This is a genomic window from Priestia sp. LL-8 (assembly GCF_036227845.1).
GTDB classification, from domain to species: Bacteria; Bacillota; Bacilli; order Bacillales; family Bacillaceae_H; genus Priestia; species Priestia zanthoxyli.
In genome coordinates, this window is the sequence record NZ_JAZAQH010000002.1 from 1 (window position 1) to 57,671 (window position 57,671).

Sequence of the window (57,671 nt, forward strand, 5' to 3'; positions counted from 1 at the left end):
AAATAGTGTTGGATTTCACTATAAGGCCCTTGCGATGCAAGCTCAATTGATCTCTTGAAATCAGTAAGAAATGGAACATCTATAAGTGCCAACATTATATCTTTATGTAATGCAGCTGACGCGAGAGCAAGAGCCCCTCCTTGACTACTTCCTCCTAATAATATAGCCTTTGTGTTTGATAATTCTCGAGCTACTTCAATACTTCGATAGCAATCCATGTATACATAACTATAATAGTAGGTATCTGGGTTTTTAATTCCAAGTGTAGTCCATCCTGAAGGCCCTCCGTTTTGATATACATTATGATCTGGGGATTTCGTAGTTTGTCCACGTGTTTCTACTAACAAAACAGGAATTCCCTGAATGGTATAATGAAACGCATGATGTGGCTGAAGCATTCCCCAATTATATCCCTCAAAAATGACTGCTGTCGGCGCATTAGAATTTGTCTCAGTAGGCTTTATATACGTACTATGAATACGAGAATTACGAAATCCTTCAAAATAAACATCGTAAACTTCTACTCCAGGCAAGCAATATGAACGAGATTCGTGAGAAATATGTAAAGACTGTCCCTTACTTTCTTCAATGCGTTGTTCCCAGAACTCATTAAAGTCTTTCTTTTTCGTTTGTTTAGGTTGATAACTTTGCAATTCCTCAAGAGATAAACCAAATACATTCATTATAGAGCCTCCATTATGTTGTTTCTGACAATATTAATTTCTTTAAGAAACATCAGCTGTGGCACATACTTTGCTAGAGCTATATCTTCTTTTATCCCTATCGGAGTCCATCCAATAGGGACAAAATATCTTAAATTACTTACTATCCGTCATATAAGTGAAACTATCCAAAGCTTTGACTTTTCTTAGTCGGCTGCATCTCTATGAGTATTAATTGTAAGCTGAACTTTTGACTTTTTTATAAGTCTATCCAGGAAAGGTAGCTTATCTTACTCCAAGGTTATTGCTTATTGTATTTTACGCTTAACTTGATTTATCGACGTAAATTGGAACGAATAAACTGACAACAAAAGCACTAATTTTATATAAAAAAATTTGAAATAGGCATACGTCTTAAAATGTATTTTTCGGTTCCAGTTTCGCAAATAAATTTGTTCCGTTCTGTTTTCGCAGATAAGATAAACATAGCAATTAGTCCTTACATAATATTTTTTTCACTAACTTCTTTATCCTCATTGTTCATTTCTTCCAAGAAAACGTCTAGTAAATAGAGCGCTGAAACTTCATTTATAGAGCTACTATATCCCTCTATGTCATCTACTGTAGGTATGAGTAATTTTATATCCGATACATGAGATAGTGGTGAATCCGATTCACTTGTAATACTTATTGTCGTAGCTCCATTTCCTTTAGCTTTTTTCATTACATCTAAAACCTCAGTTGCATAACCTGATGTACTTATACAAATAACGACTGTATTAGAACCTATTAATGGAATTGAAGCTTCTATTTCGTAGGCATTAGAAAAAGAGTCAGCTTCTATGCCAGACTTCATTAGCTTATACTTTAATTGCTTTGCTACAAGTGACATTTCGCCTGTACCATAAAGATATACTTTTTTAGCAACTGAGAGCTTATGCTTTGATTTTTGAATGTCTTTTAATTGATATAAGGTATCAAATTTCTTGAACAAGCTTGTATAACTCTGTTTTACTTTAGTTAAACTAGTTACATCTCCCTGGTCATATAACCGATTACTAACACTTGCTTCCTGTGCCATTAAGCGTAATTTATTATAAGATCCAAATTCGAGTTTTTGACAAAAACGTGTGATAGTTGCTTCTGATACATCAATTTGACGTGACATTTCGGAGATTGTCTTATTAGGTACACTCTCCAAATTCGAAATTATATATTTAGCAACCATTTGCTCCCTTTTGGTTAGTTTATGAGTATTGGAACCAATAATTGTTACGATACTTTTTAACGGTTGTAGAGTTTCTTGCAGTAAAAAGTGACGAAGTGCTCCAATCATTCCGGCGTTATTGAGATTTTGTGCAATTTCAATTTTCACTTTATTAAGTACTGTAGGCATTACATCTTCTTTCAACTGTTCTAAAATCAGAGGGTATAAATAGTCTTTCTGTGCTGTAATTCCCCCTCCAATAATTATCATCTCTGGATTCATCATATAGGCAATTGTGGCAATACCTTTAGATAAGTAATAGACAAGACGTTTGATTTCTTCTATGCACACTTCATCTTTTTGGCGGGCCATATCAAAAATTAGCTTCCCGTTTAACTCATCTGCAGAAATTCCCTTAAGCTTGGCAACATTTTCAACTAGTATTCTCGTGGATGCTAATTCCTGAAATTGACTTCCTTCAATAGGGATATAGCCAATTTCTCCCCCACTGAAACTGTGGCCTGTATGTAACTTATTGTCTAAAATATAACTGCCCCCTATGCCAGTACCAATAGTTAAACAAAATAAACTTTTAGCATCTCTCCCTGTGCCAATCCATGACTCAGCCAGTCCTGCACAGTTCACATCATTTTCTACTTCCACAGGTAATTTAAAATGAGTTTCCAATTCTTTTTTTAATGGTGTACCTGTATACTGAGGGATAAGAGGGGAAGCATATAAAATTTCTCCTTTATTCGAATCCACTTGCCCTGCTGTACTAATACAAATACCACTGACTTTATGTTTAATACATAACTCTCTTCCAAAAACCTTAATTTTATCAATTATTGCTGCGCCACCTAAATGAGCTTCAGTGGGACATTCATATTTTTCAATAAACGTTCCTTCTTCGGTTAATATGCCGTATTTAAGTAAAGTACCTCCGATATCAAACGCTAAAAATTTTCTCATTGGTTAACATCACCTTCATTTCTTAGGTATGAACATTTGTTGGTCGTTTGGCCATTTTCTTCTTACTCGAAGGGTCTTAATTTGTTTAGGCTTAAAAGAAATTGTTACTTGCGTAGAAGGACTATATTTAGCTTTTATAGATCTTCTAAAATCAATTTCCTCTAAGCCTGCAATTTCAAATCCAAAATTCAGGACAGTACTTTGTTCCTCGAGTGTTGGGTTAAACATACGAATATCAAATGAATCCTCTTCTTTTTGAATAAAGGAGGAAAATGCAATAACTTCTGAAGTTTGATAAAACAAACTCTTCTCATCTTTCAATAAATAAGACTGTTGTGTTAAGATACGCTGACGCATTGCCTTTGCATTATTTAATGAATGATGATCTTTTCCTAATACCAATCCGTATTCAAATTCGTACGTTCCTAAACATTGTGCCTCTGGGGTTGCAAGACCAGGGCCTGCTCCATTTCCACGGGTACGTAGATCTCTTCTTGAGAGCCAACCAACGCTCCGAATCATGGTTAAATAAATATAATCTCTCCCTTTATAGGAGTCGACTTCGTATTCTTGCAGTCCTCGATGTACAATTTGATGCTCATTAACCATTACACTAGAATAAGTAGGGTATTGATTCATTACTGCCTCTTGATTTTTTAAAACATCTAATTTTTTTTCACGAAGAGTTGAACGTTTTACTAAATCAAAAGCTGTATCGCCATAACTTTCCTCTGCCCGGTTTGTAGCAAATCCTATCCTTAGCTTCTGATCTTTTGAATGATTCTCAACTGTTGTTTTAAATGAAATTAACCTCTTACCTCTATGAAGCGTAATAACTACAACAATTTTATTAACTACATAATTAGAGCTTGCGCCATTACGAGATTTATTTAAGGAAGCAGGGAGTTTCATTTTATATATGAGCTTCATAGATTCAAAAGTTTTAGCTCTAACCACATCACATACATCTATTAACACAGCTTCACTAATTTGATCGTACAAAGGAGGAGAATAGTTATAAGTATCTCCTGCATCCAAAGAGGAAATGATTTGATGTTGATGTTTATGTAGAATGTTATTTTGGATATCTCTAATAGTGAGGCCTTCCTCTTTACATTCTACTTCATAAAATTCATTTTTAATTTTTTTCTCATCTTCTTTTTGAATCAAGATAGGTTCCTCTTTTACTCGTTCAATACGGATTCGCTTTGTTTCGACTCCTCCAAAATTAATATTAAAAGACACATCGTACACAACGTATTCTCCATAATGAGGTTCCTTTAGAATATGACGTAAAAATTCTTCTCTCTTTTGACGATTTATACAATCAAAGACTATCTCTTTATCTTCATGGAAAAGCTTAATGCTTCCTAGATCTAGCGAAGCTGGAACAAAAATTTGTGTTGTGACCGGATATATATCTGCAATAGGAGTATTATTGACAATATAAAGATAGGCATTATCTTCATGATTATTTAAGTATTCGAATGGATACTCATCATTTAATGTATCGGTTGCAAATTGCTTAATGGCACTCAGTACTTTTTGTGTTCTGGTTTCCATTTCTTGGTGAACTTCATCTATACTGCATCCACAAATACTATCATGAGGTTGGTTTTGTAAAATAAGTTTCCAAACATACTCAATAAATTGTTCTGAGTTTGTCTTTCCGTTGGTCCAAGCGTTTAATGCTTCCATTGTACCTATTGCTTCATCTTCACACTGTTGATTTTGTCTTTTTAAATAAGTACGGGTTGAATAAACACCAGGTAAAATAAAGATTTTAGAAGGATCTCTCTGTTCCCCTATAATTGTTTCTGTTGCTTCTAACCCTTGGAATGCACGAACATAGTCAGATAGTAGAGATTGTTTAAACTTTATAGAAGGGAATGTATAATTAAGCTGTTTAATTCTTTCCTTTATATCGTCACACGTATAGGTATGATCAGCACCGTTCATCAGTAATGCCTTCCCATGTACTAAATAAGGCGCATTCCCCTGTAAATAAGATTTGGTTTTGTCTTTATAGTCACTATGTTTTAAAAATGTTTGGTAATATCCTTCAAAAAGGGGGAGAACAAATGTAAACACCCGGCTGCCATCTGCTCCTTGCCAAGTATTTTCAAAAGTCTTAGAAACAGCTCCCCTCCATACGATAGCAGAGTCAATATGATAACCTTGAAAGATTTGAGGCATTTGGCTATTATGCCCAAATGTGTCTGGTAAGTAGCCAATATGGTTATTAGAATAATAAGACTCTGCCTTACCAATGCCTAATTCTAGATTCTTTAAAATAGATTCCCCTGAGACAAGAAATTCATCAGCTAATAGATACCAAGGACCAACCTGAATCTTGCCTTCTTTAATAAACGAAACAAGATGATTATATTCTTCTTTACTAACAACTTCACGATAATCATCTAATACAATTGTTTGTCCATCTAAAAAGAAGTTTTCAATTCTTCCAGTCTCAAGTAAATCTTGAATGTAACGTAGCCCGTTACGCAATTTGTAGCGAAATTCTTCAAATGTTTCATACCACTCTCGATCCCAATGAGTATGATTTAGAATGTGAACTTCTTTTATGTTGTCCATTTAATTACCCTCCACGAGAGAAAGTTCTTCCTTTAATCGGCTACCGTCGATTTGATTGAGTGCGATACGATGTTGTACAGAATAAGCACATGCGATTCCGGCTGCATACCCCATATCTCTAACAGTAGGCTGAATTCTAAGTGATGCTTGCATTAAAAAAGTGCTTGAAATATGACGCCCTACCGCAATTAAATTACTTATTTCGTTCGTAATTAATGATCTATACGGTATTTCATAGTATTCGCCGCGCGAAAATCGTACATTTTGTTCATCTTGGTTGTTAACACTATGAACATCAATATACCAATCCCCTCTTGCAATTCCATCATAAAACCGAGATCGATTAAGATAGTCATGTTCGGTAAGTACGTACTTCCCTAAAATGCGGTACGATTCACGAATACCCAACTGTGAAGCTTCTTTTAACAAGTAAGCATTTTGAAACCCTGGAATATATTTTGGTAGGAAAGCAGAAAGCCTACGAATCATTTTTCGCCCTTCTGTAACTGCCTTAGAACGAAGAATAGGATCAGTCGTTTTTTCTATATATGGAATATGAGGACAGTTAAACGACATTACTCCTGGCTTTCCTGGCTGAGTAAATGCCTGAAAATAGCGCAAGTCTTCTTTTTTTAAATCTCCGTTTTCTAATCCTTTTTGAAAAAAAGTCTCGAGGATATGTCCTTTTCCTGGAACCATAACAATTTCAAAAAAATTAGGGTTTTTGATTTTACAAAATGTTTCACTTTGGGAGAGAATAAATTCTCTTAAGCCTAAAATATCAATGCCACCCATTTCGAAGCGAAAGGATATTTGCTGATTTTGCCCAAAATAATTTCCTGATTCTACTTGTACACCTGCTGTTCTTGATAGCAATGCATCTCCAGTTGCATCTACAAACGTTTTGCCTCGTACAGCAGATAATCCGTTACAAGTATTAACGATGATATATGTAATAGAATCTTCTTGCTTTATGCAATCTATATAATTAGCATCGTATAAAATATGTCCTCCACGTTCTACAACTAATTTTTCTAAAACGTAGCTTAAGGTCTCTGTATTAAACCAACTACACGCTGTAGTTCCATCATTTGTTTCTACTTGTTCCCTATTTAATTGTTCAACAATTAATTGATTTATGTCAGATCCTTGAATATGAGTAGGCATCATTGGAGAAACAAGGGCATTTGTTTGGGTTCCTCCTAGAGAAATGCTCTTCTCAACTATGAGCGTTTTAATCCCTTTTTTTAAAGCAGCGATTGCAGTTACTGCACCACCCGTCCCTCCTCCCACTATTACACAATCAACCTCGTGAATGATTGGAATACTCCGACCAAAAAAAGAAATACTATTCAATCTGTATTCACCTCTTTAATGTTTAATTATTTAGAAAAACATAAAGACTATTTTCTTCTATTATCCTTTAACTGCTCCATCAGTTGCTCCAGAAATAAAATACTTTTGCAACCAAATGAAAATCAATAGAGTTGGAATAGTTGTTAGTATAGATGCTGCGCTAATTAATTTTAGATTTGAACCATCAAAGTTCTGAGATAGTTGAGCTAATCCAATTGATAGTGTATACATATTGCTTTCGGTTGTGTTTAATAGAGGCCATAAATAATCGCCCCATGTGCCCATGAAAGTAAAGATAGCAAGCGTAACAAGAGTAGGTTTTACAAGTGGCAAGGCTACCATATACCAGACCTTAAATTTATTAGCCCCATCGAGATATGCTGATTCTTCGAGCTCTTTGGGAATACGTAGGTAGGCTTGACGCATTAGAAAAATACCGAATGCTGTGGATACTTGCATAATAATTAATCCAATATGAGTATTTTGCAGCCCTAGCTGACCTGATAGCTGGAATAATGGAGCCATATACAATTGAAAAGGCACCATCATAGTTGAAATAATAAGTGCCAACACTACACTTCTCCCTTTAAAATCCATACGAGCAAGAGGATAAGCAGCTAAACTGCAAAATAAAAGATTTATTGGGATTGCAATAGCTGTCACAATAATGGTATTAAGGAAATAAGTACCTAAGTTAGCTTTCTTAAAAGCTGTGAAGAAATTAGCTAAAGTTGGATCCGTCGGGAGTAGGCCATCGTAGATACCTTGGCCAGATGATTTTAGTGACATAAACAAAGTAATTAGGAACGGACCCAGGGTCAGTACAGTAATAAGAAACATAAGAGCGTAATTCCATATGTTTTTACTGTTTTTTTTCATTATGTAATCCTCCTATCTATTAAGCTCTTAGATCATCTTCATTCTTGCTTGTCATTTTCATTTGAAGTAAGGATGCTCCTATCGAAAGAATAAGCAAAATTAAACCTGCCGCCGAAGCAATACTTACATCTAAGTCCATAAATTTATTATAAATGTACATGACGAGTGTTGTTGTAGCGCCTGACGGACCTCCTCCTGTAGTTAATGCAATCTCTTCAAAAACTTTCATACCTGCAATAATAGTCATTACAGAAACGAGGGTTACAGAAGGCGCCAACATCGGAAAAGTAATACTTTTAAATTTTTGAAAAGTCGAAGCTCCATCAATACTGGCAGACTCATAAACATCTTTAGGAATAGATTGAAGTCCTGCCAAATAAATAATCATGTAATATCCCAAACCTTTCCATACTGTGATCATCGCTACCCCTATTAAAGCTGTGGATGATTGGACAAGTAAGTTGGTTGGAGAATCAAATAGACCTATTTTGACTAAAAGAGCTGAAATTATCCCATTTTGTGAGTAGAGCATTTTCCAGATTAATGCTGCAACAACCATAGGAGTAATTACAGGTAAATAATAAAGAATTCGGAAGGTAGCTACACCCTTAATCTTTTGATTTACTAATACAGCTAAAATCATTGGTAAAAACACATTTAATGGCAAAACAATCAATAAGAAGAGAATAGTATTAAGCAAAGATATCCAGAAATCTTTGTCTTTAAAAATTTCTTTGAAATTTTCTATTCCTACGAATTCACCACTGTCTGCTATAATTTTATAGTCAAGGAAACTCCACTTAAATGCCTCTAAAATAGGGATAATGAGAAATACACCTAGAATAACAATAGATGGCAATAAAAATAACCATGGAGTAAAATATTTTGCATTTAATCTACGTTTTTCTTTTTGAATAGTTTTTGCTTTCACTTGGGCTAGCGCAACCGGTTCTTTATTCAAACTAGTCACTCCTTTCAAAAAAATGAAAGAATAGCCTTTTAAAAAGCTACTCTTCCTTATTATTAGAACGTTACTTTTTCACCGGACTTATTGAATGCTTTATTCCATTCTAAAGCTAATTGTTTTAAAGCTTGCTCTGGTGTTAGTTTTCCCTGTAAGTTTTTCACAAAAATATTTTTAGTGGATTCACGTAGCTCCGCGCTATTTTCAGTCGGAGGAATTAAAACTTGAGCACGTTCTAAGGAATTTGATGCTTGCAGCATTCCTAGGGACTTTGGTGAATCTCCCGGGTTTTTAAAGTAATCATCTCTCAGTGATTCTTTTGTAGCCGGCAATACTGTACCCGCAGTTTTAGAAAATTCTAATTGATTTTCAGCATTTGTCACAAATTCAGCAAGTGCCACGGCTGCTTCTTTATTTTTGGTTTTAGCTGGGACAGCAAAATTCATTACAGCAACGTTGACAGGTGCATTTTTTTCTTCTAATGGCTGAGCTGCCTTAGAGACTTTGTATATATCGGGAGCACCCGATTCTATTGGTCCTAAGAATGTTACCCCACCTTCTAAAAATGCTGTATTTCCTGTCATATATAACTCTTGACCAGTCTTTAGTGATCCTTCCGCAGTCTCCTGAGGAATCATACCTTCTTTATACATTTTTTGATTAAGCTTAAAATAATTTAGAATATCTTTGTTCTTTGCAAACACTGCCTTGCCTTCTTTTACAATAGGCTTTCCATTTGATAAAGAAACCATTTTTTCCATAATAGTATTTCCATCATTAATTACTGGATAATAAGAGGGTTTGCCTGTTGCCTTAGTGATAGCTTTGGCCGTATTATAAATTTCTTGAGGACTTGTAGGTATTTTTTCAATGTTAGCTTCTTGGAATTTCTTACTGTTATACCAAGAAATAGTTGTGGTTAAATACCAAGGCAGTGCATATAACTTATCCTCATACACACCAGATTCATAAGGACCTTTTAAAAATGATTTCTTCGTTTTGTCACTAACCATATCCGTTAAGTCCAATAACCCTCCTTGTGCAGCTATATTAGACATGTAATGTGGATTTAAATTGACTACATCTGGTACGTTACTTCCCGTTAGGGAAGTTAGAACTTTTTGTTCCATTTCATTTTGGGGGATATCTTCAATAACTACATCTACATCTGGATGAAGCTTTTCAAACCTCTTCTCTAGCTTATTAAAATATGTATCAAAAGGTTCTCCTGATAAAGATGCTGTCCAAAGTGTTACTTTTCCTGAGATATCAGCTGATCCCGAGGTTTTTGAACTACTTTCTTTTCCGTTTCCACACGCCATAAGACTTACTGAAAGAACAGCTGCTAGTGTACCCACCACTAGCTTTTTTTTATTTTTTTTCACCAACAATTCCCCCTATAAAATATTTTAGAAAGCGTTTTCTTGTTTTTATATTACAAGCACTTTTCATTAAATTCAACAAATTTTTAAAATAATTTTTATATTTTATTATTTTTTGAAAATTAATTTCTTTTTTAGATATAAAACATATGGTACAGGTTTCTATCTTTCTAAAAAAAGAAAACAGGTCTTTACTTAGACCTGTTTTCAATCGATTATTTTTGTTTAGTTAAGGCGTAGTTCACCCAGTCATTTGCTTCTTGTAGATGTTCTTTCATTCTGTTAGCTACGTCATTATTTAACTTATTCTGTTTAGCACTTATATCAATTTGTTCAAGTAATAACTCAAAGTCCTTGTTACTTTCACTTGGTTTTTTCTGAATAGTTCTTCTCAACTTCTTCACAATCTTTTGTAGTTCTTTTCCTTTTTTCTTTTCAACAGCACCTTGTCTTATATAATCAGGAATTAGTTTATTCTCCATTTCTTTTAGTACATTTTCCGTTGCTAGAAGAGGTTCTTCTCCAGGGTTCACGGCTCTATTCCGCCACGGCCCTTTTCCAAGAGCATCCACTGCAGGGGCACTTGCTTGGCCAAATGCAAACATATTAACACCAGACGTTCCATGTTTTGCAGATGCTACATCATTTACGTTTGCCATTTCATCTAAGTGATGGTAGAAAGAATAAATGCCTGTATAATACATGCTTCCCTTTGGCATTAATTTTTTACTATCTTGAACTGTCTTTTGAATACTATTAAAATCATGCCCGTATGCCTGTGGAATAACACCATCAATATCTTCTTTCCAATCACTAATTAGACCTGCTTCCGGCCCAGGCTCAGGTGTTGCTGTCATCATAAATTTTGGGTTCAATTCTTTAGATTGAGCGTGAAGTTGATCTACAAAATCATTTTCCCTTTTACGAAGCCAAACTTCCCACCTTTCCCATTCTTGTGGATCATCTGCAGGTTTAATATCGTACGGATCAATCTTAAATTGTTTTTTGTAAGCCGATCGGATGTTTTCGCTAAATCCATAGCTTTCTTCAAACTTATGGTGTGGATAACGCATGTAATCAATATTTAATCCTTTTATATTATAGTTAGCCTGCATCTCTTTATAGATAGCTAATAAAAAAGTTTGAACATCTGGCTGTGCAATATCCATCCAATAATATTTGCTTAATGAATCAGGCATTACTTTGTTTGATGAATTTTGACGCTGTACAGCTGCCCATTCTGGATATTTTTTAAATTGTGAAGGCATTCCTAAACTACTTTCACCAACCATAAATCCATCTGTCCAAGCTTGAATACTAAGTCCTCTTTTTTTACCTTCTTGTACATAGGCTTGTAACAAATCTTTTCCGTATTTTTCATAGTTAGCATTTTTGAAATTTGGATGTTGTTCAGGTAACCCATATTTTTTCATTATTTTGCTTGGATAAATAGTATATCCATGAAAAGTTGTTTCAAGATAAACCGAATTAAAGCCTGCTTTTTGCATTCGATCTAATACCTGTCTAACACCTGCAAGTGTTGTCTCCTCAGGTCGATACCATATAGCACGCTGTTCAGCTAGGTTTGAAGGTATTGAATAATAATAAGCATCGTATGCTGCTTGAGTTGCCTGACGGGTCACATCAAGAGCTTTTACAGGATCACTTTCTTTTAAGACTTTTACTTGTTCTAATAAATTTTCAGCTTTCAAAAGAAAATCTTGTGCTTTACTCATCTCAACATCTAAATATTCTTTTTGTGCTTTCTCTATCGATTCTTTTGCTTGGTTAATAGCTTGTTTACTTTGAAAGGCAAAACTTTCAACATCTTGAGTAATTTTCACCACACCACTACTCCCAACAGTAACCTTGGCTCCGATAATAGAGTTAGATGAAAGCCATGAAGCAGCTACACCATGCCCACTTACAACAAATCCATTTTTGGGAATTTTAGATCCTCCTCCTCCCACTTTTGTAACGAATCCATCCTCTACTGTAATTTCATATCCATAGGAATTAGTTTTGGTGGTGTCTCCAAAAGTTGGAGTATATACAATTAATTGATCAGGACCGCGAAATCCATCAAAAGGAGCTCCATCTGGATTAGATTCTTTCGTAGGGTTAATAGCTTGAGCTACCATTTCTTCTCTAATCTCAACAGGTTCCATTAATTTTACAGTTTCGTCTTTCTCTAACTGTGACAAGAATCCTTGGATAGTATCAGTACTCTGACTGCCTGTGGAAAGCACAAGACCTTCTTCAGGAATAGGACTATCTCCATCTGCTTTTTCTAGCACCTTATATGTATTAAGTCCTATCTTTTCTAAGATGACCTCTTTGCTTCCTTTTTTTGTTTCGGTATAATAACTGAATTTATCATTGAATAGAACTAGTTTATTGTTATTGTCCTGTTGGTTTACAGCGTTAACAGCAAGCTTTTCTCCAGATTCGTCTTCAATAGTTAATGCTTTAACAATTTCGTTACTACTTTCTGCCTTTGCACTGTCAGCTATTGTTATAGATGAGATTATCAATGTAGATGCTAAGATAGATCCTCCAATTTTTTTATACATAGCTTCTGCTCCCTTTTTATTATTTAGCGCCCTTTTAATCTAATCTTGTATAAAGAATCCCAACATAAAGAATGCGCTTTCAAAAAATACTATAAACGTATCCGGAGTTTTTAACAACTTATTTTGAAAATAATTTTAAAAATTAAAACTATTATGAAATTATTTTTAAAAAATAATAATACAGTCAATTTAGATGATTTCTTCTCCTCTTTTTAGGATTTCTGTTCGTTTATTAAGTTGCTTTCTCAACCTTTATTGCGCATAAATTGGTTACATAACCTAAAAAAAGATAACCTCACGTCATCAGTGATACTATTATCAAATAAACATTTTCTGATTAACTGTATATTGGGTGATAAAAACCGATACTTTTTGCTAACATACTCTATGGAAAGGTTGATTTTAAGCACAGCGAAGAAAAGAATACAAAAAAGCACTTTCTGTACACCTTTTTTAATTTAAAAATAAGTTCAACTAGGTGAAATTAATTGTTGATATATGTAAGTTTTTGCTGATAAATAAGTTCAACTTAAAGATTGAACATTTCCCCTTTTTCATGTATAATGAGTTCAACAGAAGTTCAACTTAAAAATGAGGTGTATAGAGATGAAAATTTCACGTTTTAATAAGGACTGTGGGAACTCAGTCGATATGAATATTATTGATGGATACCTATTTGACTTTCCAACTAACGTAGTAGAACTCCAAAAAGAAGCTGCTGATTCATTCTTTACTGATGCCGTAACAGCACCAGAAGAATTTAAGAAGCGTATCTTACTATCTACGAAAATCGGTGACGAAGAAAAAGAACGTTATTTCTTAGTGGGTGACATTGCAGCAAGCCAACAACTTGCAAACAATCACATTAATCGTTTACATAACAAAATTACAAGCCATATTCCTTATGTGACATTTTTGGCTGCCATTGCATACTACCATGCGTTGCATGCAAAAGATCAGAAAGATAATAACATTGAAATTGACTATTTTTCTACGATGTTACCAATTTGGTTACTGAAAAAAGAAAATACGTTTGGCGAAGCGCAAAAAGCCATGGCTACTCGCTTCCTAGGTGACCATACGTTCCGTATTCATACTCCAGGGTTTGAAAAAGAATTAAAAGTAGCTGTGGACGAAAGTGCTTGCCTGAAAGAAGGAGAAATCGCGCGCTTTGCGTTGAAGAAGGACCTAACACTTCAAGACCGTGAAGATGCCAATGAATATGTGGAATGTGAAACCGTGATGGTTGATATCGGTGGTGGCTCGATTGATGTAGTCATTTTACCGGAAGGATTAAAGGCTGCGAATAGCCGTGAATCATTCCAAAGTATCGAGGGTATTCCCTATTTAGCTCATATTGATAAGTTACGTAAAGAGAAGTTCCCAGAGTTGTTTACCGATTTACGTGCTTTTGACCAATTTATTTTAGATAACTATGGTAAACAAAAATTCGAGTTAAAAAATGAAAACACAGGTACAGCTATTGATTTAACAGCTCAAATTAAATCTTCTTTAAAAGAGTACGTGGAAATTTTACTAGCGAAGTTAAATGATGTAGCCCCACCACCGGCAAATAAAATCCGTAAATACGTATATAGTGGTGGTGTCGCTCCAACACTAGAAGTAGCAATTATGACAAGCATGAGTGAAAAGATTGGCGAAGAACGTACAGAGAAATATCATAAAGTACCAGAAGATAGCCGTCACTTAAACTTATTTGGCCTAGAAATCCGAAGCATCGGTTACCTTCAAAAGAAACAAGCTGAGAAGAAAGCCGTTAAATCCTAACAGCGTAGGTGATAACCATGTCAGAGCGTCAAAACGCCTTTACGATTAAGACCAACCAATTGAGTGATGAAGTCTATGACGTACTTGCAAAATATGCGAAGTCTCGAAAATTAGGGGACTATATTTCATCTTTAATTGTTCGTGACCTTCATCCTGCATCTACCAACCAAGTAGAATCAGCACATAGAACAGAAGAGCTTCTCGAACATATCAATTCAGAACTACAGGAATTAAAGCAATTAGCTAAAGCTAATGGTTTTGTAGTCAAGCAAGACCAGTTAGAAGACAAGCCTTCAGAAAGTCAAACCTTAAAAGAAGGTAAGATTGCAGATTTAGAGCAGGTATCTGGTTCTTTAGACGACGATGATTTGGAAGAGTATAGCGATTTTTAAAATACTGAGCCACTAGGTATCCTAGTGGCTTTTTTGCTTTACATGGTTTATTGATTTTTAATGTATTTCTATATGGATAAAGAACCTGATCGGACTAAAAGAATAATGGTAAAGAGGATTTTATTTATGAGCAATAGCAATCAGCACGAGTACTTCTATTTATTCTAAATCCCCTTCTTACTTCTTTGTCTGAAGAACATTAATAATTAGGTGTGACAGATACTGTATTGATGATAAAATTACTCTTAAAGTGTTAGATAGAAGGAATCGATACAGTCATGGTATACTAATAACAAACATGGAAATGATGGAGGGTATTATGACAAAACGTTTAGATTTGCGTGTCGACTTTGCATTTAAATCACTATTTGGCACACATGGAAATGAATCTATTTTAGCTGCTTTTTTGAACGCAGCACTCCGTTTTCCAGATGATAAAAAAATTCAGACGGTGCAGTTATTAGATCCGCATTTTAATAAAGAAAACCAAGAAGATAAACGCTCTATTTTAGATGTGCACGCACAGTTAGAGGATGGAAGCCGAGTTAATATTGAAATTCAGCTTAATAACAAACATGACATGGAAAAACGAACACTCTATTACTGGTCTAAAATGTACAGTAGTCAAATGAAAGAAGGAATGGACTACGGAGAGCTTTGTAAAACGATTACCATTAACATTGTGAACTTCCGTTATTTATCTCATATTCATGATTATCACTCCACTTTTCAGTTATATGAGCGAGAGCAGAAATTACTCTTGACGGATATGCTGGAAATTCATTTTATGGAGCTACCTAAGTTATTAATAAAATGGCGTAACAGAGAGGTAGATCCACGGGAAGATCAACTTGTGAGATGGTTATTATTACTTGAAGCATCCGAAGATGAAGAAATCACTCAGGTATTGGAGGAGATTGCGATGCAAGAAGATCAAGTATTAAAGAAAGCGATGGATGAGTGGGAACGTGTTAGCCAAGATCCGGAAGTGCTATTAGCATATGAAGCACGAAGAAAAGCACTACTAGATGAAAAATCAGCGTTAAAACGAGCTGAGAAACTTGGGGAAGAAAAAGGAAAACAAATAGGTGAAGAAATAGGCGAAAAGAAAGGTATCATAAAGGTGGCCTTAAGTATGATTCAAAAGGGTTTAGATACCCAAACAATCGCTGAATTTACAAACCTTACACCAGAAGAAATTGATAAATTACGTCACCAATAATCATAATTAAAAAAGGGACTGCCTAACAAATTAATTTGTTAGGCAGTCCCTTTTTTAATTTCCTCATTATCAGCACATCTAATTTGAAGTTTATTGTAATTGAGTTAGCTTATATTTATTTTATCTTTATTATGCAGCGTACTATAGTAGGAAAATATAAGTGTTCTATTTTTTATTAAACTGAAGACCTTTTCTTATATATCCCCTTTTAAGTTGCACTAGCATTTTTCTTTTTTTTCACAGGTAATCCGTACTTATTAGAGTTTTCTTTTATTTTTTTTGCGATTTCTTGTGCTTCTTCTTTCGTCATTTTCATACAAAAGACTCCTCTCATGTTCTACTATTATAAGTTTTTTCCACTATCTCAAAAAAATATACATGCTCCTCCCTCCCCTGCCATATACATGTTTTAGGTATGTACAAAAAGTCATTGTCCTAGAGATAATTTTAGATTTTAGGAGTGATTATGTGAGAATAGAAGAGAAGAAAAGAAAAATTCGAAGTGACAAAAAACGGGATGTAAAACCATCTCTTCCAATTGATCTTAAAGAATGTGTTTATCGATTGTCTTACATTACAAATACACCGGTAAAAAATGTAGTTGAATCAATTTGTATATCAGGGCTTGCTTCTTCAAAGGTAATGGATTACCTATCAAATTATTTTAGAAGAGGATTTAGCTTTGGTAGCACTGTGTATATGGGGGATATGTCCAAAGAGCCAATTAGACACCTATACAAAAATATTGAGAAAGAGCGTGTCTCTACGCGTTTAAAAGATGGACATGGAGAAACATATGATATTTTGAAACGCTTAGCTTATGCTTTAGATTGCTCTCCTGCATTAGCAGCATCTTTTTTAATTGAAGCGAGCATAAGGAATTCTGATTTTGTTGATGACTACATGACTCGGCATTTAGAAGACGAATTGGATCAGGGAAGAATAAAAGAGTTAAAAGAGGTGTTAAAATTTATTAATAAAAATAACCCTTATAAGGAAGAGTACAGTTTACACAATTTAATTTCTTATATTATGGATGAATTAAAGGTAGGAGCAACTAGCTTAGGGTCTTCTGTCCAAAACTGGTTAGAAAGTATCCAGCATAAAAAATAGCTCGACCTAACAAACCTTTGAATTTACGATTCAAAGGTTTGTTGCTTATCTTTTATTTCGTTAAATAAAATTTTTGCGCCTAACAGACTTAAAACCATGTTATTTGCATATCTGCGGTTTTGAGGCGTTATCTCGCCTGTAATCACACATTTGTTATATTCTTCGTATTTTTTTATTTCTATATGATCATCTTCCAATAAGATTTCTACTGAATCGCCTTTAGCTATATTCATTCCTTTTCTTAGTTCAATGGGAAGCACTATACGTCCCAAGGCATCTATCTTTCTTAATGTACTTAGTCCCTTCATCCTAACTCTCCTTTTATATGTTCATAAGTGTAACTTCGATATTATACTATAAATGTATAAATTAACCAATGCAATTCTTATAAACTAAGCTTTTGGAGACAAGGATTAGAACTTTTTCTTAGATTGCTCTTGTACGTAAGTACACGTACGCGCATGTTCACGTGAAAAGAAATGATCTTGTTTATGATAAACTTTCACTCCACAAGAGGGGCAAGCAAAGAAACCCACTTTAGGACCTTGAGTCACTTCGTGTGCATAAAACTCACCAGCTGTTTCAAACATCACTACATGGTTCGCTTTCTCAACCTTAGCTCTCATACAAGCATCTCCCACCTTATTTTGAGTTTAATTCCATAATAAGGGTTAATAGTGTAAATTGTAAAAGAAAATGTATAGATAGATACCTATTACGGAAAAAAACAGCATTTTTATGCCAATTATCCATAGACATACAGATCTAGTTACACATGCGTTATATCTGACGTATAGCTTTTATACATAAGCTGATAAGAAGACGAATTACCATTTTTAAACTATAATAGTAATAGGTTTTTATTACTACGAATATGTAAAATTTACATGATATATACCATAGCTTTATTTAGCTGACAGCTTAAGTAGATAATGAACAACTAATGGTTACTTTAATAAGGTTGGATGATTGACAATGAAAGATTTTGAACATAAAGAATTACTGAATAATGTAATACTAAAATATAAGGGGCAACTTATTAAAATTGCCTTATCCTATGTAAAAGATATTTACGCAGCAGAAGATATCGTTCAGAAAGTATGGATAAAGTATTACGTTCGATTAATGGAAAGAGGAGCAAACAGTGAACAGTCTACCTATGCTTGGTTATATCGTGTGACTGTTAATCAAAGTCTTGATTTTCTCAGAAGATACTACAATCGAAATGTAATGTGTATGGATAAGATAGAGATACTGGCACACGTACAACTAGACTCTCTGCGCTACTATGAAGAAGGTGAGCTAGGTGTATGGGATAAAGAAGAGATATATCAATGGGTACACTCTTTACCTCTTAAATATAGTAAAGTAATTATGTATTTTTATTTTGATGATTTATCCTACAATGAAATAGCAACTCGATTACATATTCCTCTATCGACAGTTAAATCTAGAATATATCAAGCGAAAATATTAATGAGAAAAATCCATAAATAAAGAATGTATACGAATTTGTGAGACAGTTAAATATCCTCCTTTTTTACTCTTTGTTTAACTACATATAATCCTCTTGTTTAAAAGATACGGTTACCCCTTGTTATGCGTGAAAAAGGGTCACCATCTGCGCCTAAAGGATTAAAGAAGAGTACCTTTATTTCGTATACGGTGTTTGTTGCGAAGAAAGCCTTTAATAAAACAGGCCTCGTGAAGAAAAGCATCATGCATGAAAAGATTTTAATTCAAGAGGAACCAACGTTAGACATTTCCATTGATGAATGCCCTGGTCAAGTAGGGGTAATTTGTTTTCAGATTACCGTTCTCCCGAAAAAAAATGATAAAGAGAATAATCAGTCCCAAGAGAAAAAAGAACCTAAACAAGAGGCATCTTCGTCTCCTGAGTCAACGAAGAAGATGCAATCTAAAAAACAGGAAGAAGTGCAAGCACCTGTTTCTCAACCTGTAGCAACCGAACAGAAGAAAGAATCAGAGATAGTACAGCCGGAAATGAAAGAAAAGCCTGTTCAAGAGGAAAAGGCTACGCCTCAAAAGAAATCAATGCCAAATCAGCCAAAAGGGACACAGGATCTTTTGAACTTTGAAGACATCATTGTACCTGAAGAGTTCTTAAAGACACGCCCAAACCCAGAAAAGACACAAAAGGTCATTGATTTCGTGAAACGTACAGGGCGCTTAGATGAGACTTTAACCATTGAGAAAGATTCGAAGGTCTTAAAAGATGGCTATCGCCGTTATATTGTAGCCAAAATGGTGAAAATGGATAAAGTTCCTGTTGTCTATGAATATCAAAAATAAAGAAAGTTGGAGCTATATATATGGAAATATTAATGAAGCATGAGATTATCACCGATGCTCCTTATAAAGATGATAGTGACATTTTTGCTTTTGAGGATGAAGATTTAATATACCAAATAAAACAGGAAATTCTTCATGGCACTCCAACTTGTTACTTAATCACTGGATATCGTGGAGTGGGAAAAACATCGTTCATTAGTAAAGTGGGACAGGAGGTAAAAAAAGAAAATTCACCTCGATGCACCTTTATCAGGATTAACTTGCCTAAATATGAAAGTTATTCATTTCTACTGCGCAAAATTATACGTGGGGTATATATGTCACTCTCTGATACTTACGATATTGGTGAACTTAAAAAACAAGATAAAGAAATCGTAACATCCATAGAGCTTTTGTTTGAAAGAACCTTTTACGATGTTGAATATCTCAAAAAAAATAGTATACAACATGAGAAAATGAGTTCTTTAAATACACGAATAAATTTAAAAAGATTAACAATAGCATTAGGATCTCTTCTCATTGCTGGAGTGAATATTAAATATAATCTAGTTAATTGGTTGATTAACTTAAAAAACCATAAATATATTGACCTAATCTTATTTAGCATTCCTTCTTTTTGGACCATTCTAGAGTTATTAAATATCAAAAAGGCTACTAGTAAAAAAAGAACCAATTTAGATGAGATAAGCCGAAAGTCACTATATGATGATGAAATTGCTGAAGTCCAATTATACAATATGTTAAATGATCTCAATACTTTGGGCATAAAACCAATTTTTATTATAGATGAATTAGATAAAATCTCTACTATTGAACAGGTGGAAACCTTAATTAGTGATCTTAAACACTTAATGTTATCAGGGTTAGCTGGTTTTTTCATGGTATCAGGGCAAGATCTTTATTACAAGTTTAGTACCTCTCATACTTCTGATGATGATTTATTTTCAAGTATCTTTGCTGATACGGTACATATTCCTTTGTTATCTACTCACGGATTCTTTAAGCTATTTTCTAACTATGTTAATGATTCAAATATAGTTAATGAATATTCCGTTGTAAACTATGTGAAATCTAAAATACTACATTCGAATAGATTACCAAGAAGGTTTATACATCTTATTAGACAAGATTTAGTTTGGAAAGATAACGAAGCATATCTTTTTTTACGTGATCATGATACAAAAGCTTATAGCACTGACGCCACACTGCTTGAAGCAATAGACTTAATTAGAGATGATGAATTTTTACAGGCAGGATACGATGGAGGAACTGTTGATTTCTTTACTACTCAGCTACATATTTGGATACAGAAAATAAAAATAAAAGGAACTTCCTTCTTTACTAAAGAGGATGTTTATAATCTTGAAAGTGATTATAAAGATAAGCATCCAAGTTGGTATTTCGCTAGATTAAATACTTTGATTTTAATCTTATTGGAAAAATTACATGAATTAGACCTTTTAGACAAAAAAATTGAAAAGTCAAAGGAAAATGAGAGCGTTTTTTATTATAGATGGAAAAAGGAAGTAACAGTAAAAACAGAAGAAATAATTGACAATGAAAGTAAAAGTCAATCTCAGTTCTTAATGAAATATATAGAATTTGAAGGTTATATACGTGAGGTGTATACTACTTTATTCATAGATGCTGAAATAGCACGCATGAGACCCTCAATGAATATGATGATCAAGCAATTAATAGAAATAGAGATGCTTCATCCAAGATGGGCTAGTGATGAAACCGTAAAACATATAGTGTCACTGAGAAATAGAATGGTTCATGCTGAAGCAATAGACCATTCAGAATTAATAAATATTTACGAATATATTACTAAAATAGACATGATGAAATCTTATCTAGTTAGAAAATATACAGGTTTTATTACCACAAAGTACTTGGAGTTAGAACCTTTTGGTGGATATGCGGTGAATAGTGAACTACCTGTGGAGTTTAAGAAGAGAAATGTTTTTGAATATGAAATAGTTAACACTTCAAATCATAGACAAGCTAATGTCCTATGTACAGTAAGAGTATTTAATGAAGTTTCTAAGACATCAATTGCCGAATTTATTCACACAAGCTTTTTGGCCCTACAAGAATACAATGCAATCACAGAAAAAGATAATCAATTAACATTTTTTTTGTATGATAAATATTCGGGAAATTTAAAAAATATTTTCACAAAAGAAATAGAACATGTGTTTCAGAGTAGTTTTTCCCAGTTAAAAGATAATATAAATATATTTTATTATTCAGGATATGATGGTTCAATCGAAGAAAGGTTGTCTGAATATTTAAGAACATTATTAAATAAATTAAAAAAGCAATAACGATTAACCAATCTATACTTCTTCTTAGTAGAATATACTTCAATTTGAAACAAAGATGATGAATTTAATTATTTATAACAAAGACCGCCATTATGTATTAGTACTTAAGGCGGTCTTAACTAAGCTCAAACCCACTATTTAGATTTTCAAAATTGTATTTTTTATAATTTACATATTTAGTACTTGTTATATACAGGAGGAACTTTAATGCATATTGATTACAGTCAGCAAGAATTAGAAATGATGCGTTACAATGAGCTTTTGCAGAATGCAGACCTTAATAACCCTTGTGATCGTTTAGTAACTGATCCACTAAAAATATTTTCGCATCTGTTTAATAAACTAGGAATGGAAGGAGCTAATCCTAACATTATCGTAGGTTCTGTAATATATAAAAGAATTGACGGAACGAACTATATTAATCAAATTACTACTTACTACAATAAGTCTACAACTTCTAAAAATTATACCAATTATCCGGCGATGTATAACGAATTTAGCCCATATCTACAAGAAGATGAAGTGTATGAGTTAATTACAGATTTCATAGACTGTGAGACTGCTTATAATACAACAGGAAAGTTATATTTGACATATACAAATTTGCCAATTCACGAGAAAGGTAGTGAGACTATTGAATATAGAACTGTCCTAATTCAACACTCTAATGAATTCTTAATTAATAATTGCAGGGATTCACGTTTTTATGAGTTTTTACATTATAGAATTCATCAACAGGCATTTGGTTCTCAGGATGCGAGAGATGATTTAATAGAAGATTACTCCCAAAGATTAGGTAGACGATGGGTAAATGAAGAGATATTTGCCTATGGATATAATTTATATGATAAGATACACAATTTGTCTCTTTTAAAGTATGAAGGAGAAGAGAGTAAAGGACAAATTATATTTTTCGATGAATTTAAGCCAGAGTATCATGGAAATAGTATTATTGAACTTGAAAAGCGTATCTCCTTAAGAGATAGTGAAAATCTTAGGTCTATAAGAAAACTTTTAGAGATTAGCCATGACGATGTATTTTTAATTTGTGATGGTGAGTACATATGTGGTACAGGGGTTTTTACGAATAATTACAGATACAAATATAGAGATAATATCTATTATAACGAGGTTTTTACTATTAAATTTAACAGTCAAGGGTGCTGGGAACTTAGAAACAATAATAATGACATCATGATCCATGTATCTTATGGAATACCGTCTTTACCTAAGCAGGTGATTGATAGGAATATATTCAACAATGAATGTAAAAAGATATTTGGTACATGCTGTGACGAGGACGAAGATTGTTATGAAGATGTATGGAATTTTATAGAGGAAGCAAGAAAACAAAAGCATGGAACCATGATAGTTATTAACGAACTGGCTGCGGAGGAAGCTCAAAGATTAAGTCGCATCTGTTTTCCTATCAAGCCTACACTAATAAATGATTTAAATTTAATTTATGGCTTAACATCTATTGATGGCGCTGTTATGTTAGATCCGATGGGGGGCTGTCATGCAATTGGTTGCATATTGGATGGAGTATCTCGTGATGATATAGGTAATAGTGCTAGAGGGGCTAGGTTTAATTCAGCGTTGCGTTACATTAACTATTGTGTAGACAAAGAAATGAAAGTCCTGGTTGTTATTGTCTCAGAAGATGGAATGATTGATATTAAAACTAAAGACAATCTATTTGAATAAAGTATAATCTTGAAAATATTTCATTTTCGACTTATTTGTAGAATTGAATGGCTATTATATTCTGTTTGGAAAAATATATAAACCTATGAATATTCACAACAAAGACCGCCCATTATGTATCAGTGTATAAGGCGGTCTTAACTGTATTCATGCTATATGATTATGACAAAAATATCGACATCATTCTAAACAAATTTATTAAGCCCATATATTTTTCTGGCTCTGTACTTTAGCATATGAAGAATGCTTGTCTATCTTTCCTATTTTTCTTTGAAAAGATGAATATTTTTAAGAAATTTAGTCAAACCTGCTTAAAAAGGAGGTTTTTATCTTGTGGAGTAAAGGAAATAAGCGAAGCAAATTAGGTAGGTTTCTAGATAAAGAAGGATATTCTCAAACTAAGTTAAGTGAAATTACTAAAATAAACAAAAATACAATAAGTAAACTTTGTAATGATTCTAATTAATAGATTATCACCCTTTACTCGGGACGCACTCTGGCGCTTACGAACCTTCCCTTTTTTTTACTATAACTATCTTCCCATAGTAATATTCTGGAGTATGCCTCTCTCCTCTGTTTTCCATTCCTCCATGCAACCGACAGGCTCGTTACCAAACATGCTTTTTCATACGGAGATCACCTTCGCGTCTAGATGAGTAGCGTTAGAAAGCGACTTCTTGTCGCACCATAATCACTTTTTCTAAAACATCTCATAAAAAAAGAACCCTTCAGAGAGTAAGGATTCTAACTAGGATAGTTTTCTGTTTTATGCAAACTTTTTATAAACCAGTTTATGAATTCCCTCAAAAGCTATCCGTCCTACAATGGTGTAGATGAGCTATCTTTTTATTTAGAAAGCATATTTTCTCAGTCTACTATGTTAGGTTAATTTTAATTCCATTTGACGATGATACTACTTTGGGTCTTTCTTTACTTTGTTTTTTATAAGAACTTTTATGTTTCTCTATCAATTCATGAATACTTGCTACTTGTATAATGCGGATATGGTCAGAAGTAACAGCATAACGAACAGGTATAATCAAAATGACATAAGGGAAGATCGCTGATCTGTCCTCAGGTTGCCAATGCAAAGATCTCCACTCATCCGAAAAGAAAAACTCCTCGTATAAATTAATCTTATCCTGCATTTTCTGTTCTGAATACTGATTGCGTTGTATTTCAATCCAAAAAGGTGATCCCTTAAAAATACAGAACAGATCCGGTTCAATGCCTCCTTTTCGTCCGGTAGGCTTATCTTCAACAATGACCTGTTTAGGTGTGCTATACGTACACATTTGTTTATAGACATCCAAGATAGAAAGGAAATGTAATATTTTTTGAGAGTTCTTTTAGATCTTTACATTCACAGGCAAATAAACGGTCGGAGAATACTGCTGTGTGCGTTCAATGAGTCCTAATCGATATTAGACGTACCATGACGTTATTGCAAGCATTTACGGGCGATTTGAGCTGTTTAAAGAATAGGTCAACTAATGAGTCCCGATCCACAGCTCTAAACTGATTAATAAACGCTATGATATCTTTATCACGTTGAGATAAACGGAAACTCATCGCTGCTCCTCCTTCTCTAATAACCCAAAAATAGACTGTGATACCACTTCCACTTCTAGTTCTGGTTCTGGATCTTTCACGAGCGTTTTATAAGGTGTAAGTATTTCCTTACAAGCTCCTTCATCTAAGAAGTAGGCTTGAAACTCTTTCATCTCATCAATTTTAATTTTCATTCGTCCCCTTGCTGCAGCATCGATTTTTTCTGCACCAATTACTCCGGCTACTTTTGCATTTGTCACATCGGCCTGCCTGCCAGAGATCCGAACCCGTAAGTTTGCTTTTAGTGCTGAATTCAACAAAACGGCATCCGGACGCTGCATCGCAATAATCGTATGAACACCTAATGCTAGACCTTGACTCGCAAACTGTTGAATCATCTCTACGAGATCTGTTTCTCTCTTCACAATGGACATTTCATCAATTACCACCACAATACGAGGCAGCTTAAAAGGTAGTCTGCTTATATGTGTGACTCCATGCTCTAACAATAAATCGCCTCTTCGGTACATTTCAGCTCGTAATAAAGCAAAAGGTTTTCTCATATCCTTTGCCTCAAAGCAAAGTGCATCCACATGCTCAATCCCATGAAACAACCCCAAATCAGCTCGTTTAAGATCCACTAACACTAAGCGCAAGTCTTCAGGAGAGGTATATTTCACCCATGTTGTGAGGATCACACGCATGAGGCTACTTTTTCCGGCTCCAATTTCGCCAGAAATCAGTAAGGTTTCTAAATCCGCAAAATCCCATGAAACAGGGTTTCCATAGATATCTTGACCAATGCATACCGGAAGCTCCATTTTCTCAATATGAGGATGTATGACTTCATAACCGTAGTTAAGCATCTTAGGTAGACTTTTGTGATGAACTGTAATACTAAAATTCTTTAAGCTGCCGTTTATTTCAATATTGCTGCCTAATACTTGGCGTAATGCCCATCTTTTTTTCGTTAAGAGTTCAGGATCAATGCCATTAAGTAAAGAAAAGGCATACCGAGTATAGTTATTATGGTGATCGATCTTATGAATTTTAGGAAATTGATAGGAGGTACGATCCCCATGCTTTATGACTCTATAAATTTCTGCTGTACGAAACGCTTTAATAAGCTTTCCACGCAATTTTAGTTTCTCAAACATCTAACCCCTCCTCAAAACATGAATGTCGCAAAGAAGTAAAGTAAGGCTCCATAAAAGGTGACAGGCAAGATAAAGCGCATTACCTTTGCGAACTGATCAACCAGATCAATGACACCCCATCTCTCTAATATCCGTTCGATGATAGCAATTCCTAAGACAATGCCTCCTAGGGTCAGAATAGTGGGGTCAAGCATGGCTAGTGGACTAAAAGGAACAAAGGAATAAGCCCTGAAGGGACGAGGTCTCGTAAGAGGTGGTTTAGGGGATGGAGAAAAGATTTTTCGAAAAGGAAACCTTTGTGTTTTTCTCATGTTGGTACCTACTTTCATTCTTTTTATTTTCTCACTTTTCATGTCTCAATTATTTCAGCTCAACACATCCGGTCGCCCCCTTCTCCTCTTCGGTTCAGCTCCCTTACAGGTTCCATAAGTGGCTTCACGAGATGTATACAGCTTGTATTAACGGGGTAGCGCTACTGAACTAGCTACTGATTAGATAACGGAGTTACAATACTTTAGATACTATGTACCTACTGCGATAAGCTTGCCTGTCCAATCGGAAAATAACAAAGAACCCTTACCGCAGTAGATAAGGAGTAGCTAATTATTTAAGAAAGCATGGGTTTTTATACGTTAGGAGTTGTCTTGACAGCTTATTTTTCTTATAAAAAGGAAAACAGAGGATAAATCCCTTTTGTCTGAGTGAGGTTTATCCTCTATTTTTTAGTTTTTTACTTTATCCCATGCTCATGGCTATAGTCAATGCGTTCTTCAACTGCTATTACGTTAACCTAAAAAGGTTATATAAGAATTTCGTAGCAAATATAGAAGGAGATAAGAGCATAAATTATCGTAAAATTCTATTTGAATAGATGCTTAAGAAATATATTTATAAGGTCAAAACTTATGCAAATAAAAGAATTACTCTGTAAATGCGTCTGTGATATTAGCTAAATCTTTTTTTAAAAATTTGGGAAATCCAAATACTATGACGTAAGACCGTAAAGATTTATAACTTTTAATGAATTATTGTAATTAACTTAAATATCTTTGTATAAAAAGGGAAAAATTATACATAATTTTGAAAAAACACTTTTTTTTTGAAAAAATAAAGAGTATAATAAAATACATGTAAAAAATGTAAGGTGGTGTAAAAAATGTTAAATGTCTTTAAGAGTGTTATTGGTGTTAAAGCTACTGCTACTAAAAAATGTTCTAAAGTATGCCAAAACATGCCTTCTCAGTGTGGTTTTTTTCAGACAAGATGGTATTACTTGAAGTGTAGTGATGGCTCTATAAAGTTCCTAGAATGTTGTTTTTAATAGGATTAAACTATGTGTACCACTGCTGAATGTAACTATTGTCATGCGAAATTCTATTATAGCTAGCTTTACTTTTACTATTTTCATAGCTTATAAATTGTATGTTTAATGATCTTTAGATCAATTACATTTATGACACTGTCAAGTGAGCTAATAATTAATACATACTAATTGAAAATAGAAAAAAGACTGTGATTTTAAATCACAGTCTTTTTTTCTGCTTTTAAGTGTACTATAGCTATAATGAAAAATCTGTAATTAACACGGTTTTATTATGAAATTCTAGTTACTGAGGGATCAAAGCCTAAAAAACTATATAATTCAGATATTCTATTTTGTTTGTATATGTCAATAATGACACCATTAAAATCAACAATAATATATGTAGGTATTTCTTCGACTTCATAGTTATTAATTATATCATTAGAACGAATTAGATTTATAGTGGCATCTAACTCATTATCTATTGTTGATTCACCCTCTTCAGGAGCGATAGCTAGGATTCTTAACGGTCTAGCACTGTTCTTCTTAATATCTGAGAGTAGAGGAATAGCCTCTTTACAAACTGAACACGAATCTTTTATAAACACTAATAGTGTCCAGCTCTTTTCAAAATTAGACATACGTATTAAATTTCCCTTTGTATCTGTTTCTCTAAATAACGGGGCTTTGTTTCCTTTAGAAATAATTTTACTTCCTTCTAGTCTAAAACGATTTAAGAACTGTACAATTAACTTAGTTAAAAGAAATATTACAAAAGATTGAATAATGATAAATCCCCATAATAGTACATGAGATATTAAGTTAAGATTAAACACTTTTTTACAGTTTCCTTTCATACATATATTTCATTCTTTTGAAAATTAATTTAATATTAATTATAATTTTCAAAACAATAATAGTTATTGTTGTTGATAATATTATTAAGTAACCTAAAGGGTTAAATAATACTAAATTTGCTTTACTTCCTCTTAATAAAGCATCAATACTAAACAAAACGCTATCCCTGGTGAGGAGTAATATTAAGCTTGCCATTATTAATGTATTCCGAGTTACGAGCCACCATGATAGGTTATGAGTTCCTACTACTCCACCGCACCCACAAGAAATTTCATATCTTCCTCTTAATAAATTAATAACGATTGCAATATTATAAATTAGTAGCAAGATTAGGCATAAAAAGATGTTAATTTTCAGAAAAAAACCTAATAAGATACCCACGGATATAACTATTTCTAATATAGGATCCATGCGTGAGAAAAGGGGGACAATTTTTGAAGGAAGTACTTTAAAGTCTGACACCGCCCCCTCATGTTTTTTAATTTCTTTAATTTTTTCAATTCCACTACTAAAGAAAATTATAAAAACAACAAACCTTATTACTAAAAGAATTGACTCCATTGCTTCATTTTATCCTTTCTTTAAGTGGATACTCTTTCTAGAGAATTCATTAATTGAGCTTTATTCATTTCGGCGTACTTACCACCATAAGAAATCAGTTCATCATGATTTCCACTTTCAATGATTTTCCCTTTATCCATTACCAAAATACGATCAGCCATTCTAGCAGTCTGCATTCTATGCGAAATAAAGATTATAGTTTTATCTTTAGAGAAGTTTAATATTTTCTCAAAAAATTCTTTTTCAGCCAAAGGGTCTAGTGCAGAGCTTGGTTCATCCAATATTATTATTTCTTTATCCCTAAAAAGGGCTCTAGCTATAGCTAATTTTTGCCATTGACCACCTGATAAATCTTTATCTCCACCTAAGTATTTTCCAAGAATAGTATCGTAACCTTGCCCCATTTTTTCGACATGTACAGAGATACCACTGTTTCGTGCAGCTTCATATAACCTTTCGTCTTCTATTTCTGCATTATTTATATCGCTAATCATTATATTTTCCTTGACAGTATAATCATACTTAATGAAATCTTGAAAAATTACCGTATACATATCTTTGTATTTTTGTTTACTTATACAATTTATGGGAACATCATTAACAAAGATTTCTCCATTTGTTGGAGTATAAAGGCCTACTAAACATTTTATAAGGGTAGACTTTCCGGAACCATTTTCTCCTATTATGGCAATTCGTTCTCCTTTATTAATTTTAAATGAAATGTCTTCTAGAGTAGGGACTTTATTTTGAGGGTATCGATATGAAAGATTACTAATCGAAATTGAACTAAATTTCTGAAAATCTTCATTTTTTATATTTAATTCTAATTGCTTTTCATCTTTATAATCTAAAAATAAATAAAAATCATTCAAGTATAATGTAGTCTCAGAAATTGATGCCAAGTTATGAGCAATGCTATTAATTGAATTCTGTGTACTTTGTATAGATTGGGCTATTACTACAAATTCGCCAATCTTTATAGAGGAGGATTTTATTAGCCATAATATGATTGCGACGGCTCCTCCATATGTAAGCGCTGTAAGACAATCTAAATATATTTGTGATCTTTTTTCCTTTTTCATTAATTTTAGAGAAGCAATATTGTTATTCTGTAATTTTACATACCACCGATTTAAAAGGTATTTTTGCAATCCAAAGATTCTTACTTCCTGAGCAGATTTTCTGGAAATTAGAAGACTAGAAGTGTATGAAGCGTCTCTTCCCTCAGGAGTTAGCTCATGCATTAACCAAAACCTCTTACTACCAAATATAGCGTTAACATAAAAAATAGGAATAGATATTATACAGCTGAACAATATTAAACTCCAGTGAATGCTAAAAAGGAATATTATTAGAGACATTAAAGTAATAAGCTGTTGAATCAAATTTAAAGCTATTTTTATAGGTTCTAAAAACTTATTAGTGTTTCCCTCAACCCTTGTAAGATGATCGTAAAAATCAGAATGTTCATAATAAATTAGAGGGACTGTTGAAGATTTCTCTAAAAGTTTTTTCTTTAGTTTGCGACTCACTATCATCTCAAATTCTTGGTCTTTATACTCTTTAATATGTTGTAAGACAGAATTAATAATTGTTATAGAGAACTGACAAACAAGTAAAGTAATAATTAAGTATAAATTAAGAGATTTTTTGTCTAAAAATGAAGTTACTGCATTTATTAGTTCCTTAACAATAATTAACTCAGTAACAGGAATTAATGCGATTAGTACAGTAAGGAAAACAGAAAGGAATAACCATCTTTTTCCTAAACCAATGATGAACTTTAGTGCTCGCTTTAATGGTTTGTAATTCACTTTTTTTCACCTTTTGATAATCTTTTCACAAATTGCTCTACGCTATCAACTAATGAAGTTCCGTGAATCACTACGCCATCCTCGTTAATAACATAAATAAAAGGAAACTGCTCTATCTGTAAATCTTTAATTAATTGATCTGAAGCAGTATGAACCTCAACAGACTGTTCAAACTTTTGGACAAATTTTATGTATTTTTCTTCATTATTTTGATTCCATCCATTTGCTTTATCCCTATATGTTAGAACGTAATAAGGAACATTATATTTTTGATTATATACTAGCATCTCTTCTACTGCTGCACTACAACTAGCACAAGTAGGCGAAGCAAATTGTACAATAGTACACATTGAACCTTTCTGTAAAAAGGGGAGGTACTCTGTAACATTTTCTCCTAACAATGGGATGTGTACTTCTTCAGAAGGCTCACTTAAATAACTTAATTCATTTTTCAATAAATTAAGTTGCTTAAGCTGAGAAAATGTTAAAATACTAGCTGCTATTGAAATGTAAGGTAAATAGTTCATTCCGTCAAACTCCCTATTACTAACTAAAAGCATAAACTCTTAGTTATTAGTAATATAAAATAAAAAACTTATTAAAAACAACATTCTAAGAACTTTTTAGAACCATCGCTGCACTTCAAGTAATACCATCTCAGTTGAAACATACTACACTCTGATTCCATAGATGTACAAACCTTAGAACATTTTTTGTAAGCTGTAGCTTTAACTCCAATTGCATTTTTAAAAACACTTAACATCTTTACACCCCCTTACAATTATTACATAAATTTCATTATATAGGATGTATATAATTATATAAAGGCTTTAAAAGTTAATTTTTTTAATATTTACCTTAAAATATTAAATTTGGAATTTAAGTGCAAAATTAATACAGAAGGCTATATTCGAATCTATTTAAATATTTTTATACAAGATATAAGTAACTTTAATTGACTTCTTTTAGGTTAATTTTTTACGTTATTTTATAATAATTATTTTTTATTCTTTAATCTAATAATATATAAAATTCCAATATATTTAAATTTTATATATTATGTAATACTGATAGACTAAAATTAATTTCTAATATATTTATATTTTATAAAAAATTGACAATTATTAATTATTATATTACTATTTTAGCTGTTGTTTTATAATCTTCCAATTTATAGAATATAGGAGAGGTTAATTTTTTATGGAGAAAAAAACTTTTATTAAAAGATTATTTGTCACAGCTTTTAGTGTAGCTACAATCCTTGGTGTAAGTAATACTGCTCTCGCTGATGGAAGCGAGGAAATTGACGATAACGAAATTAGTAACGATCAATTAGACCAAGAAATTAATTTTGAAAGCTATGATTATGCTCTTAAACCATTGATGGAGAGTTCACAATCTGAACAAAGTATGTCAACTTTAGTAGAAGCTCAAATGGAAGCTCAAATGGAAGCTCAGGCAGCCTCTGATGGAAAACCTTACGCTTACGGTAAATATACTGGAGTTAATTTTAGCAGATATTCTTTTAAGACATCTAAATGGGTAAGGGGTGGAGCTACCTTTAAGAATTTGTCCTGTATTGATATGGAAAATTCATCGGGTCAGAGTCTTGAAGTTAGAGTTTATGATAGTGCAGGTAAATATTATGGTAAAGGTGTAACAGCTAAGGGTTCTGGTTGGAGAAGTGTTAATTTTGAAAGCGCAGGTATCCTTCCAAAAGGTAAGTCTTACAAGATTAAATTAGTCAATCTTGGTTCAGGAACAGTATCTTTGAAGCAAGGTACAGTATTATATAATTATTAATTAAATATAATTGGATTTATAAAATAACAACTCATAAACCAAAACAACCTGTATTTATCCATATGAATACAGGTTGTTTTGCTATTTGTAAAAACTTTTAAATAATATAACTTTCTTTAAATACCAAAAAATTATATAATATGATATTGTTGTAAAAATAAGGTTTTGTTTTAGACTATATTTGGAGGAAATCTTATGTATAGAATTTTTAAACTCATTATTGGAATTATATTAGTAATGATTGTTTTATTAGTAATTATATTTATTAACTGGCAATCTATATTTGGAGACAATAGGCCAATAGCAAATGCAAAAGCTATTTATCAGCTAGAAGTTAATAAGAAAGATATTGCAGAAACGACAGATGTAGATAATAATATCTTATACTTAGTACCTAAAGGACACCTAGATACGTATATTGATATGATGAAAGAAAAAGGTTATAAACTAACGGAAAAAGACCTAAAGCATAAAACCCTTCTTATTCAAAAAGGAAATACTTATACAGAGATATACTATAAAAAATTTGCTAAAAGATACACTATAATTTCGAGTCCCTTTCTTAAAGAAGTGTAAATATATTAATTTATTAGTAGTTTTTTAATTAACAAAGACTAATCTAATTAAATTAGTAATATTTTTAAGAATGCATACAAAAACAGACCTAAAACAGCCATCTATTGTAAAAATTGGCTATTTTAGGTCTGTTTTTATAGCATACTTATTCAATATACCAAAGTAGTAATATGAAACTTTATTTTTGTACCGCAATTAACTCAAGGGAAATTATGTTATACTTATATTGTATTTTACATTTATAAGTAATAAAGGATAATAAATCTTAAAATAGTATTTTTTATAAAATATTAGGAGTGTTGTATGAAGTACGTAGATGTTGTTACAGAAAATAGAGTAAGGTCTATCTCTTTAGTACTGCTACTTATTTTCATGAGCCTGGGATGGTATACAAATAATTCTTTTTGGTATGAGGCAGTGATTCTTGTTGTCTCACTTGCATTTATACTACATGGTATAAATTACTATTTAACTACTCATAAAAAAATAAAGGGAGCAATGATAATATTAGCAAGCTTTGTTTTTGGTTTGTATAATTTATTACGAATCTTTTTTTAAAAAGGATTCAACTTTTTATATTTGCAAGAAATGAGGGCGTTCTATGTTTAAAAACATTATAAAGTGTTATGATTACAAGTTCATTGTATCTTTAATTCTTCTAAGTGTAATAGGTCTAATTATGGTTTATAGTGCTAGTATGGTGACAGCTGTTGCTAGATATGGGTTTACCGGTGACTATTTTTATCAAAAGCAGAAACTTGCTCTTATAGCAGGATTTTTTTTCTTTTGTATTACAGCTATTATTCCCTACAAGATTTATCAAGAAAAAAAAGTATTAAAACTCGCGATAGCAGGCGTAATTACACTGCTATTGCTCGTACTTGTGTTTGGGCATACAGCAGGGAATGCTCAAAGTTGGCTTATAATTGGTCCAATAAGAATACAGCCTTTAGAATTAACTAAATTGGTGATTATTGTATATTTATCAGCTGTCTTTACCAATAAGCAAGGATATATAAATGATTTAAAACGTGCTATTATTCCACCTATTTTAATTGTATTTTTCATTTGTTTCTTAATCGCCATGCAACCTGACTATGGTGGGATACTTCTTATTTTAGGAGTTGTGGCAGCTATTGTTTTATGTTCTGGTATTTCTAAAAAATCAATGCTAAAGATTGCTCTTTTAGGAGTGGCAGGAGTAATTGTAATGATGATCGTTTTATTAGTGACAGGACATATTGCTACAGTTTTTTCTCCCGTACGTATATCTCGTTTTACAGGATTCTTACATCCTTTTGAGAATCAACGAGGTGATGGTTATCAGCTTGTTAATTCTTATTTAGCTATAGGAACTGGAGGATTAAAAGGATTAGGGTTGGGACAAGGTATACAAAAGGCTGGTTATTTACCAGAATCTCATACGGATTTTATAATGGCTGTTATTGCAGAAGAATTAGGTTTTTGGGGAGTGCTTATTGTTCTAGGTTTGCTATTTTTTATTATTATAAAGGGGTTAAGAATAGCACAAAAGTGTAAAGAACCTTTTGGATCATTGCTAGCTATAGGTATTTCAGTAATGATTGGTATTCAAGTATTTGTTAATCTTGGAGCAGTAACAGGCATGTTGCCTATTACAGGCGTAACCTTACCCTTTGTGAGTTATGGAGGATCTTCACTTACTTTATCAATGTTATCAATGGGAGTTTTAGCCAATATTTCTATGTTTAATAAGTTTGAAGAAAAATATAAGAGTCAATCAGTTAAACATAATAAATTAAAAAGTGTATAATATCAGTTTAAATGGAATTTTATTATATAAAATTCCATTTTTTATTTTCCTGTGAATAGTTACAAGCTACTTGTGTTTAACTTACTTACAAGTATTTCTAAAAGCGAATTGCATAGTTTATCTAAAAACGTTCGTAAAAGTAAAGTGCTAAATTAAAAACGTTCGTATATTGTTTAAACACTTAAATGAACTCTAAAAAATGTTCGCCAATGAATTTTTATTTTAGTTCGTAAATCTATACTTTTACGGACGGTACATTTAATTCTTTTCCAATTTACTATGATATTCAAAAAAAGTTTTACACTTCTTTTTATTTTTGTAACTTTTGGTTGAAGGTCTCAGCAATAAATACAAACTCTATATCGTCTTTATGAATAAAAAGAGTAGTACATCCATCAATATCTGTAACCCTATTGGATTGAGAGCATACAACATCTATTTCAACTAACTCAAAATTGACAGCATCAGTATTTTCAACATCCAAACCAGTTGTTAAACAGTGAATACTATCTCCAAAAGACTTGAAAACAAGTCTTTTTCCTTTTAATTCCTCTTCATTAACTTCAAAATACTCATTGTCCAATAAGCCTTTAAAAGATGATGTTTTCGGAAAACATTCAATATGATGGATACCTTGATAATATCTTAAACTAAACATATAGGGATGTGTTTCATCTCGCTCAATCTCAATGCCGTATTTATAAGTGAAAGTCTTATAAACCATTTCATAAAACAAGGGCATGACAATATCGTCCCAAGAATAATAAGCATGGGCATGTATAGGTATTAGATGGGGGTATAAGCTTGTAATTGCTTGCTGAAAATTCAACAAAATTTTTGTATCTGTAAGCTCAGATAAAGAATCGTCTATTTCATGATTTTTTATCTTCAAGATCCTATTATCAATCATCATCTTCTCCCCCCTCTCATTGCGCTTAATTGTTTGAAAATAGATTTTAATTATCTATATCATTAGCATTAAATGTATCCTTTTTAACGTTTAATGTATGACCACTAATTTCAATTATTTCATTATTTATCCACTTTACTGTGGCTGTTTCTTGAGGATAGTTCCAATAGATATTTTTTCTTTTATTGAAAGTTTTGTTTGTATCGATTAATTCTCCCCTTATAGCGAACGGAGTAGTGGCGCCACCATTTGAGCGATAAATTTTCACAATGTAATCACCTTTAGGTGAAGTACTTTGTGAAAGATATTCTCCCTTTGGTACAAATTGAAGATAACTAGGTGCAAATAGGAACCACCAAATAAATCCTATAATCACCAAAGCACTTAATACACTTAGTAACCCTATATATCTTTTTTTCACTTCTAGCTCCTATTTAGATTACATTATAGTTTCGTTTTTCTTTGCTTTTACAATTGTTTTCAAATACCCCGTTCATTTAATAATAAATGTTCATAGTGGTGTATCTCTCTCCAAATTTCTTCATTGTTACTTGATTGATCAGGATTCAATTTTTCAAAAGCACTCATTAATAATTTCCTTATATGCTTCTCTTTAACTGACGGATTCTTTTCCATAGTGTCATACATAAAACCATGACTTTGAAAGTTTTTTCTTCCTTGCGTTAAAGAATATTCTCCGTTTGGCCCTCCAAAAATTTCATCAGCATAAGGGTCATCCTGACCATCGTCTTCCCAATCACATAGAATACAAATTTCAAATTCACCTTTATTTTCTAAAGTTAAGTATTTACAACATGGACACTGGACGCGTTTCATTTAAAAGTTTTTTCTCCTTTTTACTTATTATCTATAAAGGTTTTCTATATAAGTATGTAAAGTGTTAGTTATCAATAATTGGTGATTCCTTAACATTTAGAACTTCAATACTGTTACAATAAAAATCGATATCTCGATTTTCTACATCACGTACTTGAAATCTAATGTTTTCCCAACTTCTATACCCGTTTTTTAACTTAAAGGTGTTTTTTATTTGTCTCACTCTAGGGGGTCAGTCCCGAATGAGATAGCTTTTTATTAGGATTGCTAATTATAAAGTACCAAAATATAACCGTAAGTAAACAATATCATATTTTTCCATCATTGATAAAAATATAATCGTTACAAAAAAAGAAAGCAAAAAAGACAATATAGATGTTATGATTCTTCTTTTAAACGAGATAGTATTATATCGTTTATAAACATATACTAAAAATAAGAGTGCTAGTCCATAAATGAAGTATGAACCCAAAAATGACATTATTGAATTTAAATGAAATAATGATTCATTGTAATTTTCTAATAGTACTTTAACTATTAGTACAATGCTAAACAAAATCGTTTGATAAAAAACTAGTAAAACTAGTGGCATTAAAGTATCTCTCCTTATTAGATGTCACTGAACGTACATATTTTTTGTAAATAACTAAATGGTAGCTAAAACTGCGTATTTGACTTTATTTCAAAACACTCTATTATTCATTATTTTTTTCTTTGTCAGGTATATTCTTAAAAACATTTTCTCCTGGATCAAATCCCTCTGGTCTCCAATAGTGTTCTTCATACTTACCTTCTTCAAATATCTTTCTAAGATAACTGATAGCATCAAACCATGTACTAAATACCAAAAATGAATAAGGAAGGCTACCTTCATCATTCCATACAATACACTTATCTTCTTTAGATTGTGTAACAAGGTAAGAAGCATCGGGAGGCATTTTGAATATCTCATATGTATTCTCAAGGACATCATCCCAAGAGTTAAAGCCTAATTCTTTAGCAAAAATTTGATATTCCTTTAAAAATATATTTTTTACAAACCTAGAAATACACCCCATTATCTATTCCCCTTTCCTTTACTTAAATATCAAGTAGTTGATCATTAATTTGTACTACTTTTGAGCCTTCTGGGAAGGTTAAGCACACTTTTTGTATAGATGAATATCTATCCTCGTTTGAAAATAAGAAAAACCCGGCTCCATCATGGAAAATAGTTATGAACGTAGTATCTTCTTCTATTTTAAAAATAGGGATAGATAGGTTTCTCCACCTGCCCCATTCCTTAACTCTCTTTAGCTCAAAACTTAAATTTTCAGAATAAGAAATTGAGTAAAATTCGTTCATATTAGCAAGGTAAAAGGTATGTTCTAATGCTAAGGATAATATACGCGCGTCTTTAATTAGTAAAGTAAAGCGTCGAGGGTGATAGGTAACACGTTTAAAAAATGTATAGTAGGCTTGTTTTTCCTCTAATAATTTATACCTATATTCTATACCTAATTGATTAAATTCCTCTTCAAACTCCTCTGCCATCACATCATCACAAAGGAATGTAAGATATAAAGGATACCTATCCTGCTTAATTAAGAAATCGCATAAGAATTCCCTTTGTTCATCCCTATCGTCAACGCTTTCCATTGTTTCAGATATAAAGTAAACAGAATCAATAGATCCTTCCAATTGAACATAGTGGTCCATCATTTCATCAAACTCTGCATTTAACTGCTCTTGTTGAATCCAAATCTCACTCATATAAAACCTCCTTTACATATAAAAGAACCTGCACCAGTAATTTTTCCTATTTGACCTCAAAGATTTGCTGCGTCTTATATAGAAAAATAGTTAGGGTTCGAATTTGTATGTCTAAAACAGCCGTACAAATAACATCTGGTTTCTACTTGAGGCTTATAATCTATAATAGGAGCTTTCTCCTCATAAACTTCTCTAACTGCATTTTTAATAAAAGTAATCTCTTCCATCGTTTCTTCTTCGTATTCTTCTTTAAAATTTTCTTCCTCCTCTGGATCTTGAATGACTTCTTTCATCTCTTTTTCTTTTCTTTGAATAGTCTTAGAGGCAAGTTCTTCAATTTCTTTTGTTTTTGAAAGCTTCCATAAAGAATAAAAATAAGTCGGAAGAAATGCTTCTGAATAAAAATCCCAATCTAACTTAGAGTAAATGTTAACAAACTCTTCATAATCTCCCAGAATATAATATATCTCTGCTATATCAGCTTCTAATGCTTCTTCCTCTTTTTCGCTCAAAAAAAGTAATTCTTTTGCAACTTCTCTTGCCTCTGATTTCCTTCTTAGTTGTGCTAGACAAATTCCGTAGCTAAGTAACGGAAACAAACTATAGTTGTTACAGGATCGTAGTTGGTGCGCTTTATAAAAACATTCAGCAGCTTCAGGTAACATTCCTTTTTTGTAGTAACATAACCCCAGATTATTTAAATTTTCTAGGGAAGGTGTTAGATTAATGCCTTCTTTTAATACATTTATTGCTTCTTCATACTTTTCTTCTTTTATGTACATTTCACCCATCAAATTATAGGGAAAGTAATGATCAGGTTTGTTTTTCAATAAATCTTCTACTATATCAAATGCTTCGTCATCTGCAGTTTCCCATGTATAAGACACGGATTCTTCTTCTGTCTCTTCTTCGAAATTTCGCGTTTCTTTAGTATTACTTGTGGCCTCTATAATTGGTTTTCCCTCTGTAAAATAAAAATAGGCTAAATTATAAAGGGGTTGAATAGAAGGTTTCATTTTAGCAGCAGCTTGTAGTTGAAAAAATGCTTCTTCATATTCATTTGTCTCCATAAACACTATAGCAAGCTCATTTCTTAGCTTTACGTTGTAAGGGTCCTGTTCAACTTGCTCCTGCAATTGAAGCGAAACCTTTTCAAAATCTATTTCATCATACTTGCTCATATTCATACTCCTTCTAGACATTAAACTCAATTTCATCTGTAGCATTAGTAAAGTTCCTTATGTACAAGAACAAAATAAAAAGCCACCTAGTATTTGCAGGACAGGTGGCTTTTTACTATAAAATGCATGTGCAGACACATAATAACATATTTTCAACAAGAATAATATATTTTAAAGGACTAGCATATGCATAAAAAGGCTGCTTTTCATACAAGATCTGTTAGTTAAAAAGGAATGAAAACGTTGGTAAATCAACGATGTATAAAAAGTTGCATAAAAGAGAAAAAGAGAACTTCTTAGAACCCTTGGGGCGTAAGGGTTCTCTTTTTTCGTGTGTTCCGAAAAGAGACTTTATGTAAACTAGGAATGAATAATATATTCATCTTCATTGTAAATATTATGGAAAGTCAACTTTACATAATTGGGTTTTTATGTTAATTTTATGTAAAGTTCACTTTCCATATTAGGAGTGGTTAATTGAAAAATAAACTCGAAATAATACGAAAACAGCATGGGATCAAACAAGAACAACTTGCTGAAGACTTAGAAGTTTCTCGGCAAACTATTGGTTCTCTAGAAAACGGAAGGTATAATCCATCAATTATTTTAGCTTTTAAAATTGCACGTTATTTTAATTTGAGTATTGAAGATATCTTTATCTATGAGGAGGAAGTAAATAATGAAAAATAAGGGGCTTTGGGTTTTAACTCTAAGTGGGATCGTTATAATATTTCTCGGTATATTGGTAACTTTGCCTATAGCAGATGAACTTCGTTCTAAATTTATCCGTCCAGATTTAGTTTCAATAGCTATTATTTTCACAGGATTTCTTCTTTCTTTTTCTGGGATAACAGTAATTTCAACTGAAAAATTTAAAACAAAAGCACAAAAAATTGAGGAAGAGGATGAGCGTAATATTAAAATTAATCAATATGCTAAATCTAAAGCATTTGATTTAATGTCTTTTCTATTCGGCATGGGCTTGTTATTTCTAGCATTGTTGGGTTATATGAATAAAGTATCCTTTTTCTCTTTAATTGGCTTGTACTTTATAAGCTATTTCTATTTTTGGTATCAAAATTGGTTAATTAAAAAAGCAATTTAAATATAATTTGAATTTATAAAAGGAGCACGGAGGCATAGTAAAGTGTTCCTTTTGTTTTCTATAAATGACATTATGCGAACTCAATTATTCAAAAAATTTCATTTTATTGAAACAATTTCAAAATAATTACGTATGTAAAGGTACTACATAACGAAAGGTTGGATCTTTTTCATGATAGCTGACATAGTAGACGCTTTTAATTTTTTGTTAGATATTTTTAAAGGTAAATTGCCTTTACATGATTTATATTTACTAGGATTAATCATGATTATTATGCCTATAGCAGAGTATTTACGAGAGAAAAAGAAGAAAGACTATACGAAATTGCATATGTTATTTTTAAAATGGCTACCGATTTCATTTTTAGTCGTTTCGATTTACTTAACAGGCTTTTACTACATTACTAATTTAATAACCGATATTTTTAGTTCTCCAGATAGTTTTCAACATCAAGAAAGCTTACGCTCAATAGCCATTATGTCTTTAACAATGGCTAGCATCTCTTCTTTAATTATTTCCATAGGTAAATTAGATAACTTTTTCATTAATAACAAAGGGATACTCACCTTTTTTATTAATTCCTTACTTTTAGCAGTTGGAATGTATCTTATAAATATAACTTGGTATAGAACGATTACAGCACCTTTATGGAGTTATGGAATCATAGGTATCATCAATACAGCTTTTTTATGTTTCTTACTATGGGAAGAAAATAAAGAATCAATGAACGAACAGAGTAGAGTTGCGAACTAATTGGTGCCGATAACGCTGACTATGTTAACTAAAAGTATATAGAGGATACACATATCTTTTATAGTGAACCTTGTGTAAACAGTGGTAAGATAAAGCTCTACATAACAAGAAAAGGTGGAGTTTAATATAAGAAAACTAACTATATTGGATGAATTAAAAAAGCTTAATGATGATTTGTATCATCCATTTCCTCATGAAGACATTTGTAAAATACAAGATAAATTTAGTGTGAAATTACATGAAGACGACCTGTTAACCGCAGACTTTAATAGCTATTGGATGAATATTGCTGGTAGTTTAAGTTATATGTTGAGAGGTAAAACGGAGAAAATTCCTCAAAATCAGATTGATGAATTAAAGTTGACTTTTTTTGAAATTTTCCCTCAATATTCTTTTTTAGAAAAAGAAATCTCTACCTATACAAATTTGTACGAAGAATATAAAATTTATGAGAAAACAAGAGAGCTCATGTTACGTTATTTATTTAATTAAAGCGAGTAAAGAAAAAGAGACGACTTTCTAAATAGCCGTCTCTTTTTTTGCGGATAAACTACATTATGTGAACTAAGGTTGTATACATATGGTGAAAAAATCTCATTTTTTTGATAAAATGGAAATGTATTGATTGAAAAATAGGACAATGAATAGAGAGGAACATATCAATGCTTGGTGATACTTTTACACTTTTTAGACCGGTTTATTATTTAATAACATTGCTTTTAGTATGTAACTTCGTATATGTAGTTTTTTTAAACAATAAAATTAGAGCAACTAGCTATATATTATTCAATTCCTTATTCTTTGTAATAATTGCAGCAGTTTTATTGTTTCAAGAAGGGATAATTGTCGATGAAACAAACTTAGCAGGAGATCCATTAACTTTTGATTTAACGATATTTTTTGGGGTTTTACTTATTGTTAGCTTTATTTTTAGAAATAGAAAGAAGAGGAAAGCTTAAAATTTCCTCTTCTTTGTGTTTTTACCGATAATTTTGATTATGGTAACTAGATTTGTATAGGATATACATAAATTTAGCGTCTCTTTTTATCATGCTCTTTCTGAGTGTCTTTTATTGTTTTAGTCATAGCGAAGAATATAATTAATACTATAACGAGGCCAAGTACAATTCCTCCAAACAATAAGCTACCCCCTTCCTAATTCTTGACTAATCTGTTAGTCTTTTTTCTCTTTTTCAAGCAATTCAATTATTTTATCAAGTTTCTTATCGAGTTCGATTGAATGGTTGGTTTTTAAAGAAGAGTTAATAAGCAACCTTCGGATGAATAGGCTAAAGGAAACTATAAACAAAGCAATAAGACCAATGACTATAACAAGGTATACTATTGAGAGCAGATTGAAGCTATCTATGACACATCACCCTTTTCTATTTTTAGATAATATATCGTATTATTATGATTTCAAGCTTTTATATTTAACTAATTTTCAAAAGTATTTCCGATAAACAACCATTATGTTAAATATGGGTATATATTTAAAAAGAAAGGATTCTAGCTTTTCATAAAAGAAATGTTAGAATCTCTTTTTTATTTCTTTAAGATGGTAATTTTTTTGAACTTCTGACGACTTTGCTTGCAGCAAAAGAAAAAGCATCTGGAACATAGAAAATAACACTTAAGATTCCTCTCATAACTAACTTGGTCAGTGAAAAAGCTAATTCCATTATCCATCCCCTCCTTCTTATTACATATTTTACTGAAAATTCTTTATGTATACAGTTCTATAAAAACATTATGGTAGCTAATTTTTTAACCTAAACTATTACTTTAGTGTTATTTTTAGTAATAGGGAGAGTGGGATATGAATTTAAAAAAGAGCCAGTCTTATATTGATTTAACAATAAGAAATTGGGATAACACAGAATTTAGCATTAAGTTGTGGGAAATGTGTGAAGAAGCTAGAGAATATGAAAATGATCAGGTTGAAGTCCATCAAGTAGTAAATTTAGGGAAACGTAAAGGAGAATGGCATTATTTAATTATCATAAATATCAGTCAAAATTTAGATAATTTGGGGGCACTGGTAGAAAGTAATTATAGATGATTAAACTCCTCTACCCTATATGAGCTAGAAGAGTTTTTTGGTTCCTGTAAGCTGTTTTATGTTAACTAAGAAAGCCAAAAATCCACTGACTAGTCCAATGGATTTTTGGCGATAACTGCTACTCCTTCCACTAATTGTAACAGTTCATCACTGGGGCCGTGGAACAAAATCATAAGTCCCCCTTCTAACGTCAGTTGGGGTTCAGGAGATAAAAATTCAATTCCTTTTTTCTTATAGTGGTTTATTGCTTCGTTCATATTCTCTACTGTAAAAGCAAGATGGTTAACAATTCCACTTTTATTATAGTCGCTCATAGGATTAATATTTCGAATTAGTTCAATTTCTACACTTGGCTGTTCGTTCAAATACAAAAATGCCATCTCTTTTATTTTTGAAGAACCTCGAAGACGAACCTTGAAGCCAAACATATCCGAGTAATATTCAATGGCCTGATCCATATCCTTAACAATTATAGCTACGTGTTCCACTTTTTTTATCATTCATATTCTTCCTCTCTCCATAAAAAATAACGTTACTTAAAACGCTGGTTCATCTAGTGATCATCTATGTACTGCAAAATTAATGTAACTATTATTATTTCACTGTTTTTCTCCACCTGTAAGGGTAAGGATATAATGTGTAGGGGTTAGCGCATTGCAGTACTCATTAACAAAAGAGGTAAGATTATTTTAACCTTACCTCTTAGAACTGGATCGCTTATGGCGCAATATCTTCTAACACCTTCTCACGTGTCTCAATCATCTTAAATGCCATAAATGCACCTACTGCAGCTACACAAGCGAATAGAACAAAGACCGAACTAATCCCTTTAGCGCCTAATACAAAGCCGAGTATCGTAGGAGCAATGGCTGAAGCTAGTCGTAACCATGCTGTCGCAAACGCGATTCCAAGTACTCTCATACGTGTTGGGTAAATTTCTGGTGTATAGAGATAGAGAAGAACCGTAATTGTTCCCATGACGCCATATGCTGCTGAACCTAAATACATAACACTTTCAGCAGATTTTGCACCGTTAAACCAAAGCGTTGTTAAAAGTAACCCTACAACTAGAAAAGCGATAGTTGCCCACCTTTTACGTCCAACTCTATCAATAAGTAATGCGCAAGCAAACACAGCTACTGTTTGAATGACATTCGTTAGTGACGCTGCATGTAGAGATTCTTCTAATGGAAGGTTATAAACTGTTTTGTATAAACTTGGAAGCCAGTTATTAAGTCCGTTCGCAACAAAGTAGGAAGAAAACCACAGAGTCCAAACAATTAGCGTTCTACTGCGGTAAAAAGGGGAAAATAATTCTTTCCAATCGCCTTTTACTACAGCTTGAGGTGCACTAATTTTTGCTTCTATACGTTTATCCGTACTCGATTCAATTTCTTCAATTACTCGTTCTGCTTCATCGAATCTGCCCTTTGAAATTAACCAACGAGGCGATTCGCGCAATTTAAAGAAGAATAAAAAGACAATTAATCCACCAATTCCACCGATTAGAAACATCCATTTCCATCCAAAACTAGGTACAACTAAAGCGCCAATCTGAGCAGATATCATTAACCCAAGAGGGAAGATCATTTCATATAGCATAAAAAAACGTCCGCGTCCTTGTGCAACTGAAAGTTCATTTATATAAGCTGCAGCAACAGGAACCTCACCACCTACTCCGATGCCTTGCACAAAACGCAGCCATAATAAGGCATGAAAATTCCCCGCAAACGCACAAGCAATACTCATTCCTGACATTAAAAAGATGGTCCATTTAGCACTATAAACACGTCCAAATCGTTCAGCTAACCAACCAAAGAAGATAGCTCCAATCGCTTGTCCAAGATATCCAGAACCGATAAGAATACCGATTTGACCAGGAGTTAAATTCCATATTCCAATTAATACAGGTAAAACGAATGCTAGAGATAATGCATCAAAAGCATCAAAAAATGTGGCTGAACCCATAATAACACGTGGTTTAATATGCCAACGTGAAAAGGGAACGCTCTCTATACGTGTAAGCAGTTCAGTAGCACGATTAGACAAACCAATTTCTTCGTGATCATAGTTGATAGTCTTAGTGGGTTCTGAAGAATTTCTGTTTAATTCTGTATTCATACATAAATCCTCCTTAGTAGCGATTCCCTCTAATCGCAATGACAATGATCCTAAGATGTATAAAACAATACTTAATTAAAGTGGAAATATAAGATTTTAATAAAATGAAAAGGTTTACAACAAAAAGCAACAACTAGTAGACCCTAAAATCTTTTTAGAGCCTACGTATGAATGTTAGTTATGTTTTGGCCGATCGGTTGTGGACCTATCGACATATTCCATCGTGAATACGACGTCTTTCTTTCGAATTTGTTTCCCTTCTAACATACTCATCAGGATTGAGGTTGCTCTTTGTCCAATACCTAGTAAATCCACATGAACCGTAGATAATGCAGGAGTTATAAAGTCTGAAATCGGAACATCATCAGCTCCCACAACGGATAAGTCTTCAGGTACTGACAAGCCAATCATATCAGCTGCTTTAATCACGCCGATGGCTAAATAATCAGATGAGCAAACGATGCCTGTGATGTCTCTATGTTTTTTTAGAAACGTAGCTACTTCTGTTGTAGCTTTTAGAGCATCAAATTCAGCAATTTCAAAAACATTTTCAGAAGAATAATTTAAACCTAATTCATCCATTTTCTCTTTGTAGCCGTTCAAACACTTGACACTATGCATGGAACTCATCGGTCCATTTACAATACCAATATTTCGGTGCCCTAGCTCATAGAGAGCATTCACTGCTTGTTTGATACCATCTTCATCATCCGGTCGTACACAAGGGAAAGGTGATCCTTCTAAATAGCTACCTACTACGACAATCGGTAATCGAATACTCTCTAACCATTCTAAGCTTAATTCCTCATTTCTAGGTGAAAAAAGGATAACGCCATCTACGGCTTGAGTTTCAAGCAACCGTTTCTGCTGGGAAGAGGTAAACGACATCATCATATTATAGTCCGTCTGGTCAATTCCTTTTGCTATTCCTTCTAATACTGTTGAAAAGAATGGGTTATTTAAAATAAACGATCCCCTTGGAACTACAACTGCAATATTTCCTGTATTTTGTTTAACAAGTCCTCTTGCTCCTAAATTAGGACGATAATCTAACTCTTCCATTACTTTGCGAATTCGTTCTGCCGTTTTCGCACCAACACCAGGTTTATTTGTCAATACTCGTGAGACAGAAGCTGTTGAAACACCAGCTTTAAGTGCCACATCCTTGATACTTACACTCATAGTACATACCTCCGTGGGTCAAGTATACCTATCTATTATAAACGAGTCCCACCTAAATACTAAAGAGTAGTGGTTGCAAGATTGCCCCCACTACCTACAACATTTATTACGCTTTCACTTCATCTTTTAGTAATCCTACTTTTAGTAACCCTTGACGAATCTCTTCTACCTCTTCTTCTTTTAAAGGTAATACTGGACGTCTTGCTAATGAACTACTAATTAATCCACGTTGATACATTGCTTCCTTCATACGTAAATGTGAGGTTGAAGAAGGCTCATCCATTTTATATACAGCTTGCTTTAATTCAAAGATACGATCATACACAGCATTAGCTGCGGTTAGATCTTGATCTTTCACGCATTTCACTAGTTCTGCGATTAAATCCGGTACAAAACAACCAAAGCCAACTAATGCACCGTCGATTCCTTGAACTAAAGTAGGTAACAAGTATTCATCATGACATGTTAACAGTGAAACATCAGGCGCATTCTTTTTTAGTGCTCGAATATCTACTTCATATTGTGCAATATCTCGTTGTCCAACTTTGATAGACACAACGTTTGGAATAGCAGCCATTTCTAATAATTGGCTAGTTGTATACGATGTTTTTGTCCAAGTTGGATATTGATGAACAACGATTGAGATATTGATAGCTTCTGCCACGTCTTTAAAAAACTGTACTGGTGATTCTTCTTGCATCCCGAATCGTAGCCAAGAATGTGGAGGCATAAGAAGGATTCCACTTCCTCCAGCTTTTTCTACCGCTTGAGCATGTTGGATAGCCTCGATTGTTCCCTCTGCAGAAACACCAGAGATAACAGGAATGCGACCTTTTAATTCGTCAGCTGCAATTCGTACAGCCTCTGCACGTTCTTCAGGCAATAAAGTCATAATTTCCCCTGTATGACCATTTACTACAATTCCATTAACCCCTTCATGACCTGCGACCCAGCGAACTAAAGAGCGAAAGCCCTCTTCATCAATTGAATAATCGTCCTTAAACGGAATAAGAACTGCTGGAAATACGCCACTCCATTTTACTTTGTTTTTCATTAAAAACATCCCCTTTGTCAATTTTTAATTTATAGTAATCGTTTACGTAAATAATAATAAAATGAAAACGCTTAATTGTCAATATTATTTTTATTTTCTGACAAAATAAATTAAAAACCACCCTTTTAACCCCTCTAATAGCAGTTAAAACTATGAAATACACCATAAATGTAAAGTAAACGTTTACTAATTTAGTCCCGTAATTTTAAGCTTTTATTTTTAATAATTAACTTTAAAATTGGATTTTAAGGTTAATACCTTACTGTTAGTTTTGGAAGATGTGCACCTTGAAAACTATTTATATAAAAAGAACCCTTTGCCATAAAGGCAAAGGGTTTTCAAATTTATTGGAATAGGGGGAATACATTATTAGTCTGTCCATATTTATAGATTCATATACATATATCTTTAAAAATAAATCTGGTGATTAACTCTGTTATCAGAAAATAACTTTATCTTCGTTTTGTTATTCATTAAATAAATGCTAAAGTATTTCATATATTATTAAGGTTTCATCGTTTACACTTACTGGCGACAAATATGAACAAAATCAACAAGAGGTGCGTATGTTACCTGCACCAAAAACATGTGAGTAAACTAACTATGTTGAAGATTTACTAGGTAAATTATGAAACTAGACAGGGTAAAGGAAGCGACAGTGGAATGGCAAGATGTTCAAATGGTAGAAAATTAGCAATTAGAAAAGACCCTGTATCATTTAAGACGCAGGGCTCTTCTAAAGTTTTGTATATTGTTCAAATTATTTACAGGGTTCTATATTGTACCATACAATATAGAACCCTGCTACACTTTTTCACTTTGAAAATTTTGAATATAAAAAAGAATTCATTTCGAAAATAATTGTTCAAAATGAATTCTTTTTATATAGATTAAGGTCTATGGAAGTTGACCGTTTTTTCGTCATCTCCCGTTCGTTCAAACCAACCTCTAAAGGCCCAGTTATCGTATCCTCCGTCACCTTCATTAATAAACGTTCCTTCTTCAAATATCCAAACTCCAAACGTGATACCATCGTAATCTACGGTATCAAAATATTGGACACCTTGTAACTGGTTTGAATTATAACCTTGACTCAAATTCATGACCATTACATTATATTGTTGACCCGATTCAAAAAACGCTTTTTCCATTGCTCCTTTAACAAAACCACTTCGATTATCAGCCGTTTTAGCTGCATCTGCAATCGCTTGCCCAATTGCTACTGGATCGATCGCTACGTCTCCTCCAACTTCTGCAGCTTCTGCGGAACCAGCAAAACCTCCTAAATTCGGTAGAGCTAATGGCGTCGCTAACATAGCTAAACCTACGGCAGAAGCTACAACAGCTTGTTTCGCTCTTCTCATTTGATCTCTTCCTATTTTAGTTGATTCTTAGAACAACTATCCTTTTTATGAATATTAAAACAAAAATTCCATAATTAAGTAGATACAGGGAGGGTGAGAAAAAGTGAAATAAAGGTTTGAAAAAACCTGAAAATAATCTCGATTGGAAGCCAGATGAAGAAACAATGACACATTTAGAAATAGTTTGTCATGTTGTAGTATTAGATGCTATCCCCATCTATCTATTGAAAATTCAGGTAGCTTAAACGTACATTTTAGTAAAGACTTTTATAAAACGTCACTTACTTATTTGTTACCGAGTTGCTCTGCCAAACCGATTAAAAGTCCTTCTACTCCACGTATGTAGCAGAGCCGATACGAGTCCTCGTATTGAACCACTTCGCCAACGAGCTGAGCGCCATACATAGTGAGTCTGGACACCATTTCGTCAATGTCTTCAACAGTAAACATGACGCGTAGATAGCCGAGAGCGTTTACAGGAGCAGTCCGGTGATCCTGATATAGTAGGTGGGGTGAGAAATCTCGAAAGTTCAATCCTGCTGTGGCCATCCGGGGTAACCATCATCGCAATCTCTACGCGCTGAGAACCCAATCCCGTTACGCGGCCACCCCATTGACCTTCTACTGTGGCTCGTCCTTCAAGACTCAAGCCAATCTCCTCAAAGAAAGAAATTGCATCATCAAGGGATTCTACAACAATGCTGACATTGTCCATTCTTAGTAGTTTGTTTTTTTCTATATTTTTATCTCCTTATGTGTAATATTTTATTATCTGTTCATTTTCATAATCATTCTATTAAAAAGTTACAAATTCCTTTCAAACAAAACATTCTTACCCTGTCACTAAGCCATATTTGTTGTATATTTTATATTCTTTGTAGAAAAATGATCTATTTGCCAATAATACAAGAAGGACTTTACTATTTACTAAGCTAATTAATGAAAAAATCGATGTAATAATAATTCCGAATAGTGTATAGTAAAGAATAATTTTTCATTATATGTCTGAGAGGTGGGATTGTTATGGAAAAGCTAGAATATGAATGGGTAAAACAAGCACGACAAACTTTATTAGAGCAATGTAGAGAATTGAGTGAAGGTGACTTGGCGAAAGAGTTTGCATTTGGTTTTCAAAGTATTAGAGATTCTCTAGTTCATGTGGCAGGTTGCTATCATGCTTGGCTAGGTTCTTTTGTGCTTTCAGAAACATCATCACCACTATTCACAAAAGAAGTAATTAATACTATGCAAATAGACGATATTCAGCATTATTTTCAAAAGGCTGATAGATACGTAGAAAAAGTATTGGAGTAATTCACAGATAAATTTGATGAGTCTATTGAAAAAGAACTGGCTTGGAGAGCAAACAGTGGTTTGGTAAGAAAAACACCTCGTCAATTGCTTGTCCATTCAATTACTCATGAATCACATCATAAAGGACAAATTGTAGTTATGTTACGCCTATTAGGGCATACACCTAAAAATACGGACATATTGGGGTTACCTGAAAAAGAACCTTCCAAATAATAAATTAAGAAACCTTCTCACAAAGAGCAATGTTTTTGAAATAACGTATGTGCTCTTTGTGAGATTCGTAAAAGTAGACGTTTGTAGTTAATATAAAACCAATTAAAGGAAAAAGGTCCTTGTCGGAGGATATGTCTGTTATGGTGAACATATAATCTTCTCTAGAGGGTAAAGTCTATAAAGGAGTTTTTATTTATCAAAAAAGCTCGATAAAAAAAATAAAGTTAACTAGCTTTATTTTTTATAATATACATCCTTCTTTTCAAATAGTTGATTCTGTATACAAGTATGATATATTAGAAGTCATACTATTTTTTACAAATTTCAACGTAACTCTATTTTTGAGGAACCTCACGTCCACTGCTGAGGTTCCTCTTTTATTTTGTATGCGTAGCAACACATTCAAATTAGCGTTTGATTACACATTATGGTAAATCGTTTCATTAAATCCTTATATAGAGCTCATCACAGAAGACATTTCTTTAATAGGTAAATGTCTTCTGTGATCTTTTTAACCTGTTAATAACAAATAACCAGATATAAATATATAAGCACACCTTTAATTCAACAGGATTTTGATACCACTAAAGAATTTCAAAAAAAGTTCTTTATAGAATCCCTTTTTTATTTTAAAGCTTAACTTTTTAGTTCTACGTAGAAAAATATGTTTTACTCTCGGTTTGTCTTTTTCCTTAAATACTTTATGCTCGTGTTGTTTAAACAATTTATTCCCTATCCACTAACCCTTTCTTTTAAATAACCTAAAAATCCATTTTGGACTTTAACTATATGGTCACCGTTCCAAATACTATTGACCCTAAAGTAATACCACCTTCGAGATTCACCTAAAAATTCTCCAACGCTATAACCTTCTTTGATTAAATGAGCTTGAATTTCTTCTTTCCAATCATTAAACATCTTCTTCCCTCCTATTTAAGATTGTTAAGACTTTCCTTTTACTAATCCCCATTTCATTCAAGGGAAAACCAATCATTCTTATTATTCATATATGTTAGTATTATCTATATCATATAAGCTTTATAGCAATTCCAACTACGGTGAATAGAGCACCTTCAAAAGATTTGTAGAGGGTAACACGCCATAACAAAAAAGCCGAAAAGGTAACTATCGGCTTTTTGAATCATATGGTATCTATATACTGTGTATACAATTAGCAAGGGAGTTTAATCTTCCCAAACTTCATTCATTAAATCTTCAATTTCTTTTGCCAGCTTTTTCGTTTCACTTTTATCAATCTCAACCTTATCTCCCGTAATATAAACGACATCTCCAACTTGTGTATTCTTGGGAAAGATATCTTTAGGATAATCTTTTGTCTTTCCTTCAATTTCAACAACAGCAAATCCCTCTTCAAATCGATCAATAATCCCTTTTATCTTTTTCATAATTACCTCGATTTTTTAACAGAATAAGATGTTCCATCGCCTGTAATAATAATTGTACCACTTTGGTCTGTTCGCAAAATACTTGCTTTTGAATTTTTTAGTAAGTTCACAACTTGAGAAGTAGGGTGTCCATAGCTATTTTTACCAACGCTGATGACCGCATACTTAGGTTTTACAGCATCTAAGAAACTCTTACTTGTAGACGTTTTGGCACCATGGTGGCCTACTTTAAGCACATCTGCACGTAGTGTTTTCTTTGCGTTAATCATGTCTGCTTCTGCTTTTGTTTCAGCATCACCTGTAAATAAAAATGTATTCTTTTTGTAAGCCATATGGACAACAGCACTCCAGTCATTTAAATCACTGTTGGCATATGTTTTGGTAGGCCCTACAATTTGAGCATTTACATCTTTAACAGGTAACTTTACGCCTGCTTGTGCTGTTTGAATCTTTAATTTTTTCTTTTTAACAGCATTCAAAAAGTCTTTGTAAGCTTGAGTGTTATTACTTACTTTCGGTGCATAAACATTTTCTACTTTAAATGCATTAATAACTTCATCTAACCCACCAATATGATCAGCATCAGGGTGAGTAGAAATTAATACTTCTATATCATCAACTTTTTGTTTCTTTAAATAATTTACAACTTCATTTCCTTTTCCCTTGTTTCCCCCATCAATAACAATGTCCTCACCATTAGGGGCTTTAATATAGATACTATCCCCCTGGCCTACATCGATGTAGTGTACTTTCATGGTTTTAGGTGTTGCTGCGTAGGATGAAGCTGGAGCTGCAGCAATCCCTATTCCTATAGCGAGCGAAGAAACAATCTTGATAACACGGCTCTTCATTATTTTATCCCCTTTTGATAAATGTATTTTTACTTGTATTGTTCATTTATAGCAAAATTAATTTTACTACATGAATCCATCTGTTAATACAAATAAATTTGAATATTTTTACTTATAAAGGTGATAAAAGTCATGTTATAAGTAAAGATAAGTAACAAAATGGAGGTAAATAGTAATGAAATGTGCTATTTTAAGAATTAGGTGAGATTGACATTTTAGGAGAAGTGGACCTTATGATCAAGCTACTACATATAGTTAATTCTAAATTCCCAATATGTACAATTAGCTTGAAAGAGAGGTGTTTTCAGATATTATGTCACAGGCAAACAACTAAAAAGTGATGGATGTAGAAGATAAGCAACAAATTATTTGTTGTGAAAGGTGTTTCTATACTACACAATCCAATTTAGCTTGAGCTCGGTGGTAACTGTAGTTTGACTGTTTTTAAAATCTTATAAAGGGGGCATGTGAATGAAGAAAGAGCTCTTATTTGAATCGTATGTCTTGCTGTTTGATATTGAAATAACACTTGCCAGTATAATAGAAAAAGAAATGACCACATATTATGGACATTTATGGCGACAAATTTTTTTCGCTGAAGGTGGAACTCAACTCTCCGATAATCTCCCCTTATTATTTCGATTAAATCTTCTACAAGGTATCTTCACTGATCATGAATTACACGACCTATGTATATTAGTAGATGTAAAAAACACTTTGAGTCAACAATCAACTATTTCTCAGGATGATTTTGACCACCTTAAGTATTTTTCTCACCAACTAAACAGAAAGAAACTTCTCTCATTATCTATCTAACTTCATTTACAGTGAAAGCTCTTAAAAACACCTAATCATAATAAGAAGTAAATAGGAGTTATACTTTTAAGCATTCAATTGAATATGAAAAGCCTACTTGTTCTTATACAAGTAGGCTTTTCTGCTACGTTGAAGTGCTTAAAAAATTTACGTATCATTTCAAAGAAATTATAGCATTGTCTATTTACATTTGTAGAAAATCTTCTACTTTTACATCTTTCTTTAATCTCTTTAATCCTCTATTTATTTTATGTACAGTTGAAAATTTGGGTATGTACTTCTTATCGTTACACAACCTTGAAATCGTATGACGGCTCAGATTTGTTGCTTGTTCTAGTCCTAATTGATTTATATCTTCTTGTTTATCTAACCATCTTCCAAAACGTGTTCTTTGTTTTCCCAAGCCTAACATTACTATAACTCCTTTTTAGACCCAGTATGTCCTATATGTTGTTTTTTTAAACTTTGGCAAAAAAACAACATATAGGACAAGCATTAGCTCATATCATAAATTAAGACGTCAGAAAGAGACGTCAACTTAAATCATCGGGAATGGAGCGAATGAAATGACAAAAGAATTAGCAATCGCGTTATTGAATCGAAAAGACGTCTATTTAACGTTAGAAGGTAAGCAGAGGTTAGAGGTCATTCTAAAAGAGAAAAACGCGTATGAAGAAAAATAAGAAGCCGAAAAATCGTGTAGACACCTATCGACCAACTGTGCGGTATCATTCCATTTATCGTACCTATGTGGATAGTCTATTTCAGGCTACCGAATTAGACCGAAATCAAATTATGAGGTGTGCGCTTTTTACAGCAGCGCACAACCCTATTTTCTTAGCATTAATGAGTCAGTATAAAATGAGTGACGTCCCTCTCCCCTCCTCACCATGGCAGCCTTCTTCCCACCCGTTATGGATGGAACAAGAGCCTAACATCGAAGAGAAAGGAGGAAGAGAACATGATGACTTTGAGAGAAAAGGAACGTCTACAAGCACTTCTACATTACTTGGAACATCAACAGACGGCCAATCAATCTCTGGAACAACTACTCAACCCAACCAACAGTTCTCTAACAATGAAAAGGCAGCACGAATTACGAGACGTCAGCAACCGATTGAGAGACGATCAAGGGAGATTCCTACTTTACAATTATCAAACAATGGAGGAATTAGACTTGATTTTAGATAAAGAAGCTGAAGTACAACGAAAACTTAAAATAGAGCCGATTGAAGGTTCTTATAATAGCTATGCGGTGCATGAAAAGGAAAAGAGGGATTGGAGTGGTAATATCTATTTGGCGTGTGTTGCAGCGATTTTGGCCATTTCCTTTTTCACCTGACGTCTTTTTAGAATAGTGTCGATATTTTGGTCATAAACATATAGCATGAATACAATTAAGACCGCCTTATAAACTGATACATAATGGGCGGTCTTTGTTGCGAATATGCAGTTCATTTTACGAAAAATAAAAGGCTGGAGGCTCACTCATTGCACATGCTTGTTATTTCAATTCATCTTCAGTAAGATTTTTCACGTCTAATTTCCCTGTATGAACAGGAGTAAGTTCAACCCTGTCATCTTTTCCAGATTTCTGATCGATAAATTGAAATTGTGGTAGTATGACTTTTTTATCAAGATCTACTGGGGCAATAATAAATTGTTTATCATAAGGAGCTATAACAACATATTTTTGTTCATCTTTACTTACAACATAATAATTAGTTTTGGTGCTAGCACGATACTCTCCAAATATAGAGGCTACTCCTATAATAAATGCCGTACTTAAAAATATTAGGGAAGCTGGTTTCAGTTTTTTTAAGTCATCAAATACTATAATGATTGCAACTGGTATTACTAAAATAGCCGATACAATCATTTTATTACTAAAAGCTTCCCAACCATCCATAAATAAAACAAAAAATGCTTCCAGTACATTAATACTTATCATCAATACATACATGGTTTTAACAGCGATTTTAAAGCGTTTATTATACTTAAAAAACTTAGGCTCCTTCGATAAACTAATTACAAGAAGAAGTAAAGTTGTTATAAGTACAAGAAGAATGATAATACTAGATATACCTTGTTTACTAAAATCTATAAACTGCTTATCAATGTGATAATAGTCGAGAAACATCCATTGATACAAATAATAAATACCATAAGAAATTAAGCTACTTATGCTTAACAAGATAGTTAAGTCCGCACTGATAAATTTCCCCTTAAAAAAATTAAATATAGATTCCCCAGTATCTGAATTATTTTTCTGTCCCTCTTTTGTTTCATTGTTTGTATTCATGCTCATTCCTACTTCTGATATTCATACATAACTGGAACTTTATCCATTTTAACGGTTTTGGCCACAATATAACGACGGTAACCATCTTTCAAGATATTCGATCCTTTTTCAATCGTTAATGGCTCATCGAGACGCCCTGTACGTTTCACAAAATCAATGACCTTTTGTGTTTTTTGAGGGTTTGGACGTGTCTTTAAGAACTCTTCAGGTACGATGATTTCGTCGAAACTTAGAAGATCTTGTGTCCCTTTTGGCTGATTTGTTATTTGTTTCTTTTGTGGCTCCACCTTTTTCTCTTGAATAGGTGTCTCCTTCACTTCTGTCTGTACTTTTTCAGCTTTCTTCTCTTCATTTGCTGCAGGTTGAGAAGTAGGTGCCGGTTTTTCTTCCTGTTTGGTAGCAGCAACTTCTTGTTGCGCTGCAGAAGCCTCTTGTTTGGCCTCTTTTTTATCGTTTGGTTCATTGTCTTCTTTGTCTTTCTTATTCGGGAGAACGGTAATCTGGAAGCAGATTACACCTACTTCACCAGGGCATTCATCAATAGGAATGTCTAAAGTCGGTTCTCCTTGAATTAAGATTTTTTCATTCATAATACTTTTTTTCGTGAGACCTGTTTTGTTAAAAGCCTTCTTTGCAACAAATACCGTGTACGAAATAAACGTACTCTTCTTCAAGCCTTTAGGCGCAGATGGTGATCCTTTTTCACGCATATCAAAGGCAACATAGCGATCGTATTCTCGTAGTGGTCCTGTGGCTGATCCAGTTAACGTAATTTTATGTGGCATAATGTGCTCCTCCTGCGTAGATATAGATTTATTTATTATTTAGAACAGTGTTCTAAATAAACATATCCTAATAATAATTTAGCTTCTAAGGGATTTCTTCACTTTTTACATTTTCCCGTGTCGTACATATAACCAGAGACCATGTGCATACTTGTAGTGTGGACTTGTAGCTCAATGGCAGAGCAGCCAGTCGTATTACACTATACAACTTTGGCGTCTTGCAGGTTTAAATCCTGCCAAGTCCTCTCTTAAAACACTGAATACGTTAGAAATAGTGAAAGTCCTTGCTATGCTTTAACTATTTTTAAAAATTAAGAAGCTGGTTCCTTTAATTTAGCATATTGATGCAATAAGTCTTGCTCCTCAGGTGTTAATGCTTGTCTTAAATCTTGTTTCAGTTCCGCCATTTCTAATGAACTGTACGTAGAGCAATGTTCTTGCAGCAAGTATTCCTCTTCTGGTGTAAGTTCTTGCCCTAAGTCTTGCTTTAACTGAATCATTTCAAGCTGTTGTTCTAAAGATATTTCTACTTTTTTTGTACCCTTCTCTTGATCCTGCTCAGCCTCTAACCAATCAGGAACGATTTCTTTACGGATAATATGTTTTGGTATAAACAATTTTGTTGATGACTCTTCTTTATGTATAACTTCCTCATGAGTTGGATATACTGATAAATAATCCTGGTTTTTAGGATCTACCAACTGATAGAATTGGTTTTTCGCAATTTTATAGAGTAATTGGCACATATTATCTAAGGACAAAGAATTGCCTTTATGATTAGCTTCATGTACAT

The 57,671-nt window shown here is 33.0% G+C and carries 58 protein-coding genes and 3 pseudogenes (1 of these 61 running past the window's edge); 24 read left to right on the forward strand and 37 right to left on the reverse strand.

Annotated features, from left to right (window positions below; translation table 11 throughout):
• The 8 genes from U9R83_RS26405 to U9R83_RS26440 form a co-directional block, all read right to left on the reverse strand.
• A partial coding sequence (locus tag U9R83_RS26405; RefSeq protein ID WP_328575463.1) for an acetylxylan esterase occupies positions 1–683 on the reverse strand: 683 nt, incomplete at its 3' end.
• A 478-nt stretch (positions 684–1,161) separates the two neighbouring features.
• Positions 1,162–2,841, reverse strand: coding sequence for an ROK family protein (locus U9R83_RS26410; protein WP_098598462.1), 1,680 nt, complete (start codon positions 2,839–2,841; stop codon positions 1,162–1,164).
• Between the two features lie 15 nt (positions 2,842–2,856).
• On the reverse strand, positions 2,857–5,436 hold the full coding sequence (locus U9R83_RS26415; RefSeq protein ID WP_328575464.1) for a glycoside hydrolase family 38 C-terminal domain-containing protein: 2,580 nt from the start codon (positions 5,434–5,436) through the stop codon (positions 2,857–2,859).
• On the reverse strand, positions 5,437–6,792 hold the full coding sequence (locus tag U9R83_RS26420; RefSeq protein ID WP_328575465.1) for an FAD-dependent oxidoreductase: 1,356 nt from the start codon (positions 6,790–6,792) through the stop codon (positions 5,437–5,439). It lies immediately after the preceding gene.
• A gap of 60 nt (positions 6,793–6,852) precedes the next feature.
• Positions 6,853–7,671 (reverse strand): carbohydrate ABC transporter permease, encoded by an 819-nt coding sequence (locus tag U9R83_RS26425; protein WP_328575466.1) that lies wholly within the window; start codon positions 7,669–7,671, stop codon positions 6,853–6,855.
• Positions 7,672–7,690: 19 nt separating this feature from the next.
• Entirely contained in the window at positions 7,691–8,632 is a 942-nt protein-coding gene (locus U9R83_RS26430) for a carbohydrate ABC transporter permease (protein ID WP_328575467.1), read from the reverse strand.
• Between the two features lie 62 nt (positions 8,633–8,694).
• Complete coding sequence (locus U9R83_RS26435; protein ID WP_328575468.1) at positions 8,695–10,020, reverse strand: ABC transporter substrate-binding protein; 1,326 nt, start codon at positions 10,018–10,020, stop codon at positions 8,695–8,697.
• A 212-nt stretch (positions 10,021–10,232) separates the two neighbouring features.
• Complete coding sequence (locus U9R83_RS26440) at positions 10,233–12,590, reverse strand: glycoside hydrolase family 10 protein (protein WP_328575469.1); 2,358 nt, start codon at positions 12,588–12,590, stop codon at positions 10,233–10,235.
• A 606-nt stretch (positions 12,591–13,196) separates the two neighbouring features.
• Here U9R83_RS26440 and U9R83_RS26445 point away from each other — a divergent pair.
• From U9R83_RS26445 to U9R83_RS26460, 4 genes are all read left to right on the forward strand, one after another.
• On the forward strand, positions 13,197–14,378 hold the full coding sequence (locus U9R83_RS26445; protein WP_328575470.1) for an Alp7A family actin-like protein: 1,182 nt from the start codon (positions 13,197–13,199) through the stop codon (positions 14,376–14,378).
• A gap of 17 nt (positions 14,379–14,395) precedes the next feature.
• Positions 14,396–14,770, forward strand: coding sequence for a hypothetical protein (locus U9R83_RS26450; protein WP_221816163.1), 375 nt, complete (start codon positions 14,396–14,398; stop codon positions 14,768–14,770).
• Positions 14,771–15,089: 319 nt separating this feature from the next.
• A complete protein-coding gene (locus U9R83_RS26455) occupies positions 15,090–15,992 on the forward strand; it encodes an Rpn family recombination-promoting nuclease/putative transposase (RefSeq protein WP_047751996.1) in 903 nt (300 codons plus the stop codon).
• Between the two features lie 468 nt (positions 15,993–16,460).
• Positions 16,461–17,105 carry a hypothetical protein gene (locus U9R83_RS26460; RefSeq protein WP_328575471.1) on the forward strand — a complete coding sequence of 215 codons (645 nt, stop codon included), beginning with the start codon at positions 16,461–16,463 and terminating at the stop codon, positions 17,103–17,105.
• Positions 17,106–17,128: 23 nt separating this feature from the next.
• Here U9R83_RS26460 and U9R83_RS26465 read toward each other — a convergent pair whose 3' ends face one another.
• Together U9R83_RS26465 and U9R83_RS26470 are read right to left on the reverse strand one after the other, a co-directional pair.
• On the reverse strand, positions 17,129–17,413 hold the full coding sequence (locus U9R83_RS26465; protein WP_328575472.1) for an AbrB/MazE/SpoVT family DNA-binding domain-containing protein: 285 nt from the start codon (positions 17,411–17,413) through the stop codon (positions 17,129–17,131).
• A gap of 105 nt (positions 17,414–17,518) precedes the next feature.
• Positions 17,519–17,731: a hypothetical protein gene (locus U9R83_RS26470; protein WP_047751999.1), complete on the reverse strand. Its 213-nt coding sequence runs from the start codon at positions 17,729–17,731 to the stop codon at positions 17,519–17,521.
• Positions 17,732–18,080: 349 nt separating this feature from the next.
• Here U9R83_RS26470 and U9R83_RS26475 point away from each other — a divergent pair, with 349 nt between their 5' ends.
• The 5 genes from U9R83_RS26475 (at position 18,081) to U9R83_RS26495 (ending at position 23,921) form a co-directional block, all read left to right on the forward strand.
• The gene (locus tag U9R83_RS26475) at positions 18,081–18,602 is read left to right on the forward strand and encodes a sigma-70 family RNA polymerase sigma factor (protein ID WP_328575473.1); all 522 of its coding nucleotides are present in this window, start codon (positions 18,081–18,083) and stop codon (positions 18,600–18,602) included.
• A 102-nt stretch (positions 18,603–18,704) separates the two neighbouring features.
• Positions 18,705–19,418, forward strand: coding sequence for a plasmid stabilization protein (locus tag U9R83_RS26480; RefSeq protein ID WP_328575474.1), 714 nt, complete (start codon positions 18,705–18,707; stop codon positions 19,416–19,418).
• 20 nt (positions 19,419–19,438) lie between these two features.
• Positions 19,439–21,748, forward strand: coding sequence for an ATP-binding protein (locus U9R83_RS26485; RefSeq protein ID WP_328575475.1), 2,310 nt, complete (start codon positions 19,439–19,441; stop codon positions 21,746–21,748).
• Between the two features lie 207 nt (positions 21,749–21,955).
• Positions 21,956–23,455 (forward strand): DNA integrity scanning protein DisA nucleotide-binding domain protein, encoded by a 1,500-nt coding sequence (locus tag U9R83_RS26490; RefSeq protein ID WP_328575476.1) that lies wholly within the window; start codon positions 21,956–21,958, stop codon positions 23,453–23,455.
• 331 nt (positions 23,456–23,786) lie between these two features.
• The gene (locus U9R83_RS26495) at positions 23,787–23,921 is read left to right on the forward strand and encodes a helix-turn-helix domain-containing protein (protein ID WP_328575477.1); all 135 of its coding nucleotides are present in this window, start codon (positions 23,787–23,789) and stop codon (positions 23,919–23,921) included.
• 409 nt (positions 23,922–24,330) lie between these two features.
• On the opposite strand, the gene U9R83_RS26500 is transcribed toward U9R83_RS26495, so the two are convergent.
• From U9R83_RS26500 to U9R83_RS26525, 6 genes are all read right to left on the reverse strand, one after another.
• Complete coding sequence (locus U9R83_RS26500) at positions 24,331–24,750, reverse strand: hypothetical protein (protein WP_328575478.1); 420 nt, start codon at positions 24,748–24,750, stop codon at positions 24,331–24,333.
• A gap of 273 nt (positions 24,751–25,023) precedes the next feature.
• A complete protein-coding gene (locus U9R83_RS26505; RefSeq protein ID WP_328575479.1) occupies positions 25,024–26,163 on the reverse strand; it encodes an FtsK/SpoIIIE domain-containing protein in 1,140 nt (379 codons plus the stop codon).
• A 1,593-nt stretch (positions 26,164–27,756) separates the two neighbouring features.
• Positions 27,757–28,302 (reverse strand): peroxiredoxin family protein, encoded by a 546-nt coding sequence (locus tag U9R83_RS26510; RefSeq protein WP_182030708.1) that lies wholly within the window; start codon positions 28,300–28,302, stop codon positions 27,757–27,759.
• 4 nt (positions 28,303–28,306) lie between these two features.
• Positions 28,307–28,885 carry a MauE/DoxX family redox-associated membrane protein gene (locus U9R83_RS26515; protein WP_182030710.1) on the reverse strand — a complete coding sequence of 193 codons (579 nt, stop codon included), beginning with the start codon at positions 28,883–28,885 and terminating at the stop codon, positions 28,307–28,309.
• 20 nt (positions 28,886–28,905) lie between these two features.
• On the reverse strand, positions 28,906–30,699 hold the full coding sequence (locus tag U9R83_RS26520) for an ABC transporter ATP-binding protein (protein WP_182030712.1): 1,794 nt from the start codon (positions 30,697–30,699) through the stop codon (positions 28,906–28,908).
• Positions 30,696–31,226, reverse strand: coding sequence for a hypothetical protein (locus tag U9R83_RS26525; protein WP_182030714.1), 531 nt, complete (start codon positions 31,224–31,226; stop codon positions 30,696–30,698). Before U9R83_RS26525 ends, U9R83_RS26520 begins: the two co-directional genes overlap by 4 nt.
• A 673-nt stretch (positions 31,227–31,899) precedes the next feature.
• Between U9R83_RS26525 and U9R83_RS26530 the strand changes: the two genes are divergently transcribed.
• From U9R83_RS26530 to U9R83_RS26545, 4 genes are all read left to right on the forward strand, one after another.
• On the forward strand, positions 31,900–32,502 hold the full coding sequence (locus tag U9R83_RS26530) for a hypothetical protein (RefSeq protein WP_182030664.1): 603 nt from the start codon (positions 31,900–31,902) through the stop codon (positions 32,500–32,502).
• A 195-nt stretch (positions 32,503–32,697) separates the two neighbouring features.
• Positions 32,698–33,078 (forward strand): hypothetical protein, encoded by a 381-nt coding sequence (locus U9R83_RS26535; protein ID WP_182030666.1) that lies wholly within the window; start codon positions 32,698–32,700, stop codon positions 33,076–33,078.
• A 303-nt stretch (positions 33,079–33,381) separates the two neighbouring features.
• Positions 33,382–33,636, forward strand: a complete 255-nt coding sequence (locus U9R83_RS26540) for a hypothetical protein (protein WP_182030668.1) — start codon at positions 33,382–33,384, stop codon at positions 33,634–33,636.
• Positions 33,637–33,679: 43 nt separating this feature from the next.
• Positions 33,680–34,870, forward strand: coding sequence for an FtsW/RodA/SpoVE family cell cycle protein (locus U9R83_RS26545; RefSeq protein WP_182030670.1), 1,191 nt, complete (start codon positions 33,680–33,682; stop codon positions 34,868–34,870).
• 310 nt (positions 34,871–35,180) lie between these two features.
• Here U9R83_RS26545 and U9R83_RS26550 read toward each other — a convergent pair whose 3' ends face one another.
• The 6 genes from U9R83_RS26550 to U9R83_RS26575 form a co-directional block, all read right to left on the reverse strand.
• Complete coding sequence (locus tag U9R83_RS26550; protein ID WP_328575480.1) at positions 35,181–35,783, reverse strand: hypothetical protein; 603 nt, start codon at positions 35,781–35,783, stop codon at positions 35,181–35,183.
• A 43-nt stretch (positions 35,784–35,826) separates the two neighbouring features.
• Complete coding sequence (locus U9R83_RS26555; protein WP_328575481.1) at positions 35,827–36,201, reverse strand: DUF5412 family protein; 375 nt, start codon at positions 36,199–36,201, stop codon at positions 35,827–35,829.
• Between the two features lie 59 nt (positions 36,202–36,260).
• A complete protein-coding gene (locus U9R83_RS26560; protein ID WP_328575482.1) occupies positions 36,261–36,617 on the reverse strand; it encodes a CPCC family cysteine-rich protein in 357 nt (118 codons plus the stop codon).
• 695 nt (positions 36,618–37,312) lie between these two features.
• The gene (locus tag U9R83_RS26565; RefSeq protein WP_328575483.1) at positions 37,313–37,675 is read right to left on the reverse strand and encodes a hypothetical protein; all 363 of its coding nucleotides are present in this window, start codon (positions 37,673–37,675) and stop codon (positions 37,313–37,315) included.
• Positions 37,676–37,697: 22 nt separating this feature from the next.
• Complete coding sequence (locus U9R83_RS26570) at positions 37,698–38,369, reverse strand: hypothetical protein (protein WP_328575484.1); 672 nt, start codon at positions 38,367–38,369, stop codon at positions 37,698–37,700.
• Positions 38,370–38,443: 74 nt separating this feature from the next.
• Positions 38,444–39,550 carry a tetratricopeptide repeat protein gene (locus tag U9R83_RS26575; protein ID WP_328575485.1) on the reverse strand — a complete coding sequence of 369 codons (1,107 nt, stop codon included), beginning with the start codon at positions 39,548–39,550 and terminating at the stop codon, positions 38,444–38,446.
• A 477-nt stretch (positions 39,551–40,027) separates the two neighbouring features.
• On the opposite strand from U9R83_RS26575, the gene U9R83_RS26580 reads away from it, so the two are divergent.
• The 5 genes from U9R83_RS26580 (at position 40,028) to U9R83_RS26600 (ending at position 42,367) form a co-directional block, all read left to right on the forward strand.
• Positions 40,028–40,240, forward strand: coding sequence for a helix-turn-helix transcriptional regulator (locus U9R83_RS26580; protein ID WP_016766174.1), 213 nt, complete (start codon positions 40,028–40,030; stop codon positions 40,238–40,240).
• Positions 40,230–40,655 carry a hypothetical protein gene (locus U9R83_RS26585; RefSeq protein WP_016766173.1) on the forward strand — a complete coding sequence of 142 codons (426 nt, stop codon included), beginning with the start codon at positions 40,230–40,232 and terminating at the stop codon, positions 40,653–40,655. Before U9R83_RS26580 ends, U9R83_RS26585 begins: the two co-directional genes overlap by 11 nt.
• Before the next feature lie 171 nt (positions 40,656–40,826).
• Positions 40,827–41,408 (forward strand): hypothetical protein, encoded by a 582-nt coding sequence (locus U9R83_RS26590; RefSeq protein WP_328575486.1) that lies wholly within the window; start codon positions 40,827–40,829, stop codon positions 41,406–41,408.
• Between the two features lie 144 nt (positions 41,409–41,552).
• Positions 41,553–41,900: a YxiJ family protein gene (locus tag U9R83_RS26595; RefSeq protein ID WP_442956758.1), complete on the forward strand. Its 348-nt coding sequence runs from the start codon at positions 41,553–41,555 to the stop codon at positions 41,898–41,900.
• Between the two features lie 170 nt (positions 41,901–42,070).
• Positions 42,071–42,367 (forward strand): hypothetical protein, encoded by a 297-nt coding sequence (locus tag U9R83_RS26600; RefSeq protein WP_328575487.1) that lies wholly within the window; start codon positions 42,071–42,073, stop codon positions 42,365–42,367.
• Between the two features lie 215 nt (positions 42,368–42,582).
• On the opposite strand, the gene U9R83_RS26605 is transcribed toward U9R83_RS26600, so the two are convergent.
• Both U9R83_RS26605 and U9R83_RS26610 read right to left on the reverse strand, forming a co-directional pair.
• A complete protein-coding gene (locus tag U9R83_RS26605) occupies positions 42,583–42,777 on the reverse strand; it encodes a DUF4083 domain-containing protein (RefSeq protein ID WP_328575560.1) in 195 nt (64 codons plus the stop codon).
• 184 nt (positions 42,778–42,961) lie between these two features.
• Entirely contained in the window at positions 42,962–43,090 is a 129-nt protein-coding gene (locus U9R83_RS26610) for a hypothetical protein (RefSeq protein ID WP_328575488.1), read from the reverse strand.
• A 137-nt stretch (positions 43,091–43,227) separates the two neighbouring features.
• On the opposite strand from U9R83_RS26610, the gene U9R83_RS26615 reads away from it, so the two are divergent.
• Positions 43,228–43,470 (forward strand): hypothetical protein, encoded by a 243-nt coding sequence (locus U9R83_RS26615; RefSeq protein WP_328575489.1) that lies wholly within the window; start codon positions 43,228–43,230, stop codon positions 43,468–43,470.
• Between the two features lie 89 nt (positions 43,471–43,559).
• Here U9R83_RS26615 and U9R83_RS26620 read toward each other — a convergent pair whose 3' ends face one another.
• The 6 genes and pseudogenes from U9R83_RS26620 to U9R83_RS26645 form a co-directional block, all read right to left on the reverse strand.
• On the reverse strand, positions 43,560–43,970 hold the full coding sequence (locus U9R83_RS26620) for a VOC family protein (RefSeq protein ID WP_328575490.1): 411 nt from the start codon (positions 43,968–43,970) through the stop codon (positions 43,560–43,562).
• Positions 43,971–44,187: 217 nt separating this feature from the next.
• Positions 44,188–45,591, reverse strand: coding sequence for an MFS transporter (locus U9R83_RS26625; RefSeq protein ID WP_328575491.1), 1,404 nt, complete (start codon positions 45,589–45,591; stop codon positions 44,188–44,190).
• Between the two features lie 174 nt (positions 45,592–45,765).
• Positions 45,766–46,773, reverse strand: a complete 1,008-nt coding sequence (locus U9R83_RS26630) for a LacI family DNA-binding transcriptional regulator (RefSeq protein WP_328575492.1) — start codon at positions 46,771–46,773, stop codon at positions 45,766–45,768.
• 106 nt (positions 46,774–46,879) lie between these two features.
• The gene (locus tag U9R83_RS26635) at positions 46,880–47,827 is read right to left on the reverse strand and encodes a dihydrodipicolinate synthase family protein (RefSeq protein WP_028413776.1); all 948 of its coding nucleotides are present in this window, start codon (positions 47,825–47,827) and stop codon (positions 46,880–46,882) included.
• Between the two features lie 890 nt (positions 47,828–48,717).
• Entirely contained in the window at positions 48,718–49,191 is a 474-nt protein-coding gene (locus tag U9R83_RS26640; RefSeq protein WP_328575493.1) for a stress protein, read from the reverse strand.
• Positions 49,192–49,476: 285 nt separating this feature from the next.
• Positions 49,477–49,930, reverse strand: a pseudogene (locus tag U9R83_RS26645) (VOC family protein).
• 284 nt (positions 49,931–50,214) lie between these two features.
• Here U9R83_RS26645 and U9R83_RS26650 point away from each other — a divergent pair.
• Positions 50,215–50,718, forward strand: a pseudogene (locus U9R83_RS26650) (DinB family protein).
• 732 nt (positions 50,719–51,450) lie between these two features.
• Here U9R83_RS26650 and U9R83_RS26655 read toward each other — a convergent pair.
• From U9R83_RS26655 to U9R83_RS26665, 3 genes are all read right to left on the reverse strand, one after another.
• Positions 51,451–51,636 carry a hypothetical protein gene (locus tag U9R83_RS26655; RefSeq protein ID WP_048022023.1) on the reverse strand — a complete coding sequence of 62 codons (186 nt, stop codon included), beginning with the start codon at positions 51,634–51,636 and terminating at the stop codon, positions 51,451–51,453.
• A gap of 266 nt (positions 51,637–51,902) precedes the next feature.
• Positions 51,903–52,124 (reverse strand): DUF3006 domain-containing protein, encoded by a 222-nt coding sequence (locus U9R83_RS26660; RefSeq protein WP_209369453.1) that lies wholly within the window; start codon positions 52,122–52,124, stop codon positions 51,903–51,905.
• A 2-nt stretch (positions 52,125–52,126) separates the two neighbouring features.
• Positions 52,127–52,879 (reverse strand): ComEC/Rec2 family competence protein, encoded by a 753-nt coding sequence (locus U9R83_RS26665; RefSeq protein WP_442956759.1) that lies wholly within the window; start codon positions 52,877–52,879, stop codon positions 52,127–52,129.
• 567 nt (positions 52,880–53,446) lie between these two features.
• On the opposite strand from U9R83_RS26665, the gene U9R83_RS26670 reads away from it, so the two are divergent.
• Complete coding sequence (locus tag U9R83_RS26670) at positions 53,447–53,791, forward strand: hypothetical protein (protein WP_328575495.1); 345 nt, start codon at positions 53,447–53,449, stop codon at positions 53,789–53,791.
• 184 nt (positions 53,792–53,975) lie between these two features.
• On the opposite strand, the gene U9R83_RS26675 is transcribed toward U9R83_RS26670, so the two are convergent.
• Positions 53,976–54,203: a helix-turn-helix domain-containing protein gene (locus U9R83_RS26675; RefSeq protein ID WP_208757687.1), complete on the reverse strand. Its 228-nt coding sequence runs from the start codon at positions 54,201–54,203 to the stop codon at positions 53,976–53,978.
• A gap of 257 nt (positions 54,204–54,460) precedes the next feature.
• On the opposite strand from U9R83_RS26675, the gene U9R83_RS26680 reads away from it, so the two are divergent.
• Positions 54,461–54,982, forward strand: coding sequence for a hypothetical protein (locus U9R83_RS26680; protein WP_328575496.1), 522 nt, complete (start codon positions 54,461–54,463; stop codon positions 54,980–54,982).
• Entirely contained in the window at positions 54,969–55,133 is a 165-nt protein-coding gene (locus U9R83_RS26685; RefSeq protein WP_226701719.1) for a hypothetical protein, read from the forward strand. Before U9R83_RS26680 ends, U9R83_RS26685 begins: the two co-directional genes overlap by 14 nt.
• 162 nt (positions 55,134–55,295) lie before the next feature.
• Here U9R83_RS26685 and U9R83_RS26690 read toward each other — a convergent pair whose 3' ends face one another.
• Both U9R83_RS26690 and U9R83_RS26695 read right to left on the reverse strand, forming a co-directional pair.
• Entirely contained in the window at positions 55,296–56,093 is a 798-nt protein-coding gene (locus U9R83_RS26690) for a hypothetical protein (protein ID WP_328575497.1), read from the reverse strand.
• Between the two features lie 8 nt (positions 56,094–56,101).
• Entirely contained in the window at positions 56,102–56,878 is a 777-nt protein-coding gene (locus tag U9R83_RS26695) for a plasmid stabilization protein (protein WP_328575498.1), read from the reverse strand.
• 160 nt (positions 56,879–57,038) lie between these two features.
• On the opposite strand from U9R83_RS26695, the pseudogene U9R83_RS26700 reads away from it, so the two are divergent.
• A pseudogene (locus U9R83_RS26700) lies at positions 57,039–57,123 on the forward strand.
• 66 nt (positions 57,124–57,189) lie between these two features.
• Here U9R83_RS26700 and U9R83_RS26705 read toward each other — a convergent pair.
• Positions 57,190–57,671 carry the 3' end of a replication protein gene (locus U9R83_RS26705; protein ID WP_226701722.1) on the reverse strand. It continues 820 nt past the right edge of the window, so only the last 482 of its 1,302 coding nucleotides appear in the window; its start codon lies beyond the right edge, outside the window; its stop codon occupies positions 57,190–57,192.

Excerpts from the sequence above, each read along its gene's own strand:
- U9R83_RS26695 (WP_328575498.1), bottom strand. The coding sequence starts at position 56,878 with ATGCCACATAAAATTACGTTAACTGGATCAGCCACAGGACCACTACGA.
- U9R83_RS26490 (WP_328575476.1), top strand. The coding sequence starts at position 21,956 with ATGCATATTGATTACAGTCAGCAAGAATTAGAAATGATGCGTTACAAT.
- U9R83_RS26415 (WP_328575464.1), bottom strand. The coding sequence starts at position 5,436 with ATGGACAACATAAAAGAAGTTCACATTCTAAATCATACTCATTGGGAT.
- U9R83_RS26640 (WP_328575493.1), bottom strand. The coding sequence starts at position 49,191 with ATGAGAAGAGCGAAACAAGCTGTTGTAGCTTCTGCCGTAGGTTTAGCT.
- U9R83_RS26545 (WP_182030670.1), top strand. The coding sequence starts at position 33,680 with ATGTTTAAAAACATTATAAAGTGTTATGATTACAAGTTCATTGTATCT.
- U9R83_RS26440 (WP_328575469.1), bottom strand. The coding sequence starts at position 12,590 with ATGTATAAAAAAATTGGAGGATCTATCTTAGCATCTACATTGATAATC.
- U9R83_RS26535 (WP_182030666.1), top strand. The coding sequence starts at position 32,698 with ATGTATAGAATTTTTAAACTCATTATTGGAATTATATTAGTAATGATT.
- U9R83_RS26590 (WP_328575486.1), top strand. The coding sequence starts at position 40,827 with ATGATAGCTGACATAGTAGACGCTTTTAATTTTTTGTTAGATATTTTT.
- U9R83_RS26635 (WP_028413776.1), bottom strand. The coding sequence starts at position 47,827 with ATGAAAAACAAAGTAAAATGGAGTGGCGTATTTCCAGCAGTTCTTATT.
- U9R83_RS26690 (WP_328575497.1), bottom strand. The coding sequence starts at position 56,093 with ATGAATACAAACAATGAAACAAAAGAGGGACAGAAAAATAATTCAGAT.
- U9R83_RS26585 (WP_016766173.1), top strand. The coding sequence starts at position 40,230 with ATGAAAAATAAGGGGCTTTGGGTTTTAACTCTAAGTGGGATCGTTATA.
- U9R83_RS26550 (WP_328575480.1), bottom strand. The coding sequence starts at position 35,783 with ATGATGATTGATAATAGGATCTTGAAGATAAAAAATCATGAAATAGAC.
- U9R83_RS26505 (WP_328575479.1), bottom strand. The coding sequence starts at position 26,163 with ATGTTTGAGAAACTAAAATTGCGTGGAAAGCTTATTAAAGCGTTTCGT.
- U9R83_RS26470 (WP_047751999.1), bottom strand. The coding sequence starts at position 17,731 with ATGAGAGCTAAGGTTGAGAAAGCGAACCATGTAGTGATGTTTGAAACA.
- U9R83_RS26465 (WP_328575472.1), bottom strand. The coding sequence starts at position 17,413 with ATGAAGGGACTAAGTACATTAAGAAAGATAGATGCCTTGGGACGTATA.
- U9R83_RS26455 (WP_047751996.1), top strand. The coding sequence starts at position 15,090 with ATGACAAAACGTTTAGATTTGCGTGTCGACTTTGCATTTAAATCACTA.
- U9R83_RS26500 (WP_328575478.1), bottom strand. The coding sequence starts at position 24,750 with ATGTGTACGTATAGCACACCTAAACAGGTCATTGTTGAAGATAAGCCT.
- U9R83_RS26515 (WP_182030710.1), bottom strand. The coding sequence starts at position 28,885 with ATGGAGTCAATTCTTTTAGTAATAAGGTTTGTTGTTTTTATAATTTTC.
- U9R83_RS26530 (WP_182030664.1), top strand. The coding sequence starts at position 31,900 with ATGGAGAAAAAAACTTTTATTAAAAGATTATTTGTCACAGCTTTTAGT.
- U9R83_RS26680 (WP_328575496.1), top strand. The coding sequence starts at position 54,461 with ATGAAGAAAAATAAGAAGCCGAAAAATCGTGTAGACACCTATCGACCA.
- U9R83_RS26565 (WP_328575483.1), bottom strand. The coding sequence starts at position 37,675 with ATGGGGTGTATTTCTAGGTTTGTAAAAAATATATTTTTAAAGGAATAT.
- U9R83_RS26625 (WP_328575491.1), bottom strand. The coding sequence starts at position 45,591 with ATGAATACAGAATTAAACAGAAATTCTTCAGAACCCACTAAGACTATC.
- U9R83_RS26615 (WP_328575489.1), top strand. The coding sequence starts at position 43,228 with ATGAATTTAAAAAAGAGCCAGTCTTATATTGATTTAACAATAAGAAAT.
- U9R83_RS26485 (WP_328575475.1), top strand. The coding sequence starts at position 19,439 with ATGGAAATATTAATGAAGCATGAGATTATCACCGATGCTCCTTATAAA.
- U9R83_RS26660 (WP_209369453.1), bottom strand. The coding sequence starts at position 52,124 with ATGAAAAAGATAAAAGGGATTATTGATCGATTTGAAGAGGGATTTGCT.
- U9R83_RS26665 (WP_442956759.1), bottom strand. The coding sequence starts at position 52,879 with ATGAAAGTACACTACATCGATGTAGGCCAGGGGGATAGTATCTATATT.
- U9R83_RS26445 (WP_328575470.1), top strand. The coding sequence starts at position 13,197 with ATGAAAATTTCACGTTTTAATAAGGACTGTGGGAACTCAGTCGATATG.
- U9R83_RS26425 (WP_328575466.1), bottom strand. The coding sequence starts at position 7,671 with ATGAAAAAAAACAGTAAAAACATATGGAATTACGCTCTTATGTTTCTT.
- U9R83_RS26675 (WP_208757687.1), bottom strand. The coding sequence starts at position 54,203 with ATGTTAGGCTTGGGAAAACAAAGAACACGTTTTGGAAGATGGTTAGAT.
- U9R83_RS26630 (WP_328575492.1), bottom strand. The coding sequence starts at position 46,773 with ATGAGTGTAAGTATCAAGGATGTGGCACTTAAAGCTGGTGTTTCAACA.
- U9R83_RS26570 (WP_328575484.1), bottom strand. The coding sequence starts at position 38,369 with ATGAGTGAGATTTGGATTCAACAAGAGCAGTTAAATGCAGAGTTTGAT.
- U9R83_RS26610 (WP_328575488.1), bottom strand. The coding sequence starts at position 43,090 with ATGGAATTAGCTTTTTCACTGACCAAGTTAGTTATGAGAGGAATCTTA.
- U9R83_RS26670 (WP_328575495.1), top strand. The coding sequence starts at position 53,447 with ATGAAGAAAGAGCTCTTATTTGAATCGTATGTCTTGCTGTTTGATATT.
- U9R83_RS26600 (WP_328575487.1), top strand. The coding sequence starts at position 42,071 with ATGCTTGGTGATACTTTTACACTTTTTAGACCGGTTTATTATTTAATA.
- U9R83_RS26560 (WP_328575482.1), bottom strand. The coding sequence starts at position 36,617 with ATGAAACGCGTCCAGTGTCCATGTTGTAAATACTTAACTTTAGAAAAT.
- U9R83_RS26410 (WP_098598462.1), bottom strand. The coding sequence starts at position 2,841 with ATGAGAAAATTTTTAGCGTTTGATATCGGAGGTACTTTACTTAAATAC.
- U9R83_RS26655 (WP_048022023.1), bottom strand. The coding sequence starts at position 51,636 with ATGTTTAATGATTGGAAAGAAGAAATTCAAGCTCATTTAATCAAAGAA.
- U9R83_RS26540 (WP_182030668.1), top strand. The coding sequence starts at position 33,382 with ATGAAGTACGTAGATGTTGTTACAGAAAATAGAGTAAGGTCTATCTCT.
- U9R83_RS26575 (WP_328575485.1), bottom strand. The coding sequence starts at position 39,550 with ATGAGCAAGTATGATGAAATAGATTTTGAAAAGGTTTCGCTTCAATTG.
- U9R83_RS26620 (WP_328575490.1), bottom strand. The coding sequence starts at position 43,970 with ATGATAAAAAAAGTGGAACACGTAGCTATAATTGTTAAGGATATGGAT.
- U9R83_RS26450 (WP_221816163.1), top strand. The coding sequence starts at position 14,396 with ATGTCAGAGCGTCAAAACGCCTTTACGATTAAGACCAACCAATTGAGT.
- U9R83_RS26475 (WP_328575473.1), top strand. The coding sequence starts at position 18,081 with ATGAAAGATTTTGAACATAAAGAATTACTGAATAATGTAATACTAAAA.
- U9R83_RS26525 (WP_182030714.1), bottom strand. The coding sequence starts at position 31,226 with ATGAACTATTTACCTTACATTTCAATAGCAGCTAGTATTTTAACATTT.
- U9R83_RS26480 (WP_328575474.1), top strand. The coding sequence starts at position 18,705 with ATGCGTGAAAAAGGGTCACCATCTGCGCCTAAAGGATTAAAGAAGAGT.